We start from the raw sequence: 57,671 nt of genomic DNA on the forward strand, positions 1-57,671 counted from the left end.
GGCGGCGCCGGCGGGCGGACCTGGATCTCGATGGTGTCCCGGGTCCGGACCTCGGCCTCGGCCAGCGGCGCGGCCAGCAGGAACGCCTCCGGCATGACGGCCGGCACGAACGGCGCCGGCGTCAGCGCGGCCGGCTCCGCGGTGAAGAGCATCTTCGCGGCGGCCAGGTTCGCGGCGGCGAACAACGCGCTGACCATGGCGAGCACCGGCGACGAGCTCACCGACGTGGCGACCAGGCCGGCGGTCGCGGCGGCGGTGGCCAGGGCGGTGGCGGCGCCGGCCCGGCGGATCTGGGTGGTGCCGCGGGAGCTGATCAGGACGGTGCTGGCGGTGGACGCCGCGCCGAGCACCGCGGAGACCGCCCAGACGATCGCGAGCGGGAACAGGCTGCCGGTGGTGCCGTCCTCATCGGCCAGGAAGAACAGCAGCAGCGGCGCGCCGATCAGGGCGGTCATCAGGAAGACCACGGCGTCGACGGTCAGCACGATGGCCCCACCGGTGATCGCGTCCATCCGCCGGACCCAGAACATATCGACCATGGTGCCGCCTCCCGTAGCGCTGTGATCGACGACCGTACCTTATCGATCCGGTAACGAGTGCGCGGTGGCATAAGCTTGCACCGAGAACTACAAGATCATCCCGGGGGATCCGTGAGCGACCTGCTGCAGACGCACATCATCGCCGTGCTCGAGGCCAACCATGCCGTGGCCGGCCGGACCCGCCGCCTCATCGAGGAGCTCGAGGGGCAGGGGCACCGCATCATCAGCGGCGGCCAGCTCGGCGAGAACGCGTGGGACATCATCGACTGGCGGACCAACGAGATCCTCGCCGCCGGCGACGACGGTCTCGAGGGGTACGCGGCGGCCGGCGACGAACTCGACCCGGACGGCACCTGGATCCATCGTGACCGGATCCTCGAGGACGAGGACCTGAGCTACGTGTCGACGCCCGGGCTGCCCGACGGGCTGGCCGAGACGATCGAGGACTGGGCGCTCGGCGAGGACGCCGAGGAGGTCGCCGAGTTCATCGGCTGGACGGTGGCCAAGGTGGAGGAGTACCAGGCGGAGAGCTGAGCGGCTCACCCCAGCGGGCGAACTGCGCGCGGGCCTGCCGTTCGCCCCGCGCGAGCAGCAGCGAACGCCCGCCCGGCAACCGGCCCAGTCCGTGGCTGACCAGCAGGTTCGCCGCGACGCGGGCGAGGCCGTACCACGGCGGGCGGTACGGCAGACCCAGGTCGCGCATCGCCGCCGGGCCGAGCAGCCAGCCGCTCACCGACAGGGCGCGTTCGTGTTCGTAGACCCGGCGCGGGCCGGAGGTGGCGTCGTCGGCCATCGTGATCAGGGCGCGGGCCAGGGCGACGCTGTTCGCGTCCGGCGGCGGGTCGTACGACAGGAAGTGGTACAGCTGCCGCCGTCCCTGGCGCTCGGTGTGCGGCAGCCAGTCGTCGTCGACACCGAGCAGCCAGCCGACGTAACACCACAGGTGCATCACCGCGCGGGCGTCGGCACCGGACACCCGCACGCCGAGCAGGCGCAGGTGCAGCAGGAAGCTGGTGGAGAAGACGCCGAGGGTGCTGGCCTGGTCGTACTGGTTGATCGGCAGGCCGCGGCCGGCGTGATCCCAGCTCGGGTCGGCCTCGAGGCGCGCGTTGACCAGGGCGTGCATCACCCGGACGTGCAGGGTGGCGGCCAGCCCGGCCCCGCCCGGCGCCAGCCCGCCGGGCGCGGTGATCGCGCGCCACCACAGCGACGTCTCCCGGATCCGGCGCAGCGTCTCGCCGCCGGCCAGCCGCCCGGTGCGCACCAGCGGCTCCAGGGCCGCGCCGGTGCGGTAGCCGCCGAGCAGCGACCCGTAGGCCAGCACCAGCCCGGCGTCCATCCCGAACGCCCGGCAGGCCAGAGCACCCCGGGCCAGCAGCTCGTCGTCGACCCAGGCGGGCCGGTCCCGGACCGTGGCGAAGAACGCCGCGAACGGCTCCGGCGCGTCGTCGGCGGGCCCGGCCGCCAGCCATCGGTGCAGGTCACCGACGGTCAGGGTGGGCGACGCCCGGACGGCCCGGATCAGCGCGGCGGCCGGTTCGTCGCGCCGGTTCAGGCCGCTCTCCAGCGCGGCGATCTCCGGTGCGGTCGGCCGCGCCCCGGCCCCGGCCAGCAGGCGCAGCGGCCGGGCGGCGCGCTCACCCCAGCCCCGATCCGCCCCGAACCTCGTCGGCACCATGCCCCACCATAGGCTCAGGGGCGGTTCTCGTGGACGTAGTCGCGGCCCCGCTGGAACGTCGCGACCGGCTCACCGCAGTACATCCACGGCCATTTGCTGACCTGGTCACCGAGCAGGTCGTGCGCCCGCCCGGCGATCTCGAACGCCCCGGCCAGCTCGGCGGTCAGCGCGAACGTCGCCACCCGCGGCGCCCAGCCGACCCGGCGCTGGTACGCCGGGTGCAGGAACGACCGCTGCGCCGCTGCCACCAGCTCGTCACGCACCCCGGGCGCCTGGATGTACGTCTCGTCCTCGCCGCTCGGCAGCGACAGCCACTTCTCCAGGTGGGCGACCGCGATCAGCTCCGGCAGCAGGCTCCCGTCCGGCGCGGACGCGGTCGCCTCCCGGGCGAACGCGAACATCTTCTCGTGGCTGCCGGACCACTTGGCGCACAGGTGCTGCAGCCGCTGCTCGTGGGCCAGCACGTGGTGCGGGTGCCGGGTGACCACCTCGTGGAACCGGGCGTCCGCCTCGCCCGGGTTCACCTGCCGGCCGCGCGCCGACGTGACCAGCCAGGTCCACGCGGTGACCTGCCCGGGGTCGCGGGCGGTGACCTCGTCGAGCAGGTTCTCGGCGAGCCGCAGCCGCCGGGCGAACTCCTGGAACTGTTCCCGGCTGGTGTGCTGCGACGTCTTGGCGCCGCGTGCCTCCCACGCCCAGCCGACCGCGTGGCAGCCTCGGACCAGGACCGGCAGCGTCGAGTCCGGTTCGGCCGCGACCCACTCCGGGATCCAGTCCTGCACCCCGTCGACGCCGGCGGCGGCCTCCATCAGGAACGCGTGGTCGTCCGGGTCACCGGCCGCGCCGAAGACGTCCCGCGCGGTCCGCCAGTCCCGGGCCTCGAGCGCGTCGATGAGCGCGCGCGCCTGCGGCTCCCCGTACGCCGGGTCGATGACGAGCGTCTGCGGCTTCTTGCGCCCGAACGGCCACATGATGGTGCTCCCCCCGATGGTGATCGAGGATCATAAACCGATCCGTGACCGGGGCCCGGCGTGGGTATGGAGCGGCGGACCGGCTGCTTCCCGCGCTGCACGAGTTCCTCGCCACGACGACCCCGTTCCGCTATGCCGAAGCCCGCTGGCGCCAGATGCTCACCGGTACCCCGGCCGCCGGCGGGGAGCGGCGCCGGGACACCAGGGGCGTGCGGGTCGGTGGAGCGCGACGACCGCGGCGATCACCCGGAACGGCGCCTAGCTGAGCCAGCCCGGCCGGACCCGGCCCGCCTCGTAGGCCCAGATCACCAGCTGGGCCCGGTCCCGCAGACCGAGTTTGCCCAGCACCCGGCTGACGTGCGTCTTCGCGGTGGCCGGTGAGATCGTCAACCGGCGGGCGATCTCGTCGTTGGACAGCCCGCCGGCCACCAGGTCGGCGATCTCGCCCTCCCGCGCGGTGAGGGTCGAGGCCGCCGGGGGCGGAGCGGGCGGCGGCACCCGGGACGCCACGTCGGCGATCAGCCGCCGGGTCACCGACGGCGCCAGCAGCGCGTCGCCGCGGGCCACCACCCGGACACAGTGGATCAACTCGGCCGGCTCGGCGTCCTTGAGCAGGAACCCCGCGGCGCCGCCACGCAACGCGGCGAACACGTACTCCTCCTGCTCGTAGGTGGTCAGGATGACGATCCGGACATCGCTCAACTCCGGGTCCGCGGCGATCCGCCGGGTCGCTTCCAGACCATCGAGGACCGGCATCCGTACGTCCATGAAGACCACATCCGGCCGTTCCCGCCGGGCCAGCCGCACCGCCTCGGCGCCGTCGCCGGCCTCACCCACCACGGTGATGTCCGGCTCGCCGCCCAGGATCGAACGGAACCCGGCCCGGACCAGGCGCTGGTCGTCGGCGAGCAGCACCCGGATCACGCGGGCACCGCCCGGGGGAGCTCCGCGCGTACCCGGAAACCGCCTTCCGGACCACGGCCGGCCTCGACCGTCCCGCCCAGCGTCTCCACCCGTTCCCGCATGCCCCGCAACCCGTTCCCCGGCGCGGCCGGCGCGCCGCCCGCGCCGTCGTCGTCGACGCGCAGCGCCAACCGGCCGCCCGCCTCGTGGATGTCGATCCGGACCGTGCGCGCGCCCGCGTGCCGCAACACGTTGCTCAGCGACTCCTGCACGATCCGGAACGCCGCGGCGTCGACCGCGGCCGGTAGGTCCCGCGGCGGCTCGCCGGTCAGCCGGACGTCCACCCCGGCCGCGCGGACCTCGGCGAGCAGCTCCGGCAGCCGGGCCAGCGAGACCCGCGGGGCGTCGTCGCGCAGCACGCCGAGCACGGTACGGAACTCCCGCAACGCCTGTTTGCTCGCCGCCCGGATGTGCTCGAGGGCCTCGAACGCCCCGTCCGGGTCCCGCCGGTGCAGCGCCGCACCGGCCTGCACGCTGATCAGCGAGATCTGGTGCGCGAGCACGTCGTGCAGCTCCCGGGCGATCCGCAGCCGCTCCTGCGTCTCGCGTTCCCGGGCGGCCGCCTCGGCGCGTTCCCGCCACGCCCGGACGCTCTCCCCGGCCACCACCGGGCCGAGCAGGATCGCCACCTGGCCGACCGCCTCGGCCGGTTGGATCAGCCGGGCGTCGCCGTAGATCAGCCACGCCATCAGCGGGACACCGGCGAACAGCAGCAGCACGCCGCCCGCCGCGGCCAGCCGCCGCCCGGCCCGGGTGACGGTGAACAGCGCGATCACGAATCCGGCGCCGAGCGGCGAGTCCGGGAAGCCGAACGGGTAGTAGAGCAGCGCGGCGCCGGCGGTCACCACCAGCACGGCGCCCGGCCACCGGTGCCGCAGCAGCAGCGCACCGGCGCTGACCACCTGCAGCGCCCAGCCCCACGGCCAGGCCTGCCGGTGCTCGCCGCCGGGCCCGGCGAGCAGGAAGATCGCGTTGACGCCGATCACCACGAGGGGGACGAGGACGAGCCGCCGGCCGGGCATGGCACCACTGTAGGCAGTCACCCGCGCGGGTGGTGCTTTCGGCATGGTTCGCCCGGTCTAATTACCGGGTGCGGATGCAAGTGACGGCTGACGGGTCCGCGAGTGCCACCGGCGTTCCGGCGCTGGGTGACGTGCAGGTCCTGGTGGTCGGCACCGCCGGGCACGTCGAGGGGTCGTCGCTCCCGGACGTGCCGGCCGCGGCCACCTCGGCCCGGGCGGTCCGCGACACGCTGGTGCGGTGGTGCGGTGTCCCGGAGAAGAACGCCACGGTCCTGATCGACCCGGCGGACGCCGCCGAGCTGCGGGCCGCGATCACCACGGCCGCCGGCCGGGCCGGCTCCACCCTGATCCTCTGGTACGTCGGGCACGGCGTGATCGGCCCGGACCGGGAGTTGCACCTGGCCACCCGGGCCACCACCGGCCCGGCACACGAGGCGGTGCGCCTGGCCGACGTGACCGCCGACCTGCAGCGCCTCGACGTGCTCTTCGTGCTGGACTGCTGTTACAGCGACCGGGCGACGCCGCACGTCACCGGGCGGGGCGCCCTGCTCGCCTCGGCCGGTGCGACCGAGCACACCCCGGCCGAGCACACCGTGATGACCGGCGCCGCGCTCGAGCTGCTGCGCGGGGGCGATCCGCGCTGCCCGCGCCTGCTGACCCTCCGGGTGATCCACGAGCATCTGGCCCGGGAACTCGGACGACGGGGCCGGCCCGTACCCCGGCTGCAGCTCCGCAACCACCTGGGCAACCTGGTGTTCACCGCCAACCGTGCCTACCGGGACGTCGATCCGGCCCGGGTGCTCGACGACGAGCGGTCGCCGTTCCTCGGCCTGGACGCCTACGCCGAGGACGACGCCGACGTGTTCTTCGGCCGGGCCGGGCTGACCGCCCGGCTGATCGCGCGCCTGGGCCGCGCGGCCGGGTCCGGCGGGCTGTGCGTGACCATCGGGCCGTCCGGCAGCGGCAAGTCGTCGGTGCTGCACGCCGGGGTGCTGCCGGCGCTGCGCAAGGGCGCCCTGCCGGGCAGCGAGAGCTGGCGGTACGCGTCGATGACCCCGGGCGCCGACCCGCTCGGCACCCTCGCCGGCACGCTGCGCGACCTCGCCGACGCGGCACCGTCGAACGGGCGCCGGCTGGTGCTGATCGTCGACCAGTTCGAGGAGCTGTTCACCCAGGGCGCCGGGCCGGAGGTGCGGGGGACGTTCGTCGCGGCGCTGCAGGAGGCGGCCACCACCACGCGCGCGCTGGTCCTGCTGAGCGTGCGGTCCGACTTCCACGGGCCGTGCACCGAGCTGCCGATCCTGGCCGAGGCGCTCGCCGACGACCAGGTGGTGGCCGGGCCGATGACCACGGCCGGGCTGCGCGCCGCGATCGGGGAACCGGCCGCGCTGCGGAACCTGACCCTGCAGGACGGGTTGATCGAGGTGCTGCTCCGGGACGTCGGCGCCGACCCGCGCCGCGAGGACGCCGTCGTGCCGGATGCCGGTGTGCTGCCGTACCTGTCGTACGCGCTGCTGCGGACGTGGCAGGAGCGTGACGGGCGGATGCTGACCACGCACGGGTATGCCGCGACCGGCGGGGTGCGCGGGGCGATCGGCCGGGCCGCCGAGCAGATGTACGAGCACCTGGACCCGGCCGGGCGGCTCGCCGTACACCTGCTGATGCTCGGCATGACCACCGCGCCGGGCGGCACCGTGACCCGGCGCCCGCTTCCGTTGGCGGCCGCCCTCGGCATCGGGCGCGACCCGCTCGCGGCCCGCCGGGCCCTGGACGCGCTGACCGGCGCCCGGCTGGTCTCCGCCGACACCGGGCAGGTCCGGATCGTGCACGAGGCCCTGCTCACGTCGTGGCCGAGGCTGGGGGAGTGGCTGCGCGCCGACCGCGACGGCACCCGGCGCGCGGTCGGCGAGGCGGCCGCCGCGTGGAAGCACGGGAACACCGACGCGTCCCTGCTGTTCCGCGGCCGCCGGCTGGCCGAGGCCCGGGAGTGGTCCGCGCTGCACGAGAAGGACCTCAGCGCGGACATGCACGACTTCCTGCGCGTCTCCCGTCGCCGGGAACGCCGCGGCGTGCTGGCCCGCCGGTTCGCCCTGGTCACGCTCGCCGCGCTGACCCTGCTGACCGGCACCGGCGCGGTTGTCGCCACCCGGCAGCGCACCGAGGCGGTACGCCAGCGCGACGACGCGGTGACCACCACCATCGCCGCGCAGGCCGACCGGCTGCGCGGCACGGACGACTCGCTCGCCGCCCGGCTCGACCTGGTCCTGCACCAGCGGCGGCCCACCGCGACCACCCGGTCCCGGCTGATCAACGCGGAGAACGCGCTGCTCGCCCAGCCGCTGCGCGGGCACACCCGGGCCGTCCTGGCGTCCGCGTTCGCGCCGCGCGGGCACGTTCTGGCCACCGCGGGCGCCGACCGGACCGTCCGGCTCTGGGACACCACCGACCCGGACCGGCCGGCGCCGCTCGGCGAGCCGCTGCGGTATCCGGGCGAGGTGCGCTCGCTGCGGTTCGACCCGTCCGGGAAGGTGCTGGCCGGGTCGGCGTCGGACGGCAGCGTCCGGCTGTGGAACCTGGCCGACCCGGCGCACGTCACGCCGTTCGGGCCGGGGTGGAAGGCGCACGACGCGGCCGCGTCGAGCGTGTCGTTCAGCGCGAACGGGAAGGTCCTGGCCAGTGGCGGCGCGGACCGGACGCTGCGGTTCTGGGACGTCGCGGATCCGGCCCACCCGGTGGCGCTCGGCGCTCCGCAGCGGACGGCGGCACCGGTCGAGGCGGTCGCCTTCCAGCCCGGCAGCTCCCGTCTCGCCACCGGCGGCGACGGCGGGCTGATCCAGCTCTGGAACGTCACCGACCCGGGACGCCCGAAACGGATCGGTACGCCGCTGACCGGGCACACCGCCGGGATCACCGGCCTGTCCTTCCACCCGACCCTGCCGGTGCTGGCCAGCAGCGCCCTCGACGGCACCGTCCGGCTCTGGAACCTGGCCGTGCCGAAACGTGCCGAGGCCCTCGGCGCACCACTGCCCGGCCCGGCGGCCGGCTTCGGCGCGGTGACCTTCGACCCGGGCGGCACCAGGCTCGCCGCCGCCGGCCTGGACGGCCGGACCGCGCTGTGGAACACCACCGACCCGCGGTCACCGTCGGCGCTCGTCGACCCCGCGCCGGCGAGCCGGGCCGGCGCCGGCCGGACCGCCGCGTTCAGCCCGGACGGGACGAGCCTGGTCACCGCGGGCGACGACGCGACCGCGTACCTGTGGCGGTTCCCGGAGACGCCGGCCGGCGGGACCGTGCCCGGCGGCGGGACCGCGCTGGCGGTCAGCCCGGACGGACGGCTGACCGCCACCGCCGACCGCTCCGGCCGGATCGCGCTGACCGACCCGCGCGGCAGCCGGTTCGCGGTCATCCCCGGCGCGCACCTCAACGAGATCAACTCGCTGGCCTTCCACCCCGCCGAGCCGGTCCTGGCCAGCAGCGGTCTCGACGGTGAGATCCGGCTCTGGAACCTCGCCGACCCGGCGCACCCGGCCCGGCTCGGCCCCGCGGTGAACGCCGGCACGCACGACAACCGGTCCGCGCTGGCGTTCAGCCCCGACGGTCGCCTGCTGGCCGCCGGCACCAGCAAGGAGATCCGGCTCTGGGACGTCAGCCGGCCGGCCCGCCCGGTGCCGGTCGGTGTGCCGCTCAGCGATCAGGCGTCCGGGTACCTGGCTCTCGCGTTCAGCCCCGACTCCCGGCTGCTCGCCGCCACCACCGCCGACAAGACGATCGAACTGTGGGACGTCGACCTGCGCATCCCGCGCGGCCGCCCGCTGACCGGCCACACCGCCCCGGTCACCGCGGTCACCTTCAGCCCGGACGGACACACCCTGGCCACCGGCGCGACCGACCACACCGTCCGCCTCTGGGACGTCACCGACCCGGACACCGCCCAGCCCCTCGGCGAACCCCTGACCGGCCACACCGCCACCGTCACGAGACTGCTGTTCACCCCGGACGGCCGCACCCTGACCAGCATCGCGGACGCCCAGCCCCGCGTGTGGAACCTCGACCCCCGGGCCGGCGCCGCCCGCATCTGCCGCACCACCACGGGCACCCTGACCGAGTCCACCTGGCACACCCTCATCCCCGACGCCCCCTATCAGGACCCGTGCCCCTAGCGCTGGTAACCCCCTCCGTCGGCGCGAGGCCGTCTCCGCTTCCGACCCCTATCCGGTACGACTACGGAGCGCCCGCCCGCAGGCTACGAGCCGAGTCCCGCCCGTGAGGCGGCGCGAGGCCCGGCGGCGCGCCGGCTCCGGCCGCGACGCCCTGATCCGCCTCGGTCACCACGCGAGACCGCTGCCACTCACCGCCCTGCCGCGACCCGGGGTCTTGGCTGGCTCTCAGGGGTGCCTCGCAAGCTCGGACACACCCCTGAGAGCCAGCCAGAACCGAGAGGCGCGCTTCGGTCCTGACCCGCAGCGGTCTCGCGGGGCCCCACGGCCGAGAGGCGCGCTTCGGTCCTGACCCGCAGCGGTCTCGCGGGGCCCCACGGCCGAGAGGCGCGCTTCGGTCCTGACGCGCTGCGGTGTCGCGGGGCCTCACGGGCGGGACGTGGCTCGTAGCCTGCGGACGAGCGCTCCGTGGTCGTACTGGAAAAGGGTCTTGAGGGTTGTCGCTCTAGGGTGATCAATTGTGAATGAGGACCAGGGGTGCACGGTGACGGTGTGCCGGGACTGCTGCTGCGGCAGTGTGGGCAAGCATCCGACGGTGGACCACGCGGCGCAGGTGGACCGGCTGACGGCGGAGCTGGCGCCGGGGCATCGGGTGCGGACCAGTCTCTGCCTGGATGTCTGTGCGCAGTCGAACGTCCTGGTGGTGCAGCCGGCGCCGGAGGCCAGGAGGGCCGGCGCCCGGCCGGTGTGGTTCGGCCTGGTCCTCGACGATCTGGTGCTGGACGACGTGGTCGGGTGGGTGCGGTCCGGCGGTCCGGGCCGGGCGGAGATGTCCGCCGCGCTGGAACTCTCGGTGATCGCGCCGCCGGTCCCCGGACCGTAGGTTCACCGGCCGCGGCTCAGGACCGCCCGCCACTGGCGGTTGCGGTCCTCGGGCGGGGTCAGCACGCAGTCGCCGCAGGTGCCGCCGCCCGGGATGCGGTAGTAGAGGCAGCAGTTGCGGCGGACCAGGAACCAGCGGTCCCGGCCCGTGTCCGGCCGGATCAGATCAGCGGTCCCGAGCAGCGGTTCCTGGAGCAGCGTGGCCTCGACGATCGCCGCGCCGCGGGCCGCGTCGGCCGGCCGGTTGTCCGCGATCATGCCGGCCGCGCCGCCCAGCGCCGACGCCACGTTGCCCCACAGCACCTGCGGTGACAGCGCGAACCGGGCGCGGAACACGTCCAGCAGCGGCCGGACCTGGGTGAACCTGGCCAGGTGGTAGCCGATCACGGCGGCCGGCTCGCCCGCGCAGGGCAGCGCGGTCAGGCCCTGGAACGCGATCGGCAGCGGTCCGGCGGGTGCCGCGCGCCACCACAGGCTGTCCGGTTCCGGCAACGGCAGGGCGCCTCCCGAGGCGGCCGCGCCGAGCAGTGGCGACAGCAGCCGGGACGCCAGCCCGAGGAAGGTGATCGAGGCGACCTCGCGCTCACCGATGGCGTCGCGGGACAGCCCCGACATGTGTCCGAGGGTGTCCCGCCCCGCGCTCACCCGGTCCGCGAGCACCCGTTCGTCCAGCAGGTCGGTGAACGGCCGCCACGCCGGGTCGGCGTCCCGGGGTTGCCAGGTGAAATACGGCCCGAGCAGCGAGGCGGCGCGCAGGGCGTCGGTGGCGTCGACCATGGGCTCCACCCTAAGCATGGGGCTTCTGGCAGAGACTCCCACCCGCGCCGGAGGCCGGGTTGGATCAGAGGTCATGACCGGAACCACCACCAGCACCGGGCCGCGGACCATGACGCGCGGGCTGACCTTCCTGTTCGCGGTCGCGGCCGGCGCCGCGGTCGGGAACCTGTACTGGGCGCAGCCGCTGCTCGGCACGATCGCCGCGGATCTGCACGCGCCGCCCGGCACGGCCGGCTGGCTGATCACCGCGACCCAGCTCGGGTACGCCGCCGGGATCCTGCTGTTCGTGCCGCTCGGAGACCGGCTCGACCGCCGCCGGCTGATTCCGGTCATGCTGCTCTGTGCCGCCGCGGCGCTGGTGCTGTGCGCGGTGGCCCCGTCGATCGAGTTCCTGCTGGTGGCGATCACGCTGCTCGGGCTGACCACGGTGTCCGGGCAGATCCTCACCCCGCTCGCCGGGGATCTGGCCGACGACGCGCACCGCGGCCGGACCGTGGGCACCGTCGCCTCCGGCATCGTGGTCGGCATCCTCACCTCCCGGACGATCGCCGGGCTGGTCGCCGACCTGGCCGGGTGGCGGGCCATCTACCTGGCCGCCGCGGTGATCACGGTGCTGTCCGCGGCCCTGCTGCACCGCGCCGTCCCGGTGCTGGAACCGAAGACCCGGATCGCTTATCCGGCACTGATCGCGTCGGTTGCGGCGGTCGTCGTGAAGTTCCCTTCGGTACGATGGACGCTGGCTCTCGCCGCCACCGGCTTCGCCGCCTTCACGATGTTCTGGACCGCGCTGACGTTCCTGCTCAGCAGCCCGCCGTTCGGCTATCCGACGTGGATCATCGGGCTGTTCGGCCTGGCCGGGCTGGCCGGGGCGGCGGCCGCGCAACGGGCCGGCCGGCTGCACGACCGGGGCCTGTCGCTGCCGGCCACCGGTGTCGCCTGGGTGGTGATCCTGCTGGCGTTCGTGGTGGCCGCGTTCGCCCGGCACTCGGTGATCCTGGTGGTGGTCGCGGTGCTGCTGCTGGACGCCGCGCTGCAGGCGGTGAACATCCTGAACCAGACCCGGTTGTTCGCCCTGTCCCACGAGGCCCGCAGCCGGTTGAACACCGCGTACGTGACCGGCATCTTCCTCGGCGGCGCGGCCGGTTCGGCGGCCGCCACCGTGCTCTGGAACGCCGGCGGCTGGACCGCCGTCACCGTCGCCGGGATGGCCCTGAGCTGCCTGGCCCTGCTGATTTGGGCCCTCGGCCGCCGCGGCCCGCTGATCCCGGCCGGCTAGCGGCGGGCCGGCTGGTGCTCAGGGGTGCCTCGAGGCCGTCGAGGCACCCCTGAGCGCCAGCCGGGGCCCGCAGCGTGCCCGGCCGGGATCCGGGTAAACGCGCCGTGGCCGGGTAAGGGCCGGGTATGACCATTCCCACCTGGGTGAAGACCACCGCGGCTGTGGTGGCCGCGGCCGGCGCCGGCTCGCTCGCCACCGATCCGTCGTCGGCGTGGTACCGCTCGCTGCGCAAGCCGTCCTGGCAGCCGCCGCCGGTGGCGTTCCCGCTGGTGTGGACGCCGCTCTACGCGCTGATCGCGGTGGCCGGCACCCGGGCGCTGAACCGCGGCTCCGAGGCCGACCGGGCGGCGTTCGTACGGTCGTACGGCGTCAATCTCGTCCTGAACGCGGCCTGGAGCGGCCTGTTCTTCCGCGCCGAGCGGCCGAAGGTCGCGCTGGCCGGCATCGCCGCGCTCAACGTCTCCAACGTGCTGCTCTGGCGCCGCGCCGCAGACACCGACCGGCTCGCCGGTGCGGCCCTGGCGCCCTACGTCGCCTGGACCCTGTTCGCCACGGCCCTGAACGCCGCGATCGTCCGCCTCAACCCGGACGAGTGACCGCGGTGACCGCCGTGACGGTCACCCCAGCCGGCTGACCGCCTCCCGCAACCGCGCGAGATCCCGGCGGCGCTGCTCCAGCGTGGTGGCCACGCCGACCAGGACCAGGCCACCGAGCGCGAGCGGCACCCACCGCGGCACCAGGTCCCAGACCTGGGCCAGCTCGTGCAGCGCGACCAGGGCCAGCACCACGCCGCCGGACACCACCGGAGCCTGCAGCCGGGCCAGCGCGCCGGCCACCAGCACGGCGAGCGCGGCCACGCCGAGCAGCAGCCGCCGCAGGTACTGCGGGTCGTCCGGCGAGCTGCCGGCGATCACCGCGAGGGTGGGCAGGAACGCGGCACCGAGCGCCGGGCCGTACGCGGCCCAGGACGGCAGCTCGGGGCGGCCGCGGCGGACGAACCAGCCCGCGCCGAGGGCGAGCACGGCGGCCGGCGCGGTGTAGACCTCGGCCGTGGTGACCTGCTGCGCGGTGAGGAACAGCCACCAGCCGAGCAGGGCCGACCCGGCAGCCGCGATGACGTGCTGGTTGCGGATCGCGGCCGGTTCGCCGGGGCGCAGCGCGCGGACCGCGAGGACCACCGACCACAGCGTCGCGATCAGCGCGGCCCGCCCGGTGGAGCCGCTGATCAGCAGGGCGATCAGCGCGGTCCCGTGTGCGACCGCGGCGGCGGCCAGGGCCTCGCGGGGGCGGCGCGCGGCCAGAAACCAGTCCAGGACGGCGGCGGCGGCCGCGGCGGCGAGCACGGCCAGCGCGGTGCCGCCGGCGTCGAGGGCGGCGAGGTCGGCCGCGGTGTAGGCGACCACGACCGTCGACAGGGTCGCGGCGAGCCAGCCGGTGATCCGGGCGGGTTCGTCCCGGGCGGCCGTGCCGATCACCGCTCCGGCGACGGTGACCAGGGCGAAAGCGGTCAGGGTGGCGCCGGGGCGGTGCGTGGAGCCGGTCAGGCCGACGATCGCGAGCACGCCGAACGGGATCAGGAACCCGGGTGGGGTGGCGGCGGTGACGGTGAGGGCGGCGAGCCCGGCCAGGCCGGTGACCAGGGTGGCGAGCGGGACGACGGGCCAGGGCGCGCCGGCCGCCGCGAGGGTGAGCGGGACGGCTAGGGCGACGAGGGGCGAGGCGACGAGGAGCGCGGCGGTGACCGGGCCGAGCCTCGCCACCGTCGCGATGGCGCTGCCCGGCTTGTGCGCCTTGTTCGCCGCGATTGTGGTCATCGTGGCGGGATCGCGGGTCGCGACGGCCGCCGCCACCGCGGTGATCAGCACGGCCACCGGGGCCGACCAGCCCACCGCGCCGGTGACCGGCCCGTCGAACGGTTCGATCAGGACCACCGCGAGGTCCGGCCCGGTCCACCCGAGCAGCCCGATCACCAGCATCACGCCCGCGACCAGCGCATACGGCCGGCGCAGCACGGCGACCAGCAGCAGCGCCCCGGCCACGTAGAGCGCACCCGGATCACTTCCGGCCAGTGCCCACAGCGGGGTCCCGCCCGCGATCAGCAGCGCCACCCCGGTCACCTGCGGCACGTACCAGGCCAGCCGGTGGGCGGCCGCGCAGAGCAGCAGGGTCACCAGGAACAGGGCGCGCACCCGTACCGTCCCGGACGTGTCCGCGGCCAGCAGCCCGAGCCACACCGCGGCCGGCCCGGCGAGCAGCCCGGCGGTCGCCGCGGCCACCCCCGCGTCGCCGTGTCGCGGACCGGAGCGCACCAGCGTCGCCGCGGTGACCCCGATCAGCGTGATCGCGGCGCACACCCCGGCCGCCACCCCCGGGTCGCCCAGGCCGGTGGCCAGCGCCTGGGCCGTGGCCACCGCGCTCACCCCGAGCCGGAACCCGAGGCGGCGCACGCTGGTCGCCCGGGTGGCCAGGGCGACCGCCACGGCCGTCACGATCACGCCGAGGCCGGCGGCGGTCCACCACGGCAGCCGGAATGCCGCCGGGACCAGCAGCGCCACGGCCAGGAGGGCGGTCAGCGCCAGGTCCGCTCGGTGCCGGCCGGGCAGCAGGATTCCGTACGCCAGGACGACCGCGACGGCGGCCACCGGCAGATCCCAGGTCGAGCCGGTGACCACCCAGCCCAGCGGCGCGTCGAGCACCGGCCGGGCGGCTTCGAGGCTGCTCCGTGCCGCGGTCAGGGCCGCCGCGGCCACGGCCAGGGCCGGTACGGCGGCGAGTCCGAGCGCGCCGAACCACGGGCCACGGCCGACCGGCTCGGGCAGCCGTACCCGGGCCACCGCGGCGGGCACCGTGATGATCAGGGCGAGCACGGCGAGGCGCAGGGTGGGCGTACCCGGGTTGAGCAGGACGACCACCCCGCCGGCCGCGACGCCGATCGCGACGGTGAGCCCGGCGGCGGCGTACATCTGTGCCTCGCGGTTCGCGGCCAGCACCGTGCCCGCGGTCAGCACGGCGGCGATCAGGATCAGCGCGCAGCCGGCCACCGCGGCCTGGCCCGGCGTGCCGGCGTCCCGCACACCGCCGAGCGCGACGATCGCGGAGCAGAACGCGGCGATCGACCCGCAGGCGTAGGCCAGCAGCCCGGTACCGACCGGCGCGAAGCGACCCCGGTGCAGGATCACGAGGTTCAGCGCGGTGACACCGGTCAGCGCCAGCGACCAGCCGGTGGTGTCCGCGTCGGCGCCCGCCGCGATCAGCGGCAGCACCGGCTGCGCGATCAGCAGCGCGGCGATCCGCGGGCCGGGCAGGCCGACCAGCCGGCCGTAGCCGAGCGCGATCACGGCGGTGACCGCGCAGACCGCGGCCGCGTAGACCTGCGCGGCCAGGTTCGTGACGCCGAGCAGGTCGACCGCCCAGGCCGCGTACCCGTCCATCAGGATCATCAGCAGCCCGACGGCGGCCAGGGTCTCGGCCGCACCGGTCAGGCCGCGCCGCTGGGCGAACGGCGGCACCGCGAGCACCGCGGCGGTCGCCGCCGCCAGGATCAGGGCGCGCCCGGCCACGCCGACCTGCGCCCAGGCCACCGCGGTGAACACCGCGGCCGCGACCACCAGCAGCAGACCGCCGAGCGCGAACAGCACGTTCTGCGCGGTCAGCGTGGTGAGGCGGCGCTCCGGCGCGGGCTCGGACGGCAGGCGCGGGGGCGCCGGGATCGTCGGGGGCGGCGGCGGGGGTGTGGTCCCGGTGCCGGTGAACCAGGCCGGGGGCGCCAGGACCGGTGCGACCGGCTCCAGCGCCGACCGGACCCGGAACGCCGCGGCGTCCCGCTGGGTCGACGCGTTCCGCAGCTGCGTCTCCACCCCGGCCGCCTCGGCGCGGATCGCCTGCAGCCGGGTGCGCAACTCGATGATCTCCGCGTCCAGGCGGACCACCTCGATCGCGTCCGGATCCGGCCCGCGCCCGCAGTCCGGGCAGCCGGTCTCCGCCGAAGCCATCGACTCGCAGTGCGGGCAGGGATACTCGGTCACCGGGACAGTCTCGCTCACCTGCGCAAATGTCTTCGCGGCGGCATAGCTCGATCAAAGTCGATATGGTGAAGGTTCCTAACGACAACGGGGGAGCACATGTCAGCGGCTCGTCGTTTTGCGGTCATCGCCGCGTCCCCGCCGCCGCGGGACACCGCGGTGCTCTTCCGCCGGGCCGTGGTGCTGGGCGGCAGCATCGCCGGGCTGATGGCCGCCCGGGTGCTCAGCGACCACGCCGACGAGGTGCTGATCGTCGAACGGGACGACCTGGCGGCCCTCGACGTGTCCGACGAGCAGCTCGCCGCGGATCCGATCGGCGCGACCGGGCCGCGTCCCGGGGTGCCGCAGGGCAGCCAGGTGCACGCGCTGTTGCCATCCGGGCAGGCGCAGCTGGAGCGCTGGTTCCCCGGGTTCGGGCAGCAGGCGCTCGACGCGGGTGCGGTCGACCCGCCGCTCGGGACGAACCGGTTCTACATGGACGGGGAACTGCGCGACGACGCGCCGACCGGGCCGGCCGCGCAGGCGTTGATCTCCAGCCGGCCGTTCCTGGAAGCGCTGATCCGGCATCGGGTGCTGGGGCTGGGCAATGTTCGTACGGTAAAAGGTCGGGCCGAAGGCTTGCTCTTGACCGGCGACGCGGTGAGCGGGGTCAGCGTGGACGGCGCTCCGGTCGACGCGGACTTCGTGGTGGACGCGACCGGGCGGTCCAGCCGGCTCAGCGACTGGCTGGAGGCGGACGGTTTCCCGAAGCCGCGGCTGCAGCGGATGGGCATCAAGCTGAACTACGCGACCCGGCTGTTCCGGCGGCCGGCCGCGACGCCGGTGTGGACGTGCATCTCGATCGCCAACCCCGGGCCGGGCAAGGTCGCGCGGATCGGCGGGTTCACCCCGATCGAGGGTGACCGCTGGACCGTGCTGGTCTCCGGGTACGCCGACGACCGCCCCGGCCGGGACGCCGACGAGTACCGGGAGCGTTGCGTGCGCGACTTCCCGGCCGAGTTCGGTGACGTCGCGACGACCGCCGACCCGGCCGGTGAGGTGGTCACCTACCACCAGGCGGACAGTCGCCGCCGTGACTTCCACCGGTTGCGGCGCTTCCCGGCGCGGCTGGTCGCGGCCGGTGACGCGGTGGCGTCGTTCAACCCGGTCTACGGCCAGGGCATGACCTCGGCGACGCTGCACGCCTCCTGCCTGTCCGAATACCTGCGCGGCGGTCCCGACCTGTCCCGCCCGGCGCTGTCCTACTTCGCCGACGTGAAGGTGGTGGTCGACGCCGCGTGGCAGGTCTCCACGATGGCCGACCTGGCGCTGCCGCACGTCGACGGGCCGTATCCGCGCGGATACCGCGGCATCCAGTGGGCCAGCGGCCTGATCTTCAAGGCCTCGATGCGCGACCAACGGGTCAACCACCGGCTCGGCCAGGTCACCACGATGCTGGCCCACCCGAGCTCGCTGACCAGCCCGGGCTTCCTGCTGCGCGCCCTGGCGATCGGCGCCCGCGCCTGAGCGCGCTTCCATCCCGGCTGGTCCTCAGGGGTGTCTCGGCGCCGCCGACACACCCCTGAGCACCAGCCAAGACCGCAACCACTCCGGACCGCAGCGCCCCGCGCGGTTTCCGGGCTGGCGCTCAGGGGTGCCTCGCGGGCTCGGACACACCCCTGAGCGCCAGCCGGGGCGGTGGGGCGCGTGGCGGTCGGGAGTGGCTGCGGTCTTGCGTTGGTGCTGCCCGGGGGCGTGGCTTGTAGCCTCCGGCGGGGACTCCCTTATTCGTACTAAATGGTGCTAAAGGGTTTTTTCGGTCAGGGAGATGTCGTCGAACCAGGTGGCGCCGGTGTTGTCGCCGCACTTGAGGTGCAGCTGGACGCCGGCGGCGGCCGGGGGTGCGAGGGCGCTCACGGTCAGCTGGGTCCAGTCGGTGGTGCCGAGCGGCAGGCGCGCGGAAGTGTCCTGGCCGATCCAGCGGCCGTCGGCGTCGAACCAGCTCAGGGCGATCTCGGTGACCCCGGTCGCGTCCGTGCCGCGGGTCCACGCCGCGGCGGACCAGGCCTGCCCGCCGTGGACCGGGCCGATCGGGGAGATGCGGAGCGACGGGAGGCCCAGGGCGGAGCGGGTGGTGGCGGCGAACCGCATCGAGCGGCCGCCGTCGTGCGCGGTGGAGGGGTCGAGTTCGGCGGCGCCGGCCTCGGTCAGGTTGCCGCGCCACGGGGAGTTGCCGGCGTCGGACTCGAAGCTGAGGTCGAGCACGCTGTCGGACTGCGCCTCGCCGGCCCAGGCGGCCCGGACCACCGACGCGGCCGGCTTGGGGCTGCCGTCGATGCGGTAGAGCCCGAACTCGTACTGGGCCGGCATCGTCGACACCGCGGAGTTGCTCGGGATGGCGCCGAGACTGAAATCGGTCAGCGTCCACGGTGCGACCGAGCCGACACCGGCCAGCGCGGCCGCGCGGAACACCCGGGCCAGGTATGCGGCCTGCTCGCCGGCGCTGCCGGCGGCCGTGCTCAGCCCGGTCTCGCCGATCACCAGGGGGTCCGGCGCGACACTGGCCTGCGCCTCGCGGATGTCGGTGAGCGCCTGCTCCGAAGCGCCGTAGAAGTGGAAGTCGTAGAAGTCCAGCGGGGTGCCGTCCAGCGCCGCCTTGAGCCGGGCCAGCCCGGTCGGGCCGGCCTGACCGTTGACCGAAACGGTCAGCGGCATGGCCGGGACGGCGGCGCGGACCGCCGGGATCAGGTCGCGCATCCAGGCGACCGCGTCCGGGTCGTCGGGCGACATCTCGTTCTTCAGCTCGACCGCGAGCACCCGCGGGTCGTCCGCGTACGGCGCCAGCACCGCGGCGGCCCAGGCGGCGCTGCCCTTGGTGTCGTAGTACCGCGCCCACCAGTCGAAGAGCGTGAACTTGACGCCCAGCCCGTGCGCCTCGGCGATGCTGACGAACTTGCGCAGCTTCGCGGCGTAGGCGGCGTGCGGGCGCGGATAGCCGAACGCCCGCGGGAAGACCACGACCCGGACACTGTCCGCGCCCAGCGCGGCGACCTTGGCCAGGTCGACGTCGACCTGGCTCGGGTCGAACCGGGTCCACATCGCCGACCAACCGGCCCCGGACGGGTAGTAGTTCATCGTCTTGGCGGTCTGCACCGCGGCCAGCCGGCCCGCGAGGGTCGGCGCCGGAGAGTCGTCCTGCGCGACGAAGGCCGGCGCCGGTGACTCGTCGGTGACGGCGGCGGCCGGGGCCGCGGGAAACAGAGAGGCGGTGGTGAGCAGGCAGGACAGGACAACGGTACGGAGTCGGGCACTGCTCATGGGGGCGTCTGCGTCCCTTCACGGTCGTCTTCGAGGTAACGTCCGTTTCGGCCGATCGGCGGTTACCCGGAGTTCAAGGTGGTTGCAGGCGGGTGCGCGTACGGTGCGCCCTAGGATTCCGGTGTGCCCGGACCTCTTGATCGCGTCGCTCTCGTCTCCGACGTGCACGGCAACCTGACCGCTCTGGAAGCCGTCCTGGCCGACATCGACGCCCGCGGCATCACGCGGATCTTCAATCTCGGCGACTACGTGGGGAAGGGCCCGCGCGGCCGGGAGGTCGTCGAGCTGTGCCGCCGCCGGTGCGAGGTCAACCTCCTCGGCAACTGGGACGACTTCCTGCCCGACCCGGACCGCGTGCTGGACAGCGAGGGGCTGGCCTGGTGGCTGGCCGAGCTCGGCCCGGGCCAGGGGGAGTGGCTGCGCGCCCGGCCGTTCTGCCACGACTTCCTGATCAGCGGGCGCCGGGTGCGGCTGTTCCACGCGTCGGCGACCAGCGTCCACCACCGGGTGCGCTTCGACCACGACGAGGAAGGGTTCCTCGGGATGTTCGCGGCCACCCCGGCGACCGGCGACGGCCCGGAGCCCACGATCGTCGGGTACGGCGACACCCACGACCCGTACTACGAGGTCGGGCCGGGCGGCCGCATCCTGTTCAACACCGGCAGCGTCGGCAACGCCATGGACGACCCGACCCCGGTCTACGCCATCGTCGAGGGGGTGCTCGACTCCGAGGCGCCGGCTCCGTTCTCGGTGCAGTTCGTCCGGGTGCCGTACGACGTCGAGGCCGAGATCGCGGTGGCCACCCGGGTGGGGATGCCGGAGCTGGCGGGGTACGTCTCCGAGCTGCGGGACGGGGTGTATCGCGGGGCCATGCACGATCCGGCGCTGGTCCGCTACCACCGTCGTTCCGGTCCGGCGTGATGGCCGCCGCCCCGGCCCTCGCCGAGCTGCTCGACTGGGCGACCGACCACCTGGAAGCCGACCTGTCGGTGCCGGCCCTGGCCGCGCGGGCCGGGATGCCGTTGCGGACGTTCATCCGGCACTTCACCGAGGCGACCGGGGTCACCCCGGCGGTCTGGGTGCTGGAGCAGCGGGTGCGCCGGGCCGAGCAACTGCTGGAACGGGCCGACGCCACGATCGCGTCGGTGGCGCTGCGGTGCGGGTTCGGCAGCGCGGACACCCTGCGGCGGCATTTCCGCCGGGCGCGCGGGGTGAGCCCGGACGCGTACCGGGCGGCGTTCCGCACCTGACCGGTCACCGGCGTTGTGCTCACGCGTCCGGCTGACACGCCGCTGACCGAGGCAAACTCCCGCGGGATCGCTCTCGTTTCACGGCCCGGAAGTTCATCCCGGTTAGCGTCCCGAACCGGGATCAACCGAGAGGGACGAGCACCATGCGGGTAGTGGAGATCAAGGAATTCGGCGGTCCGGAGGGCCTGACGGTCGTCGACCGTCCCGACCCGGTGGCCGCCGCGGGCCAGGTGGTGATCGCCAGCGAGGCGATCGGCGTCGGCGGCGTCGACGTGATGATCCGCCGGGGCGCCTACGCGGCCTACGGCTTCCGCGCCGGCTTCGTCCCGGGCAGCGAGGTGGCCGGCACGGTGACCGCGACCGGCGACGGTGTCGACCCCGGCCTGGTCGGGCAGCGGGTGTGGGCGTTCACCGGCACCGGCGGCGCCTACGCCGACCAGGCGGTGGCGGCGATCGGCGAGGTGGTGCCGCTGCCGCGCGATCTCTCCGCGGTCGACGCGGTGACGCTGGGCAGCGCCGGGATCGTCGCTCACTTCGGCCTGGCACACGCGCACTTCGCGCCGGGCGAGTCGGTGCTGGTCCGCGGCGCGTCCGGCAGCATCGGGATCATGACGGTCCAGCTGGCGGCCCGGGCGGGAGCGGCCGTGGTGGCGGTGACCACGTCGTCCCCGGACCGCGGGCGTCGTCTGCGCGAGCTCGGCGCCACGCAGGTCCTGGGCCGTTCCGGCAGCGTGTCGGACGGCTCGGGCTATGACGTGATCATCGACGTGGTCGCGGGTGCGGACCTGCCGTCGTTCTTCGACCGGCTGAACCCCGGCGGGCGCCTGGTGGCGGTCGGTGCGGTCGGTGGCCAGCCGCCGGCCGACTTCGGCGCCCGGCTGATGGCCGCCTTCCAGAAGTCGATGTCGTTCGCGACGTTCAGTGCGGCGACGGTGCCCGAAAATGATCGCCGCAGGGTGCGTGCGGAGCAGTTCGCGGCCGCGGCGCGGGGCGAGCTGCGAACCGTGGTGCACGAGGTGTTGCCGCTGACCTCGGCCGGGCTGGCCCACCGAGCCATGGACGCCGGCACGGTCTTCGGCCGCATCGTCCTGACCCCCTGAAGCCGGCCCTGGTGGATAGCCGCCGGGTGAAGCTCAGAGGCGTCGGGCGGGCCAGGGGCGGCGGGGGCACGCGTGGCGCGGCGGCGGGGGCGGCGGGCGCGCGGTGGGTGTCGGTGGGCGGTGGGCGGTGGGGGCACGCGGTCAGTGCCGGTGGGCGGTGGGGACACACGGTCAGTGCTGGTGGGGTGGTGGGGGCACGCGATCGGTGTCGGTGGGGCGGTGAGAGCAGGCGATCGGCCGAGTTCGGGGGCGGTGGCGGCACGCGATCAGGGTGTGAGTGCTTTTGCCGCCCCCAGGAGGGCGGCATCAGGACGCAATCCCGCAACGCGGACGGTCACCGCCCCACACCGGGGCCCGAACCGCGGCGCAGCACCTCCCGAGCCCGGCTGGTCGTCAGGGGTGCCTCCGGCACGCGGAGGCACCCCTGACGACCAGCCGGGGACCGGGAGGCGCGTTGCGGTCCGGGGTGGGCACGGGCGTCGCGTGGCTCCCACGGCTGGGGTCTTCCATAGCGGGGCCCCTCCCACGGCGGGCCCTCCCACGGTGGGGGCCCACACGGTGGGGGCCGCGGTGGGGCTGTCGCGTGGGCTCACGGTGTGGGGGTGGTGCTGGGAGGGGGTTACTGGACGGTGAGGTGGCCGGTGGTCAGGTGGAGGTGGCGGGTTATGCCGATCTCGGTGAGGAAGCGTTCGTCGTGGCTGACCACCACGAACGCTCCGCGGTAGGCGGCCAGTGCCGCCTCCAGCTGACCGACACTGTCCAGGTCGAGGTTGTTCGTCGGCTCGTCGAGCAGCAGCAACTGCGGTGCCGGCTCGGCGAACAGCACGCAGGCCAGGGTCGCCCGCAGCCGCTCGCCCCCGCTGAGCACCCGGACCGGCAGGTGCGCCCGGGCGCCCCGGAACAAGAACCTGGCCAGCAGGTTCATCCGTTCCGCGTCGGGCAGGGCGGGCGCCCAGGCCGTCAGGTTCTCGGCGACCGTCCGCTCCGGGTCCAGCAGGTCGAGACGTTGGGACAGATAGGCCACCCGGTGTGCCGCCGGCCGCTCGAGGATCATGCGGAGGAGGGTGGACTTGCCGGCGCCGTTCGGGCCGGTCAGCGCGATCCGCTCCGGACCGCGAATGATCAGATCCACGCCGGGGGAGGCGAAGACCGGCTTCCCGTCGTACGAAATCTGCAACCGCTCCCCGTGGAAGACCGTGCGTCCGGCAGGCACCGCGGTCCCCGGCAATTCCAGGGTGATCTTGTCGTCCTGGCGGGCGGCCCGGGACGCCTGGTCGAGCCGCGCCCGGGCCTCGCCGAGCCGGTCGGCCTGTGTGTCGGCGAGGCGGCCCGCGGAGACCTGCGCGTCGCGTTTCAGCCCGCCCGCCACGATCCGGGCCAGTCCGGCGTCGCCCAGGTTGCGGGCCGCCGTGGAGGCCCGCCGCGCGGAGCGTTCCCGGGCCTGCTGTGCCTCGCGCTTCTGCCGTTTGAGGTCCTGCTCGGCCGTGCGGACCTGCCGCTCGACCACGTCGCGTTCGGCGGTGCGGGCTTCCTCGTACGCGGTGAAGTTCCCGCCGTACCAGCGGATCCGGCCGTGCTCGAGCGCCGCGATCCGATCCATGCCGTCGAGGAGCGTCCGGTCGTGGCTGACCACCAGCAGCGTGCCGGACCAGCCGCGCAGCACCTCGGTCAGCCGGTCGCGGGCCGGGCCGTCGAGGTTGTTCGTCGGCTCGTCGAGCAGCAGCACGTCGGGTCGGCGCAGCAGCTGGCCGGCGAGGCCGAGGGAGATCACCTGGCCGCCGCTGAGCGTGCCGAGCGGCCGGTCCAGCCCGATGCCGGCGAGGCCGAGGCGGTCGAGTTCGGCGCGGGTGCGTTCCTCGATGTCCCAGTCGGTGCCGACGGCGCTGAAGTGCTCCTCGGCGGCGTCGCCGGACTCGATGGCGTGCAGCGCGGCGATGATCCGCTCGACGCCGAGCACCTCGGCCACGGTCTGGCCGGCGGCGAACGGCAGGTGCTGCGGCAGGTAGCCGAGCAGGCCCGCGACGGTGATGCCGCCGCCGGTCGGCCGCAGCTCACCGGCGATCAGGCGGAGCAGCGTGCTCTTGCCGGTGCCGTTGGCGGCGACCAGCCCGGTGCGGCCGGCCGGCACGGCGACGGTCAGGTCGTCGAAGACCGGGGTGTCATCCGGCCACGAAAAGGACAGACTGGTGCAAACGATGGACATGAGAAGACCTCAAGGGACGAAGGCGGGCACGACGGCATGGGCCACGCGGACAGCGCGTTCAGACGCGCGTCGGTGGCCGCAGCGGGGGATTCACCCCGAAATGTCGTCGTCCACGGACATGGTCGCCCCAATTCCTCGAACCGGAACCGATATTAGCCCGCCGAACGGCTGGTCCTCAGTGGAGTGGTGCACCGTTAGGCTGCCGCCATGCGGCTCGGTGTCAACCTTCCCCAGACCACCAGGTACGACCTGACGCGCGACGTCACCGAGTTCGCGAGGGCGGCCGAGGAGATCGGCTTCGACAGCCTCTGGGCCTATGAGCGGATCCTGGCACCGGAGGACACCAGCGGCGCACACGGCCTGTACGGCGTACCCGGCCTGCCGTGGCCGGAGAGCTACGCCCACACCACGGATGCCCTGGTCACCCTGACCCTGGCGGCCGCCGTGACCAGCCGGGTCGAGCTCGGCACCGGCGTGCTGATCCCCGGCCTGCACCTGCCGTTCCGGCTGGCCCGCAGCCTGGCCGCGCTGGACGCCGCGTCCGGTGGCCGGGTGCTCGCCGGGCTGGGCAGCGGCTGGTCGATCGACGAGTTCGAGGCCACCGCGCCCCGGCCGATCGCGGAGCGGGGCGCGGCCCTCGACGAGTTCCTGGACATCGCGGCGGCGACCTGGGGGCCGGACCCGGTCACCTACGACACCGGGACGTACCGCCTGGCGCCGAGCCGGGTCAACCCGAAACCGGCCCGGCGGGTGCCGGTCTACCTGGCCGGCGGCAACCGTACGGCGCTGGGCCGGATCGCCCGGCGCGCGGACGGCTGGCTGCCGACCGGCCTCCCGCCGCAGCGGGTCGGTGAGGTGCTGGCCGGGTTGCGGGCGCAGGCCGCCGAGGTGGGACGCGACCCGGCGGCGATCGGGTGCGTGTTCCAGCTGGGTTTGCGCAGCCTGAACGCGGTGCCGACGGCGGGCCGGGCGCCGTATTCCGGCAGCCCGGCACAGGTCGCCGAGGACATCGCGGCGCTGGCCGAGGTGGGCGTCGAGCACGTGTACGTGACGCTGTCGTCGGCCGCCCGGGACCTCGAGGAGCTGATCGGAGCCGCGAAGAGCCTGCACGCCGCAGTCCGCGGCGCCGGCCTCTGACCTGGGCGGATCAGCCGAGCGAGGTGGAACCGTGAACGTGGAACGAGCAGCCGGGGATGTCAGTTTTCGTCATGGCAAAAGCGTATGAAGACCATCGGCGAAGCGGTATACGTCGCCTGACGTATCTCAGCGTTCCGCGGGTACCAAATCGCGCAGTTGGGTGCGGGACGTGACACCGAGCTTGGGGTACGCCTTGTAGAGGTGCGTCGACACGGTACGCGCGGACAGGAACAGCATCCCGCCGATCTCCCGGTTCGTCAGGCCGGCCGCCGCGAGCCGGACCACCTCGCGCTCCTGCCCGGTCAGGCTCGCCCAGGCGGACGGCGCCGGCCCGGCCGCGACCACACCGGCGGCCCGCAGCTCGGCGATCGCCAGGTCGGCCCAGGGCCGGGCGCCGAGCCGCTCGAAACCGGTCAGCGCGGTCTGCAGCTCGGCGCGGGCGTCCTTCGCGCGCTGCTGCCGGCGCAGCCACGCGCCGTACTCGAGGTGGGCGCCGGCCAGCTCGAACGGCCACTGCGCCGCGTCCGGTCCGGCGGTGGCGGCGCGGTGGAACGGCTCGGCGTCGTCACCGGCGAGTTGCGCGCGGGCCCGGGCGAGCTGCAGCTGCTGGCGGGGACCGGAACCGATCAGCCGCCGGCCGGCCCGCTCCACCACCGGGCGCAGTTCGTCGACCAGGCCGGCCCGGACGCCGGTGGCGACGTAGTGGGCGAGCTCGCGGTACGAGGCGTGCGGGTGCAGGGGCTCGCCGTCCGCGTCAAAAAGGGATCGGACCGCGGCCCAGGCGCCTTGCGCGTCCCGCTCGGCGAACGCCAGATACGACCGGGTCACCTGGCTGATGATCTCCAGTACCAGGAACTCGCCGGTCTCCAGGGCGGGCAGGCCCGCGCCGCACATCGCCCGGCCGGCCTCGACCTGCCCGCGCACGGCGGCGACCCGGGCCCGCAGTTCGAGGCCGTGCTCGCCGGCGAACGCGTGCCGTTCCGCGGCGGCCAGGTCGACCAGCAGCCGGCCGGACTGGTCGGCGGCGTCCAGGTCACCGACGTCGAGCTGCAGGTGGGCGAGGGTCATCAGCGAGTTGGCCATGTTCGCCGGTGCGCCGGTGCGGTAGAGCTCGACGGCCCGGCCCAGGCGCATCAGCGCGGTGCGCGGCTCGTCGTAGAGCCAGGCGGCCGCGCCGAGCATCATCTCCTGTGCGGCGACGCCGGCCGGGGCGCCGTCCAGGACCGGCGCGGTGCGCACCAGCTCGAGGACCTCGGCCGACCGGGTGAGCGGGTCGAGCTGGACGCTGATCCAGGCCCGGGACGCGGCGTTGATCTCCTGGAACGCGCTGTCCGGTGTCTGCGGCACCCGGTCGTATCGGTCGAACCAGTGCCGGACCAGTTCGGTGTCCGACCCGCGCCGGTAGGCGAGCGCGGCCAGGGTGGTCAGCGTGGTCCAGCCCCAGTTCGGGTCCTCGTCGAGCAGCAGTTCCAGGGCGTCCAGCAGCGCGGCCCAGGCGTCGCGCTGCCGGGCGGTCTGCGACATCGCGTAGGCCAGCGCGTGGCTGGCCACCGCGCGGGTGGACCGGTCGGCCGAGCCGGTGCGCAACGGCCCGGCCAGCCGGGTGATCCACTCGAAGAACCCGCCGGAGGCGGCCATCCAGGACGCGCCCAGGGTCCGTTTCTCCCGGTCGGCCGGCGACGGGCTCAGGTCGGCCGCCTTGATCAGGGAGCGGACCGCCTCGGCGTACGCGCCCCGCCGGTACGCCCGGTCGGCGGCCTCCTCCAGGGCGGTGGCGACGTCCTCGTCCGCGACGACGGTGGCCTCGGCCAGGTGCCAGACCCGCCGGTCCGGGTCGTCGTCGTGTGCCGCGGCGAGCTGCCGGTGCACCCGGGCCCGGTCCGCGCCGGCGCCCAGGGTGTAGGCCGCCGACCGGGCCAGCGGGTGCCGGAACTGCACCCGGTGCCCGGCGATCGACACCAGCCCGGCCGCCTCGGCCGGCGCGAGCGCGAGCAGCAGGGCGCCGGGCTCGGTCACCCGCCCGGCCGTCCGCAGATCGCCGTCACCCGCCGCGACCAGCAGCAACGCCTGCCGGGTCGGCTCGGGCAGCAGCCGCAGCCGGGCCGCGAAGGCCAGCTCGACACTAGTCGGCACGGCACTGTCGGGGGCCGCCGCGTGACCGAGTTCGGGCAGGGCGCTGTTGGTGGCCGCCGCGTGACCGAGTTCGAGCAGGGCGAGGGGGTTGCCGGCGGCCCGGGACAGCACCCGGGACAGGTCGGCGCCGCTCACCGGCACGCCGGCCTCGTGCAGCAGCCGGATCGCGTCCGGGTCGCTCAGCGGGGCGAGCCGCACCGGCGGCAGGTCGGCCAGGGCCTCCGGGATCTCGTCGTCCCGGCACGCCGCCAGCAGTGCCAGCCCACCCCCGCGCAGCCGCCCGGCGACGAACCCGAGCACGGACAGTGACGTCTCGTCACACCACTGGGCGTCGTCGATGATGATCAGAACCGGTCGTTCGGCGGTGGCCGCTTCGAGCCAGCCGAGCACGTCGAGACGCAGCCGCAACGGATGCGGCGACGCGCCACCGGCCGGTGCCAGGCTCGCCAGCAGCCGCGGCGACCCGGCCAGCAAGCCGGCCAGCAAGCCGAAGGGCAGATGCCGATCGCTGCGGGCCCCGGTCGCGGTCAGCACCAGATCGCCCCGAGCCAGGGCATTTTTTCGTACGGCGGTGATCACCGCCGTCTTGCCCGCGCCGGGCAGCCCGGTGATCAGGGCACCGGCGTCCGGCCCCCGGCAGAGACTCCCGACCCGGTCCAGGGTCTCCGCGCGGCCGACGAGCACTGCGCCATCCTAGGTACCGGGCCGGTGACCTGCCTGTCGACATGAACACATGCACACTCGTCCACCCCTTCATCCGCGTGAGGCGCTCGCCCGTTTCCCCAGGAGGAGGCGGTAGTTTGTGACGCGGCCCGAGGACGATGAGGGAGCCGTTTGTGAGTACGACGACCACGACGAACACGCCGGACAGCAAGAAATCCGCGGACGACGCCGACAAGGGCATCCGGCTCGGTTCACTGGAAGTGCTGGCCGTGCTGCTCGTGCTGCTGGTGCTGGCCCGGAGCCACCTGGCCGGGCTGCTCGCGAGCCCGGGGATGCAGACCTGGGCGACGGTGTTCGTGTCGGTGCTGGTCCAGGCGGTGCCGTTCCTGGTGTTCGGGGTGGTGCTGTCCGCGGTGATCGCGGTGTTCGTCCCCCGGAGTTTCTGGGCGAAGGCCCTGCCGAGCCATCCCGCCCTGGCGGTGCCCGCGGCCGGCCTGGCCGGCGTCATCCTGCCCGGCTGCGAGTGCGGCAGCGTGCCGATCGCCGGATCCCTGATCCGCCGCGGTGTCACCCCGGCCGCGGCCCTGGCGTTCCTGCTCGCCGCCCCGGCGATCAACCCGATCGTGCTGACCGCCACCGTGATCGCGTTTCCCGGTGAGCCGCAGATGGCGATCGCCCGCGGGGTGGCCAGCCTGGTCGTCGCGGTCGCGATGGGCTGGCTGTGGCTGCGGCTCGGCAAGACCGAGTGGATCCGGCTGCCGCACCGGCCCGACCTCGACGACGCGTCGAAGGCGAAGGCGTTCTGGGCGGCCTGCCGGCACGACATCATGCACGCCGGTGGTTTCCTGGTGGTGGGCGCGGCCGCGGCCGCCACCATCAACGTGGTGATCCCGGCCGCCTGGCTGCAGAGCCTGGCCGCCGACCCGGTGATCTCGGTGATCGCGCTGGCCACCCTGGCCGTGCTGCTGTCGATCTGCAGCGAGGCGGACGCGTTCGTGGCGGCCTCGCTGTCCCAGTTCTCGCTGACCTCGCGGCTGGTCTTCCTGGTCGTCGGCCCGATGGTCGACCTGAAGCTGATCTCGATGCAGACCGGTGTCTTCGGCCGCCGCTTCGCGATGCGCTTCGCCCCGGCCACGTTCGTCGCCGCCGTCCTGGTCGGCACCGCGTTCGGGGCGGTCCTGCTGTGAGCCGGATGGCGCAAGCGGTGATCATGCTGTTGTTCGGCGGCGCGATCATCAAGGCGACGATCACCGACGTCTTCCTCCGCTATGTCAAAGAAGGCCTGCGGCCTTTCCTCTTGGTGGCCGGCATCCTGTTGGTCGCGGCCGCTTTGATGACCATGTGGTACGACCTCCGCGCCGGCCGTCAGGCGCCGTCGGCGTCGTCATCTCCGGACGGCCCGGAGCCGTCGGCCGATCCGCACGACGAGCACGACGACGGGCACGGTCACGGGCATCACGAGCCGCGGGTCGGCTGGCTGCTCCTGCTGCCGGTGCTGGGCCTGCTGCTGATCTCGCCGCCGGCGCTGGGCTCGTTCGCGGCCGGCCAGGCGGGCAGTGTCGGCCTGTCGGCGGCCTCCGACTATCCGCCGCTGCCGGACGGCGACCCGATCGAGGTCAGCCTGCTCGACTACGCGTCCCGCGCGGTCTTCGACAGTGGCCGCAGCCTGACCGGCCGGAACGTGAAGCTGACCGGTTTCATCACACCCGGCCCGGACGGCAAACCCATGATCGCCCGGATGGTGCTGACCTGCTGCGCCGCCGACGGCCGGCCGATCAAAATCGGGATGGCCGGCGTGCCGATCGACGCGCCCGCGGACGCCTGGGTCGAGGTGGTCGGCGTCTACAGCAGCCAGATCGGCACCGACCCGGTGAACCAGGCGCAGGTCGCCTACGTCGACGTCACGTCCTGGCAGGAGATCGACGAGCCCAAACAGCCCTACGCCTGAGAACCCGGCCGGTGCCCAGGGGTGCCCTCACGGCCCCGGAGGCACCCCTGGGCACCAGCCGGGACCGCGACCGCGCCGGACCTTCGGCGCACGTGCGGTTTTCGGCTGGTGCCCAGGGGTGTGTCGCGGGCTCGGAGACACCCCTGGGCGCCAGCCGGGTGGGGTGGGGGTGGGGTGGCCGTGCGCACACGCGGACGTCGCCCGGAGGGCTTCGTGTCATGGACGCGTAGCGGCCAGCGAAGCCCGCAGGGTCCCGGCGGGAGCGGCGATCTGTACCCCGGCGGACGCACGACATCATGAATTTGATCTTGAGGGTTTGCCCGCGATCAGATGGTGCGCAGGTCCAGGCTGTTGCGGACGAACGAGGACTGGTCGCCGGTGGACCACCAGAGCACCCCGCCGCGGTAGGAGATGTTGCCCGCGTCCGGGCTCACCAGCACGGTCCTGCGGGTCTTCAGGTCGTGGATCAGCAGCTCCTGGTTGCCGCTCAGGTCGGACTGCGGGCCGACCCGGGCCAGGACCTCGAACCGGTCCAGCACCGCCACGTCGGCGATCGCCGTCTCGAACGTGCCCTCGGCGACCTTGCGCCGGGCCGAGCCGTCCGGGTGGGACAGGTCGATCCGGGCGTAGCCGTCGGTATTCAGCGAGACCATCTGGCACCACGACGGGCTGCACGCGGCCACCGTGCGATCCGCGGTGGGCACCGCGACGGTCTGACCGGTGGCCAGGTTGCGCAGCGTGGTGGCCCCGCGCGCGGCGGTCTGCCCGTCGACCGCCCACGGCCACGCGGACAGCGCCCAGGTGCCCGGCTCGCTGGTCACCGTGACCTTGCCGCCGGTCAGCGGGATCGAGCGGAACTCGGTGCGGTCGCCGGCCGCGCTGGCCGCCCAGTGCAGGCGGCCGCCTTCGACGACCAGGTCGTACTGCGAGTCGTAGAACTGCATCGCGCCGACGTCGGTGGTGAGCAGACGGGCCCTCGGTGTCCCGGTGATGCCGCCGGTCCACAGCTCCGGCTTGCCGCGCACGCTCTCCACCCAGATCAGGGTGTTCGCCGAGCTGGTCAGCGCGGCGAACGGCGCGCGGTGCTCGGCGGGGACCTTGCGCAGCTCACGGACGGTGCCGTCGGCCTGCCGGACGATCAGCCGCAGCGTGCGGGCGTCCGCGCTCTGCACCGTGCCGGCTGAGGTGTGCGCGTCGAGGAACAGCCCGGGGGAGTACTCGCTGCCGTCCGGCAGTTTGGACGGGATGCTGCCGCGCTGCGCGGTCGGCCAGGTCGCGCCGAGCGGGAGCGGCTGCGGCTCGCCGGACTGCGCGGGCGCGCCGAAGAGCAACGCGGCGCCGGCGGCGAGCGCGACACCGAGGGCGATCAGCGGGCGGAGGGGGCGGACGGGCACCCGGCGATGCTAGCGCGGGGTCAGCCATCCGCCTGGCCGTCATCATGTCCCGGGAATGCCAGATCAAAATCAAGGTCTTTTGTCGTGCGTCCGCCGGGGTACAGATCGCCGCTCCCGCCGGGACCCTGCGAGCTTCGCTGGCCGCTACGCGTCCAGAACGCGAAGCTCTCCGGGCGGCGTCCGTGGTGGGTCATGGTCACCCCGAGGTCAAACCCTAGCCCCGGCCGAGGGCGAAGCTTCCGGCCCCATCCGCCGCCGGATAGCTCTCCGGTCAGTCGCCCTTGACGTTGACCAGCTGGCGGAGGGTGTGGCGGATCGAGACCAGGTCGGCGGCGTCCCGCATGACCACGTCGATCGGCTTGTAGGCCTGCGGGATCTCGTCGAGGAAGGCGTCCGTGTCGCGGAACTCGATGCCCTTCATGGCCGTGCGCAGCTGCTCCCGGGTGAAGGTCTTACGGGCCTTCGTCCGGGAGAAAGCGCGGCCCGCGCCGTGCGGCGACGAGTTCAGCGCCATGCCGTTGCCCTTGCCGACCACCACGTAGGACGCGTCGCCCATCGAGCCGGGGATCAGGCCGGGCACACCTCGGGCGGCGTTGATCGCGCCCTTGCGGGACAGCCACACCTGCTCGCCGAAGTGGGTCTCCTGCTCGGTGTAGTTGTGGTGGCACTGGACCCGTTCGCGTTCCTGGACCGGGCCGCCGACGAAGCGGCCGAAGCACTCGATCACACGGTCCATCATCTCGTCGCGGTTGGCGAGCGCGAAGTTCTGTGCCCAGCGCAGCTCCCGCAGGTACGCGTCGAACTCCGCGGTGCCCTCCTCGAGGTACGCCAGGTCCCGGTCCGGCAGGGTGATCCCGCGCCGGGTGATCAGCTCCTGGGCCACCCGGATGTGGTGGGCGGCGATCTTGTTGCCGACGCCGCGCGAGCCGGAGTGCAGGAACAGCCACACCCGGCCGTTCTCGTCGTGGCACACCTCGATGAAGTGGTTGCCGCTGCCCAGCGTGCCGAGCTGCAGATCCCAGTTCTTCGCGTAGCTCGCCGGGTCGAAACCGGCCCGCTCGGCCTCGGCGGCGAGCCGCTCCACCCGCACCCGCGCCGACGCGGTCAGCGCGGTGTTGTAGGAGCCGGCCGATAACGGCACGGCCCGCTCGATCGACGTGCGCAGCCCGGTCAGCCCCGGGCGCAGCTCGTCGCGGTGGTACTGGGTGCGCACGGCGGCCATGCCGCAGCCGATGTCCACACCGACGGCGGCCGGGATCAGCGCGCCGCGGGTGGGGATCACCGACCCGACGGTGGCGCCCTTGCCCAGGTGGGCGTCCGGCATCAGGGCGATGTGCGGGTGGATGAACGGCAGCCGGGACGCCTTCTCCGCCTGCTGAAGGGTCTCGTCCTCGATGAGACTGGCCCAATTGATCAGACGCTCGTTGATCTGCTGCACAGCGCAGATCATGCCGGGGGCGGTGTCGCCTCCTCCACCGTTTTACCGGTCAGGATCTCCTCCAGGTGGGTGACCTGCAGCAGCATCCGCACCATCGGGCCGAAGTCGCGCAGCTGGAACGTCACCCCGCGGGCCAGCGCGGCCTTGCGGGTCGCGACGAACACGCCGAGCCCGGTCGAGTCGAGGAAGGACACCTTGTGCAGGTCGACCTCCAGGTGCTTGAAGTCGGCGGTCGCCACCGCCTGCCGCAGGATCTGGCGCAGCGAGCTGGCACTGTCCGCGTCGATGTCACCCTCGGGCACGATGATGACCCGGTCGTCGAGCCGTTCGATCGAGCAGGCGAATTCCATGGTCGTGTCTCCCTGTCGCGGTGTCCGGCGGGCCGCACCGATGCCGAAGCGGTCCCCGATGGCCCGCGCCGATTCCCAGAATCTATCCACACCAAACGAGGTCTGTGTCACACGAAGAGGTGGCATCCGGGCCTGAACTGCGACGCATCATACTTTCGGCTAGCGCTGGCTCGGCCGCGCGGCTAGGGTCTTGACATCGGTCAAACAGGGTGCCGAGAAGAACCGTCCAGGTGTGCGACAGGGCATCGGGGTTCGTCTCTCGCGCCTCCGGTCCGCGAGTGTCTGACCTCCGCCCGGTGAAGGGAGAGTCCATGCGCTCGTCAGCAAGCGTGGTCGACATCGACGAGACGGACGATCCCGCCTCGATGGACCTGGTCTCCGCGCTGGCCGCGATGCCCGCCGGCCCGGCCCGGACGTCGGCCCGGCAGGAGGCGATCGCCGCGTGGCTGCCGATGGCCCGGCGGCTGGCCCGCCGGTACGCCAGCCGTGGCGAGGACCTGGACGACCTCACCCAGGTCGCCACGGTCGGACTGATCAAGGCGGTCGACGGGTTCGCGCCGGACCGCGGCACCGACTTCGCCGGCTACGCGATCCCGACCATCCTGGGCGAGCTCAAGCGGCACTTCCGGGACCGGATGTGGAACATCCGGGTGCCCCGCCGGCTGCAGGAACTGAACATGGCGATCAACAGGGCGCGCGGCCAGCTGGTGCAGACGCTCGGCCGGACCCCGACGGTCGCCGACATCGCCCAGCACCTGGGCATCGGCGAGGAAGAGGTGATCGAGGGCCTGGAGGGCGCGCACGCCTACCGCCCCGCCTCGCTCTCCACCCCGATCAGCACCGACGGGGACGCCACCCTCGGCGACACCCTGGGCACCGCCGAGCCCGGGTACCGGGAGACCGAGCTGCACCTGTCCCTGGGCGCCGCGATGACCTGCCTGGACGAGCGGGAACGGCAGATCGTCGCGCTGCGGTTCTTCGGTCACCTGACCCAGAGCGAGATCGGCGCGAAGATCGGTGTGTCCCAGATGCACGTCTCCCGGCTGCTCACCCAGGCCCTGGCGAAGCTACGCGTGCGGTTGAGCAACTAAAGTACGGCCGCTCGCCGCCGATCGTCGCCCCGTGCAGGATATTCACGCAGTGCTCGACCAGCGCGCGATCACCCCGGTGTTCCAGCCGCTTGTCGATCTGACCTTCGGCCGGGTCATCGGGTACGAGGCGCTGAGCCGAGGCCCCGCCGGTACGCCGTGGCGCGAGCCGATGGCGCTGTTCGCGGCCGCCCGCAAGGTCGGCCGGGACGCGGAACTCGACTGGATCTGCCGGGCGAACGCGTACCGGGAGGCGATGCGGGCCGGGTTCGGGCGTGAGCTGAACCTGTTCGTCAACATGGAGCCGACCGCGTGGCGCGCCGAGTGCCCGGCCGACCTGACCCCGATCGTCGACCAGGCCCGGAACCGGCTGCGGGTGGTCACCGAGATGACCGAGCGGGCCATCGCCGACGACCCGGCGTCTCTGCTCGCGGCGACCGCCAACTGCCGGGAGAACGGCTGGGGGGTGGCGCTCGACGACGTCGGGGCCGACCCGATGTCGCTGGCGCTGATGCCGTTCGTGCACCCCGACGTGGTCAAGCTGGACATGCAGCTGCTGCAGGCGCCGGGCGACCAGAACACCGCCCGGGTGGTGGCCGCGGTCGCCGCGTACGCCGAGGCGAGCGGGGCGCTCGTGCTGGCCGAGGGGGTGGAGACCGCCGAGCAGATGGCGGTGGCGCGGAGCATGGGCGCGACCATCGGGCAGGGCTGGCACCTCGGCCGTCCCGGGCCGCTGCCCGAGGAGCTGCCGGAGGCGAGCGCGTTGCCGCTGGTGCGCCGGTCGCCGGGGGACGCGCGGACACCGTTCGACATCGTGGCGGCCGAGCGGCCGGTCACCCGTACGTCGAAATCGCAGCTCATGCCGATGAGCCGGCACCTGGAAGCGCTGGCCGGCACCGGCCCGGAGCCGCCGGTCCTGCTCGCCTGCTTCCAGAACGCCCGGCACTTCACCCCGGCCACCGCGCGGCGGTTCACCCGGATCGCGGCGCACAGCCCGTTCGTCGCAGCGGTCGGCACCGGGCTGGGTGACGAGCCGGCGCCGGGCGTCCGGGGCGCGCACCTGCCCGCCGCGGACAACCTGCGCGACGAGTGGAACGTCATCGTGGTCGGCCCGCACCGGGCGGCCGCGCTCGTCGCCCGCGACCTCGGTGACACCGGCCCGGAGGCGGACCGCCTCTTCGACTTCGCCCTCACCCACGACCGCCGGCTGGTGGTCGCGGCGGCCCGCGCGATGCTGCACCGCCTGGCGCCGGTGTCCTGATCCCTACCGGCACGATCGGGCATCGGCGCGGTAACCGGCAGGGGATACCCTTGCTGCGGTGAAAGGGGACGTGATGGTCGACACGACCCTCGAGGGCCTGAGCGCGGTCGGTGACGCGACGACCGGCTTCGACCATCCCGGTCTGCTGTACCACGATCGTGACGACTACCTCGGCGGCGCCCGCGCGTTCGCCCGCGCTGCGGTGGCGGCCGGTGGGCCGGTGCTGGTCGCCGTGCCCGGGCCGAACCTGGCCGCGCTGCGGGACGCACTGAGCGATCTCGGCGACGCGGTCCACTACGCCGACATGGCGGTGGCCGGCCGCAACCCCGGCCGGATCATCCCCGGGGTGCTGCTCGCGTTCGCGGCCGCGCACCCCGGACGACGGGTTTCGATCATCGGCGAGCCGGTCTGGCCGGGTCGCACCGCGATGGAGTACCCCGCCTGCGGCCAGCACGAGGCCCTGATCAACGCGGTGTTCGCCGGCCGGGACGCCGCGATCCTCTGCCCGTACGACGCCGCCCTGCTCGACCAGGACCGGATCGACGACGTGTGGCGCACCCACCCGTGGATGATCGGCGCCGACGGCCGCCGGCCCAGCCCCTGGTTCGCCGGCGCGTTCGCCGCCGCCGACCGGTTCAACCAGCCGCTCCCGCCGGTGCCTTCCGAAGCGGCGACCCTGGCCTACGTGGTGATCGCCGAGTTGTCCCGGGTCCGCGCGTTCACGGCGGGGCAGGCGCGGTCCGCGGGGCTCACCGTGGACCAGACCGAGGATCTGATCGTCGCGGTCAACGAGCTGGCCGAGAACACCATCCGGCACACCCCGGCCGGCGGCACGGTGTCGTTCTGGACCGAGCCGGGCCACCTGGTCTGCCAGGTCGACGACGCCGGCCACCTGGTCAACCCGTTGGCCGGCCGGATCCCGCCGGCCGTCACCAGCGAGGGCGGCCGCGGTCTGCTCCTGGTCAACCAGCTGTGCGACCTGGTCCGCATCCACACCCGCCCGACGGGCACCACCATCCGCATGCACATGACCCGCACCCCCTGAAACCCCTTTTGTGTACGCACCCCGAGCCCCCGCCTCGCCGGCGCCCAGCCGGCGGAGCGCGAGCGCGGCCGGTCCCGCGGCGACGCCGTGCCGCGGTTCCGGGATCGGCTGGTTCTCAGGGGTGTCTCGCGGGGGTTGAGGCACCCCTGAGCACCAGCCGGCCGGGCCGTGGGCGCGGCTGGGTGTTGGGTGGGGTGGGGGGTCGCGGGGGGTGACCGGGACCACCCACGGGCGTCGCCCCGGAGGGCTTCGCGTTCTGGACGCGTAGCGGCCAGCGGAGCCCGCAGGGGTCCCGGCGGGAGCGGCGGTCTGTACCCCAGCGGACGCACGACATCGATCTTCTGAATTTGATCTTGATTTTCGGGGTGGGGGAGTAAACGCGATCCTGCGGGGCATCCGGGCGGTATGCGAGCGCTGACATGGCAAGGCACCGGCAAGGTCTCCGTCGAGACCGTGGCAGACCCGAAGATCCAGGAACCGACCGACGCGATCGTGCGGATCACGTCGACCGCGATCTGCGGGTCCGATCTGCACCTCTACGACGTGCTCGGGATGTACCTCGACAAGGGCGACGTGCTCGGGCACGAACCGATGGGGATCGTCGAGGAGGTCGGACCGGAGGTCACGCACATCAAGCCGGGTGACCGGGTGGTGGTGCCGTTCAACATCTCGTGCGGGCACTGCTGGATGTGCACGCGCGGCTTCTTCGCGCAGTGTGAGACGACCCAGGTGACCGCGGAGGGCAAGGGTGCGTCGCTGTTCGGCTACACCAAGCTCTACGGCCAGGTGCCCGGCGGGCAGGCCGAATACCTGCGGGTGCCGCAGGCGCAGTTCGGGCCGATCAAGGTGCCGGACGGGCATCCGGACGAGCGCTACCTGTTCCTCTCCGACGTGCTGACCACGTCGTGGCAGGCGGCGAAATATGCGGACATCTCCCGGGGCGACACCGTGCTGGTCACCGGGCTCGGGCCGATCGGGCAGATGTCCGCCCGGATCGCGCTGCACCTCGGCGCGGGCCGGGTGATCGCGGTCGACAACGTGCCGGAGCGGCTCGCCATGGCGCAGCGGCACGGCATCGAGGTGCTCAACACCGACAGCATCGACGACATCCCGGCGGCCGTGCTGCAGCTGACCCAGGGGCGCGGCGCGGACAGTGTGATCGAGGCGGTCGGCATGGAGGCGCACGGGTCGCCGCTGCAGGCCGCGGCCATGAAAGCGGCCGGGATGCTGCCCGACGCGCTGGCCCGCAAGGCCACCGAGGCGATCGGCATCGACCGGATGGCCGCGCTGACCACCGCGTTCGCCTCGGTCCGCCGGGCCGGCACGGTCTCGATCATCGGGGTGTACGGCGGGAACGCCGACCCGATGCCGATGATGGACCTCTTCGACAAGGGTCTGACGCTGCGGATGGGGCAGGCGCACGTGAAGCGCTGGGTGGACGACATCATGCCGCTGCTCACCGGCGATGCCGACCCGCTCGGCGTGGACGACCTGGTCACCCATCGGATCCCGTTGGAGGACGCGCCGCGCGGGTACGACATCTTCAAGCAGAAGCAGGACGGCTGCATCAAGGTCGTCCTGAAACCCTGAGCCAGCAGCCCCTTCAGCGGGTCCTTCGGCGGCGGGTCCTTCAGCGGGTCCGGAGGTAGATGACGGCGATCACGACCAGGACGATCGCGGTGATGTTGAAGGCGTGGACGGTCTTGAAGCCGGCCGACTTCTGCTGGCCGGCCGGGCCGAGCGAGCCCTTGGCGAAGGTGACCGACGGGGCCATGTACTCCATCGAGACGCCCTGCTCGGCGATGACCAGGTCGACCGAGGCGCGGCCGGCGCGGCGGGGGAACACGTACGGGACCCAGACCTCGACGCGGTGCGGGCCGGGCGGGACGTCGAACAGGTACTGGCCCCAGTCCGGGACCTGGTGATCGATGCCGTCGATCACCAGCTTGGGCTTGGTGACGTTGTAGAGGAAGGCACCGGCGGGGTGCCGCAGGTCGATTGCCAGACCGGCCATTCGGGTCGCTCACAGGTCTCGGTGGGGAGAGGTGTGAGCACTCTAGACGAGCGTCGGCGGCACGGAAAAGACCGGCCGTTCGGATAGGGCGAGCCGTCCGGGCGACCCTGGCGGGAGATCCACGCCGATATGATCAACGGGTATCGTGGCCGAGCTCGGCGCCCGTGCCGCCACGTCGATCCACGCCTGCCGGAAAGGTGCTCCGACGGTGACGGCCCGAAGCCCGGCGACGAACACGAGGTCCGCAAGCTACTCGGACGCTAACGTTCAATCCCGCCGCGCGTGGGCCGATGGGGTCGCTGTGACCGATCCGCCCGTGGTGCCGCCCTGGCGGCTGACCAGGACCCTCGCCGTCGCCGGCGGGCTGGTGCTGGTCGGCGCGCTGTGGTTCTGCGTCGGTCTGACGCACCACACCCCGCCGGTGTTCGGCTGGCTGCCGCTGGCGGTCGCGGTGCCGGTCGCCACGGCCACCTCCTGGCGGGCCGCGGCCGAGGGCCGGACCATGTGGCGGTACGTGTCCGCCGGCATCCTGCTGATCGGCGTGGCCGCCGGGAGCAACGCGTACGACTACTTCGTCGGCAAGCTCGAGGGCCAGCACATCAGCGGCCGGACCGCCGGGATCTACATCGCCGGCCTGCTCGCCATGCTGGTCGGCCTGATGCGCATCCCGGGCGCCCGCCGCTCGCGGATCGAGTGGCTGCGGTTCGGGTTGGACATCGCCACCGTGATCGTCACCGTGCTGACCTTCTGCTGGCACCTGGTCTACCCGCGCTGGCACAGCTGGCTCAGCGACAGCGTGGCCGGCGCGATCACCATCCTGATCGTGGTGGCGGCCGGTTTCATCTGCGTCTTCGCGTTCATCAAGGTGGCCTTCACCGGCACCGGGCTGATCGACCGGCGGGCGCTGCACCTGCTGGCGCTGACCGGCGCGGTCGGCGCGGGCGGCGGGTCGCTGGCGCCGCTGATCGCCGACAAGCCGTATCTCAACACCGCGCACGTGCTGCTGCCGACCACCAGCATGTTCCTGTGCTTCGCCGCGGACCGGCAGCTGCGGGCCACCCGCGCCGGTCGGCCCGTGCCGCGCCCGATCACCCGGCGGCTGAGCGTGATGCCGTACGCGGCGGTGCTGGCCACCGGTGGGCTGTTGCTGTTCAGCGCGATGACGCACACCGCCGACCTGGTCGCCATCGCGGCCGCCTCGGTGATCGTGACGGTGCTTGTCGCCGGGCGGCAGATGGTCGCGCTGCGGGACAACAAGCTGCTGCTCGACGACCTGGACGCGCGTCAGCAGGAGCTGGCCCATCAGGCGGCGCACGACGTGCTGACCGGGCTGCCGAACCGTGCCGTGCTGGTCCGGGAGATCACCGCGGCGCTGGCGGCCGGCCCGGCCGGGGTCAGCGTGGCGTTGATCGACCTCGACGACTTCAAGTCGATCAACGATGATCTCGGGCACGCCGTCGGCGACGCGCTGCTGATCTCGGTGGCCGACCGGATCGCGGCCCAGCTGCCCGCCGACGCGACGGTGGCCCGGCTCGGCGGCGACGAGTACGCGCTGCTGCTGCGCGACGGCGACCACGTCGCGATCCTGGACGCGATCGCCGCCCGGCTGCGCCTCCCGGTCCGGGCCGCCGGTCACGAGCTGGTGGTCGAGGCGAGTTTCGGGCTGGCGCCGGCCCGGCCCGGCGACACCGCCGACGAGCTGCTGCGCCGCGCCGACGTGGCGATGTACGAGGCGAAGGGGCAGGGCAAGGGCCGCCAGGTGGCGTACACCGCGGCGATGGACCAGCGCACCGCGGAGCAGTCCCGGCTCGCCGCCGACCTGCGGATCGCGCTCGACACCGAGCAGCTGTACCTGCTCTACCAGCCGATCGTCGCGATACCGAGCGGCGAGCTCTACGGGGTGGAGGCGCTGGTCCGCTGGACGCATCCGGAACGGGGCCCGGTCGGGCCGGCCGTGTTCATCCCGGCCGCCGAACGTACCGGCCTGATCGTGCCGCTGGGCGCGTGGATCCTGCAGGAGGCGTGCGAGCAGGCGGTCCGGTGGCTCGAGGAGCTGGGCGACGCCGCTCCGCGGACGGTGACCGTGAACGTGTCCGCCCGGCAGCTGCGCGAGGCCGGGTTCGCCGGGGAGGTGGAGGCGGTGCTGAGGCGTACCGGGCTGCCGGCGTACGTGCTGACCGTGGAGGTGACCGAGACCGCGGTGTTCGACGGCGGGACGGCGCTGACCGAGCTGCACGCGATCGCCGCGCTGGGTGTCAACATCGCGCTCGACGACTTCGGCACCGGGCACTCGTCGCTCGGGCTGCTGCGGACCTGCCCGGCCGACATCCTCAAGGTCGACAAGTCGTTCGTCGACGACATCACCGAGGGCGGGCAGAACGCGGTGGTGGTGGCGGCGCTGATCGGGATCTGCGACGGGCTGCAGCTGCGGGCGGTGGCCGAGGGTGTGGAGACCGCGGAGCAGGCGGCGGAGCTGGTGCGGCTGGGGTATCGGTATGCGCAGGGGTATCACTACGCGCGACCGCTGCCGGCCGGGCAGGTGGCGGCGTATCGGCCGCCGGACGCGGCGGTGCGGCTCACTGCCGCGTAAGGGTTCTGCGGCCGTTGTCGCGGCCGCTCTTTCTTGCGGCTGTTTTGGTGTTGCACTTTCGTGCGGCTGTTTTTACAGACGGGTGGCGGTGCGGACCAGGGCGGCCAGTGCTCGGGAGCGGCTGTGCGGGGGCCAGGCGATCACCGTGGTCACCCGGGGTGCGTCCAGGACCGGCACCGCGACCAGACCCTCGTGCAGCTGGGTGCGGCACGACTCCGGGGCGACCATGCACGCCCGGCCGAGCGAGACCAGTTGCAGCACCTGAGTGTGGGTGGTGACCTGCGGCCCGGCACCGTCCGGGTAGGTGCCGTCGCGCCGGGGCCAGCGCGGCATCGGCAGGCCGGGCAGGTCGGCGAGGTCGGCCATCAGCAGGTGCGGGCGCCCGGTCAGCGGGTGCCCGGCCGGCAGGATCGCCACCTGGTCCTCGGTGCCCAGGTCCTCGCTGTCGAACCCGGCCGTCGAGTCGAACGGCAGGTGCAGCAGCGCCACGTCGGCCTGGCCCTCGCGGAGCATGCGCTCCTGCTCGGCGACCCCGCTGAGGATCACGTCGACGGTGATCGCGTCCGGCTCCACCGCGTACGCGTCAAGCAGCTTGGCCAGCAACTCGCTGGACGCCCCGGCCTTCGCGACCAGCACCAACGTCGGGGTTCCGGTCGCGGCGCGGACCGTGCGCCGCTCTGCGGCAGCAACCGCGTCGAGCACCGCGCGGGCCTCCCTGAGCAGCACCGACCCGGCGTCGGTCAGCGTCGCACCGCGACTCGTGCGCTCCAGCAGCGGCACGCCGAGCCGCCGCTCCAGCTGGCTGATCGCCCGGGACAGCGGCGGCTGCGCGATCCCGAGGCGCTGGGCGGCCCGGCCGAAGTGCAGTTCCTCGGCGACGGCGATGAAATAGCGCAGCTCACGCGTCTCCATGGCGGCAACGCTACCGCCGATACCCGCAAGGTATCGAGCCCCACCTGATCGGTGTTGGCCGCCGTGCCGCCCGACGACAGGATCAAAGACATGAGTGTACGAACAATCGCGCTGGTCACCGGCGCCAACAAGGGAATCGGCTACGAGATCGCGGCGGGCCTCGGCGCGCTCGGCTGGAGCATCGGCGTCGGCGCTCGGGATGCGGAGCGTGGCGAGGCCGCGGTGGCGAAACTGCGCGCGGCCGGGGTGGACGCGTTCGCCGTGCCGCTGGACGTCACGAGCCCCTCCTCGGTGACCGCCGCCGCGGAACTGCTCGCGGCCCGGGGTGGCCTGGACGTGCTGGTCAACAACGCCGGGATCACCGGGGGCGGCCCGCAGGAGCCGACCCTGGTCGACCTGGAGATCATCCGCACGGTCGTGGAGACGAACGTCCTGGGCGTCGTCCGGGTCACGAACGCGCTGCTCCCGCTGCTGCGCCGCTCGCCGTCCCCGCGGATCGTGAACATGTCCAGCAGCGTCGGCTCGCTGACCCGGCAGAGCGCGCCGGGCGCCGAGACCGGCCCGATCGCGGCCGCCTACTCGCCGTCGAAGACGTTCCTGAACGCGATCACGGTGCAGTACGCGAAGGAACTCCGCGACACGAACATCCTGATCAACGCGTCCTGCCCGGGGTACTGCGCGACCGACCTGAACGGGTTCCGGGGCCATCGGACCGCGGAACAGGGCGCGGTCGCCGCGATCCGCCTCGCGACGCTGCCGGACGGGGGACCGAGCGGCGGCTTCTTCGACGAGGACGGCGAGGTGCCCTGGTAGTTGCGGCTGGGCTCGGGGTCCGGCGCCTCTCAGTCCTCGTGCTCGCTTGCCACGTGTTGTGGTCGTGCGTCGCGGTCGCGGTCGGCCGGTGCGCGGGGCCGTGGGTGGTCCGGGCCGTGGCGCGGCTCCCTGCTCCGGCTGGTTCTCAGGGGTGTGTCCGAGCCCTGGAGGCACCCCTGGTCGCCAGCCGGGGTCTGTGGGGCTGCTCATAAATTGGATGGTGGACTCGTCCAATGAAAGTGCTGCGCATACTCTTAATACATGTTGATCAACCCGGATGCTCCTGCCGACAAGCCGGAGACCGAGCAGATGAAGGTCATTCACCGGGCGATGAGCCGTGAGTTCGCGCTGTTCCCCGCGCTGGTCGCGGCGGTGCCGGCCGGGGACGTGGGCCGGGCGCGGGTGGTGGGCGGCCACGTCACGCTGGTCCTCGGCATGCTGCACGAGCATCACGAGGCCGAGGACGAGTTGCTCTGGCCGCTGCTGCGCGAACGGGTGCCGCTGGAGAAGGACCTGATCGACACCATGGCGGTGCAGCACCACGCCATCGCGGACGCGGTCGGCGCGGTCGGGGCCGTGCTGCCCCGGTGGACTGCGACGGCCGGCGAGGCGGAACGGGACCGGCTGGCGGCCGGGCTGCGGCAGCTCGAGGAGGCGCTGACCGAGCACCTCGGGCTCGAGGAGTCCGCGGTGCTGCCACTGATCCACGACCACCTCACGGTGCCGGAGTGGCTGGCCCCGCAGAAACACGCCATGGCACACGGCCCGAGCGGCCTGGTGGACAAGCTGCTGCTCGCCGGGGTGGTGCTGGAGGACGCCGGGCCGCGGGAGCGGGCCTGGTTCCTGGCCGGGATGCCTCCGCCGGCCCGGGTGCTGTGGCGGTGGTTCGGCGTTCGGCGCTATGCGGCGCGGGTCCGGGCGGTCCGGGCGGTCCGGGGCTGAGCCGGGGGCGCTCGGCTTTCCGCCGGCGGTGGTCTGTTCTCGGATGCGCGCGTTCTGGGCTGCGGTCTTGCGGTGGCTTGGGGAGCTTTCTTGTCCCGCGGGTTGTCCTCGACCCGCGCGGTCCGCGCGGTCTGTTCAGCGGTGGGGACATGGTTGTCGGTCGAGACATGTTTGCCGGTGGTGACATGTTCTCGGTGGTGACGTGTTTGCCGGTGGTGACATGTTCTCGGTGGTGACGTGTTTGCCGGTGGTGACATGTTCTCGGTCGGGACATGTTGCCGGTGGTGACATGTTTGTCGGTCGGGACATGATTCGGGCGGGGTCTGCTCTCGCCTGCGGTTTGTCCTCGGCCGCGGTTTGTCCTCGGTCGGGGTCTGCTCCCGGCTGCGGGTCTAGGTGAGCAGGGCGCCGGCGGCCTGGGTGGCGAGCCAGGCGGCGGCCTCCGGCTCGGGCCAGCCGAACTCGCTCACCGTGGTCCACGCCGACGTGCCGAAATAGAACCAGAGGACCTGCTCGGTGCGCTGCGCGTCCCCGTCGACGGCGCCGATCGTGACCAGGTGAGCGGCGATCCGGCTCAGGCGTTCCCGGTACCGCCGCACCGACAGCTCGGCGGCGCCGGCCACCGCGGGATCGGCGGTCGCGTTCTCCAGCAGCACCCGGATCAACGTCTCCTGGCGGCGCATCACCACGCCGGTGCTTTCGGCCAGCCGCTCCAGGATGCGCCGCCCGTCGGACAGGGCGAGGATCTCGGCGAGCGTCGCCTCGATCACGTCGTCCGAGGTGGCGGCCCGGGTCAGCTCCGCGATCAGAGCGGCCTTGCCGCCGACGCTGGTGTACACCGTGTTCACCGCGACCCCGGCCCGGGCGGCCACCGCCGGGATGGTCGTCCGGGCGTACCCCTGCTCGGTGAACAGCTCCTGTGCAGCGCGCAGGACCGCGGCGTGCGTCTCCCGCGCCGACCTGGCCCGCAGCTCTGAGGTATAGGTCCGCTTGGTCACCCGACTGATGGTAGGCACCGGCTCAGGAACGGCGATCAGCGGCCGATCTCCCTGATGTGACGGGCCCGGCGACCCTCGGCGACATGCTGGTCGCCCGTGAACTGGTCACCCCGGAACAGATGGCCGACGCGCTGCGCGAGCAGGAGGCGACCGGTTCCCGGCTCGGCGCCATCCTGATCACCAGTGGTGCGGTCCGCCGGCTCGACCTGTACGAGTTGCTCGCCCGGCAGTGGGGCCTGCCGTTCCTCGACCTGACGAACGTGGAACTGGCCGCGGACCTGCTCGACGAGCACGACCCGACCGACCTTGTCCGGGCAGGCTGGGTCCCGGTGCGGCGCGAACCCGACGGCAGTGTGCTGGTGGCGACCGCCGAACGGCCGTCGGACGCGCGCGCCCAGATGATCCAGGCGGCCGTGGGCGGGACGATCACCCAGGTGGTCACCACCGACTGGGACATCGACCAGGCGGTGCACCGGTCGTACCGGGAAAGGCTCGTCGACGACGCGACAATGGGGCTGTGGCGACGGTCCGCGGCCCAGTCGGCGCGGCAGGTGCTCTATCCCCGGCAGGCCTGGTCCCTCGGCGTCCTGCTGACCCTCCTGGTGCTCAGCCTGGTGCTGGCGCCGCGCGTCACCCTCACCGCCATCTCCATGGCCATCAGTGTGTTCTTCCTGGTCAGCGTCATGTTCAAGTTCGTTGTCTGCTTGCGTGGCGCGAAATACGACAAGGAGGAGGCGATCACGGCCGAGGAGGTGGCCGCGCTGGGTGACCACGACCTGCCGATCTACACGGTGCTGGTGCCGGTCTACCGGGAGGCGAACGTGATCGGCGACCTGCTGCACAACCTCGGCGACCTGGACTATCCGCGGGACCGGCTGGAGATCCTGCTGCTGATGGAGGAGGACGACGTCGAGACGATCGCCGCCGCCCGGGCCGCTAAACCACCCCCGACCGTACGATTCGTGATCGTCCCGGACCAGTTGCCGAAGACCAAGCCGAAAGCCTGCAACGTGGGCCTGTTCTTCGCCCGCGGCGAGTACGTGGTGATCTACGACGCCGAGGACCGCCCCGAACCGGACCAGCTGAAGAAGGCCGTGGTGGCATTCCGGCGCACCGGCCCGGAAACCGCCTGCATCCAGGCTGCCCTGAACTACTGGAACGTCGATGACAACACCCTGACCAGGATGTTCACCCTGGAGTACTCGTTCTGGTTCGACTACATGCTGCCCGGCCTGGACGACCTGAACCTGCCGATCCCGCTCGGTGGCACCTCCAACCACTTCCGGGTGCAGGCGCTGCGGACCCTCGGCGGCTGGGACCCGTTCAACGTCACCGAGGATGCCGACCTGGGCATCCGCGCGTCGGTGCTGGGCTACCGGGTCGGGGTGATCAACAGTACGACGTTCGAGGAGGCGAACCGGGCGGTCGGCAACTGGATCCGGCAGCGCTCCCGGTGGATCAAGGGATACATGCAGACGCTGCTTGTGCACCTGCGCCAGCCGGGCACGATCGTGCGTGGCGCCGGGTTGAAACAGAGCCTGTCGTTCATTCTGCTGATCGGCGGGACCCCGGCGTCGTTCCTGCTCACCCCACCCCTCTACGTCATCTTCGGCATATCGCTGATCGCGCCGGAACTGCCGATCGGGCAGTTCTTCCCGGACTGGGTGATGTTCTTCGGGGTGTTCAACCTGCTGGTCGGCAACACGGCCATGGTGTATCTGGCGATGATGGGCGCGTTCCGCCGCCGGCGTTACGGGTTGATGCTCTGGGCGCTGCTGAACCCTTTCTACTGGCTGTTGCACGCGATCGCCGCCTACAAGGGGCTGTGGCAGCTGATCACCAAGCCGCATTACTGGGAGAAGACCACCCATGGCCTCAGCGTCGCCCCTGGTCGAACACCGGTCGGCGAGCCCGCGAGCCCGGCCGGCTGACGGCACCGACCGCTGGCGGTGGCTGCGAGCGCTGCTGATCCTGCCCCTCTCCCTGCTGCTGATCACGCAGGCCCGCCGGCAGGGCGTGGTCAGCCCGCTGCTCGATCGCCTCGACCCGCGCCTGGTCGAGGCGCTCACCGCGCTGGCCACCGGCATGTTCTGCCACGTGCTCGCCGGTCGGCTGCATCGGCACGGCATACCGCGCCTGGCCGCCCCGTTCGTGGTCGCCGGCCCCGGCCTGGCTGTGTGCGCCGCGGCCCCGGTCGCCGCCGCTGACCTTCCCGCCGTGATCGGTCTGGTCCTCGTGATCATCGCGCTCGGCGGCTACCTGCGCTTCGTCATCGACGGTCAGACCCTGGGCGGCTTCGTCGCCGGCACCACCCTGGCCGCCGCCGCGGTCTGCGACCTGGTCACGCTCGGCTACATGGCGGCGTTCGCGGCCGCGGTGCCGTTCGTGGCCGGTGCGTGGGCCCGCCAGGTCCGGGCGACGACGGCGATCCTGGCGGTGCTCGCGTTCCCGAGCGTCGCGGTTTATCTCGGCTGGCTTTATGTCCGGTGGCGGTTCGCCGGCACTGCCTTCGGTGGGCCGTCCCACCCGGGACCGGCGGAGGCGGTGGACCTGGCCCGCGGTGCGGTTACGGTGCTCTCGGCCCTAGGTCATTGCCTGATGTACGTGGTGATCGGCGTCGCCGTGGGAGTGCGGCGGCGGAGCGCGCTGCCCGCCTATCTCCTGCCGGTGGTGGTTCTGGTCGCACTGGTGGCGGTAGGGGTACCACAGTCGGCCCTGGTGGTGAACCTGTTCCTGACCGCGGTGGCGGTGACCGCGATCCGCGCCCCGCTGAGCCGCCGGGAGTGGGCGGGACTGACCGCGCTGGCGGCGGGCCAGGTGGTGCTGACCTTGACCTGGAGCCCATGATCCAGGGCAGGCCTCGCCCCGTTCGGCCTCTTGCTTTCGTCGTGCGCCGCTTCGTTATCACACTGTGTAGTTGTCAGGGTGTCGCGGTCAGACGTGTGTGGTCAGCGGCCCTCCGTGGTAGGTGACCGCGTCGCTGAACGCCGCGATCAGATCCAGTTCCGTGCCGTGGTGATCGGCGTAGTAACGGTGCAGGTTGAGCACGACCCGTTCGGCGTCCGCCCAGCCCGCGAACTCGCCCAGGTCCACCGCGCGGGCGGCGTCCAGCGCGGACCGGCCCCGCGTGATCCCGTCCGCCCCGGCCTGCAGGACCAGGCGGTAGTAGCGGCGGTGCTCGTCCAGCACCCGGCCGATGTCGTCACCGGTCAGGACCGGGCCGTGCCCGGGGACCAACACCTCCGGACCGAACCCGGCCAGCCAGTCGATCGCGGCCAGCGCACCCGGCACGGACCCCATGAAGACCAGCGGGGTCAGCCCGGAGAAGACCAGGTCGCCGGTGAACAGCACCCGCTCGTGCGGCACCCAGGCAATCAGATCCCCGGTGGTGTGCGCCGGTCCGCCCGGATGCCGCAGCTCCACCCGCCGGTCGCCCAGATGCACGGTGAGCGCGTCATCGACCGTCACATCCGGCAGCCGCCGCTCGACGTCACCCCAGTCCGGCACCGGACTCCAGAACGGCGGGCACCCGTCGATGATCGGATCGACACGCAGCCCCTCCCGCATCTTCTCTTGCCCGATCAGCACCGTCGTGCCCGGCAGCAGACTGTTCCCATACGTATGGTCACCGTGCTGATGGGTGTTGACCGCGAGCTTCGGGGTCATCCCGGTGGCCTCGCCCAGCGCCTCCAGGAAGCGCCGCGCTCGCGTGGCCGTCGCACACGTGTCGATCACGAGCTGAGCCGTGCCGATGGTGACCGCGCCGGCGTTGTTCAGCCACCACGATCCGTCCGGCTGCACCCAGGCGTGAACCCCGGGCCGCACCTCGACCAACTCTGCCTGTCCCTTCGCGAATACCGTCATATCGCTCATCCCCGTGAGGTTAGTGCCGGCCGCTGCCGGCTTCTGGCACCCCGCCGACAGCTTCTCCCGCCGGTGGTTCGTCTTCTGTGACACCCAGCCATCGCTTCCCGACCGGGTTTCCGGGTCCTCCTTTTTCTCGGTGGTCGCTCCCTGGCGGTGTCTGGTCGACGGCTTCCGCTGGTGGCAGGCCTCTGTGGAACCCGCCATCTCCTGCCGTTGGCCGGGCCTCCTGCGGTGCGGCGGCCTCCTTTCTTGTCGGCGGTTGGTCACAGGTCCGCCTCCGGTGGCCGGAGTGCGCCGGCCCGCAGCATGCGCCCGGTGGGGAGGGCACTCGCTGCCAGCGCGAGCAGCAGGCACAGCCCGACCACCGCACCGATGACCGGCCACGGCACCACCAGCGGGACCGCGGCGCCGACCTGCTCGCTCAGCCCGGCGCGGATCGCGAGCAGCGCGCCGAGGGCGACCAGCCCGCCGAGCAGCGTCCCGATCAGGACCACCAGCGTCGACTCCGCCGCGACGTAGCCGGAGACCTGCCGCCGAGTCGCCCCGGCCAGCCGGACCGTCCGCAGGTCGGACGCACGTCCCTGAGCCGCCATCAACAGCGTGTTGGCTACCGCGATCGCCCCATAACCCGCCGACACTCCGATCAGCATCAGCGTGAACAGCCAGACCAGACGATCCTCGGCGCTGTCGGCCTCGGCCGCCCATGTCGCCACGTCGATCACTCGCGCTCCTGCACTGGCCGGTGCTGCATCGGCCGCTCCGGCATCGGTCGGTGCTGCGCCGGACGTTCCGGCACTGGCCGGTCCTGCATTGGCGAGACCATTCGCCGGGTGGCCATCGGTCAGGTGGACCGCTGAGGTCAACGCGGACGGGTCGTGCAGGCGGACCGTCGCATCGGACAGCAGGAGATCGGCACGGATGGAGCCGTCGGCGACCACACCGACCACTCGCAGCGCGATCAGCCGCCCATCCGCGAAGGTCAGCGGATACGTCGCACCCACCCCGGTGTGCGCCGACTCCGTGACCACCACGGCGCCCGGCCCGCGGAGACCGTCCAGCGCACCGGCGGTCAGCCGTGTGCCCTGAGCAGCCTGGCCGAAGGTGGCCGGGTCGATACCGAGTCCGCTCAACGCTCGAAGGTCCGGGGTGAACACCGTCGTCGGCAGGATCGCGGCGCCGGCCACAGTGGCCACCGCGGCATCCGACAGGCCCGGGGTGTCGTCCGGCACCAGTACCCGCCCACCGGTGACATCCGCAGCGCGGCCCGCCGCGTACGCCGCGGTCGAGGTGCGCACCATGCCGGCGACGAGCACGGCGAACGCCACGGTCAGCAGCACCGGGGCGGCGGTGGAAGCGGTACGCCGAGTGGCCGACCGCGCGCCCTGCCGTACCAGCAGGCCGATCGCTCCGCCGCCACGCCGCAGCGGGAGACGCCACAGAGCCACGATCGGCGGGATCACCGCTGGTGCGAGCACCACCATCCCGGTGACCAGAGCCATCGCGCTGAGCAGCGCGTCCGTCGCTCCGTCCTGCGGATCCGCCGAGCCGGCCGTTGCGATCGCGAGCACCACACCGGACGCGATCAGCGTTCCGCCGGTGATCCAGCGTGTCCGGCCCATCCGGCGTTGCTCGACGGCGGCCTCACGCAACGCCTCCAGCGGGCTGACCCGAGCCGCCCGGCGGGCCGCCGCCCAGGCCCCCGCCAGGGCGACCAGTGGCCCCAGCAGGAGACCGGCCAGCAGCGGCAACGGGCTGTACCGCACCTCATACGTCGCCGGCTCGAACCCGGCGTCGATGAGGACCCGTCCGAGGGCCGGGGCCACGGCCGCGCCCGTCACGACGCCGAGGACCGCCCCGGCACTGCCGACCAGCAGCGCCTCGCCGTAGACCATCCGGCGTACCTGCCGTGACGTCGCGCCGATTGCCCGGAGCAGGCCCAACTCGCGCCGACGCTGAGTCACGGTGAACGCGAACGTCGACGCGACGACGAACACCGTGACAAACCCGGCGAGCGCGGAGACCCCGGTGAGGACCTGCATGCCGATCCAGCGCGTGCGAGCCTCGCCCCGAGGCTCCAGTGCGCCTCGCTCGGCACCGGTCAGAACCGTCCCGCCGGCGCCGACCAGTTCGCGAGCATCGATCTCCACCGCGGCCGTGTCCGCGCCCGGTTCGAGGACCAGTCCGATCGCGGTCACTCCGGGCGCCAGCCGCGCGGCCACCTCGTCAGCCACCAGAAGTCCCGGCCGGTCCGACAACCCGGTCACCGTGTACGGCGTCGGGCCGGCCGCCGTCAGCAGCGTCACCGGGTCGCCGGGCCGGAATCCCAGTGCGCGGTCCACCACGACCTCACCCGGCCGACGTGGTGGCTCGCCGGACACCAGGTGCACACCGCCGAGCCGGACCGAGGCCCAGCCATATCCCTCGGTCGTGGAGCCGGAGGCCCGCCCGCCGATGATGACCTGACCGTAGAAGTGTCGATCCACGACCGCGGCACCGACGCCGGGGAGACCGGCGAGTCGCCCGCTCCACTCCTGGGCCTTCGCCTGAGACCAGGGGATCGTGGGTGGGAACGGGTCGGCGGGACTGTTGCTCACCGGAGCCTGGACGACGACCGCCGCGCCGGCCAACCGGTCGGGAATCTTCGGCCTGCCCGCGACGAGCAGCAACAGGGCGACCGTGACCAGTGTTATGCCGATCATGACGGCGACCAGCGCTCCGGTCATGCGGCGCAGCCTCAGCACGGCTTCACCACCTGGTGAGTGGTGCGGGCCGCGATCGCTTCCGCGGTCAGCGGCACCCGGGCGTCGTCGGCGATCCGGCCGTCGGCGAGGAACACGATCCGGTCGGCACGGGCGGCGGCGACCGGATCGTGGGTCACCATCACCACCGTCTGCCGGTGCTCGTCGACCAGCGCCCGCAGCAGGTCGAGGATGTTCCGGGAGGTCACGCTGTCCAGCGCACCGGTCGGCTCGTCGGCGAACACCACCGCGGGCCGGCTGATCAGCGCGCGGGCGAGCGCCACCCGCTGCTGCTCGCCGCCGGAGAGCTCGCTCGGACGGTGCCGGCGGCGGCCGGCCAGCCCGACGGCGGTCAGCGCGGCGGCGACATCCGCGGCCGGCGGGCGTCGCCCGGCCAGCCGGGCCGGCAATGCTACGTTCTCCTCGGCGGTCAGTGACGACACGAGGTTGAACGCCTGGAACACGAACCCGATCCGGTCGCGCCGCAGTCGCGTGACCTCGTCCTCGGTCAGCCCGTCGAGCACGACTCCGTCGATCGTGATCGAGCCGGTGACCGGGCGGTCGAGCCCGGCCGCACAGTGCAGCAGAGTCGACTTGCCCGACCCGGACGGCCCCATCACCGCCGAGAAGGTGCCACGCTCGAACGTCACCGAGACGCCGTCGAGCGCGACCAACTGCCGGTCGCCGGTGCCGTAGGTGGCCCGGACATCTCTCAGCACAACCGTCTGCGTCGTCATGCCGAGAACGATGCCGGGCCGGGCCGGGGCCGCACATCGGACCGGGATGGACACTTCACGTTCGGCCCACAGTGGTACGTGACGCCGGGAACGACCGGTTCGTCATCCCTGGGGATGACGGCTCCCAGGCCGACGCGTCCATCGATCCCACCGATTACCGTTCTGCGCATGGACGCGACCCAGCTGATCAGGCGCCTCCGCCCGACCGAGCTCCTCGCGCTCGACACGGTCACGGCGGGGGTCGTCACGCTGATCTGCTTGCTGGCCGCGGCCGAGACACCGAAGGACGGACTGCCTGCGGAGCCGGGCTGGGCCTCACTGCTCACCGCTCTGCTGATCGGGCTTCCGATCGCGGTCCGCCGGCGCTGGCCCTACCTGGTCGCGATCACAGTCACCGTCGCTTCCTCGGTCGCCCTGGGGTTCGAAGTCATCCCCGCCTTCGCGGCACCCGGCCCGGCCTGCGCACTGGTCCTGGCCTTCTACACCTTCGGTGCCGCAGCCCGCGATCGCCGGGCCTTCGTGATCGAGGCGGCCTGCTCATTCCTGCTGAGCCTCAGCCTGGTCGGTCCGATGCTTCTCGCCGGGCACGGCGATCCCGGGCCGGACGCGCCGTCGATGTTCATGTCGGTGCTCTTCGGGGGCCTGGTCGTCGCGCCGCCCGCCATCCTCGGGTTCGCGATCGGCGAGCGGCGCGCGCAGAACGCGCAGCGCAGCGAGCAGGTGCGGCGGGAAGCTGCGATCCAGGAACGACTCCGGCTGGCCCGCGAACTGCACGACATCATCGCCCACACGATGACGCTCATCGTGGTGAAGGCCTCGATCGGCAATCATGTGGCCGAGCGGGATCCGGCCGAGGCCCGCGACGCGCTTCAGGTCATCGAGAAGACCGGCCGTGCCGCGATGCTCGAGGTGCACAAGATGCTCGACACGCTGCGAGACGACACCCCTTATGCGCCCATGCCCGGCCTCGACGACCTGCCGGCGCTCGTGGCGATGGCGTCGTCGAGTGGTGCCCGTGTGACGCTCACAGTCGATCGTCCGGAAGGTCCCGCGAACGCGTGGATGCCAGAGTCGGTCCAGCTGGCGGTGTATCGGATCGTGCAGGAGTCGGTGACCAATGTGGTCAAGCACGCTGCACCCGCCCAATGCCAGGTCACCGTGGTGGTCGGCGCCACCACCGTGCAGATCGAGGTGATCGACGACGGGACGCGCCCGCCCGCCGCGACGAGGACCGGGCACGGTCTCATCGGGATGCGCGAGAGAGTGGCATTGCACGGGGGGACTTTCAGGGCCGGGCCGCGTGACGGTGGTGGTTTCTCCGTGACCGCGTTGCTGCCGGTCGGTGGCCCGCCATCAGGAGGCGACGTATGACCGGTGCGAGACGCGCGACGGGCTGGCCGGTTCCCCGGATCGATTCGGCGACGGGTGGTGGGGTGGCGTGATCCGGGTGCTGATCGCGGATGACCAGGCGTTGCTGCGTGGCAGTTTCCACGTGCTGGTCGACAGCAGCGACGACTGCCGCACGGTGGGAGAGGCCGGGACGGGCGCCGAGGCAGTCCGCCTGGCGGGCGAGACCAAGCCTGATGTCGTGCTGATGGACATTCGGATGCCGGAACTGGACGGGATCGAGGCCACCCGCCAGATCTGCGGCGATCCGGCGCTTGCCGAGGTGCGCGTGCTGATCCTGAGCACGTTCGGCCTCGATGAGTATGTGTATGCCGCGCTCCGGGCGGGCGCGAGCGGCTTCCTCGTCAAGGACACCCCGCCAGCCGAACTGCTGAGAGGGATCCGGGTCGTCGCGGGTGGGGAGGCGCTGCTGTCCCCATCGGTGACTCAGCGGCTGATCGCGGAGTTTGCGCGACGGCCCCAGCCGGAACGGCCGATCCCGCGCCGGCTGGACGGCGTGACCGACCGTGAGCGCGAGGTTCTCACGCTTGTGGGCCGCGGCATGTCGAATTCCGAGATCGCTGCTCACCTCGCGCTGAGCCTGGCCACCGTGAAGACCCATGTGGGCCGAATCCTCGCGAAGCTCGACGTCCGCGACCGAGCCCAGTTGGTGATCGTCGCCTACGAGACGGGGTTGGTCACCGTGGGCACGTGACCATTGCCGACACCGACACCGACACCGACACCGGCGCCGACCGGCACCGGCACCGCGACCTGCCGCACCGATAGCGCTGCCGAGCCGGGAGATCTGGGCGCCGAGCCGTGAGATCCGGGGACCGTGCCGCGACTTCGGGGGACCGGCCCGCGAGGTCCGGAGACGGGAGCGGGAGGTCCAGGGACCACAACGCGATGTCCGGCGGCGAGACCGCGACGTCCGGAGGCCGGGAGGCGATGACGATCTGGAACGCGGCGTGGCAGTGGAGCCCGCCGTCACCCATCGGGCGTGATACGCCGCGTACCCGTCGCCGATGGTGAAGGTCACCTCACGGTGGTGCCAACCCGATGCAGTACGAGCCAGGCGTCCGCCGGGAACAGTTTCCGGGCGATCGTCCAGGCGAAGCGCGAGTAGTACGGCCGGGCGGCCACCGCGTCGACGATCCGGGGCCCGTCGAACCGGTGCTCGACGCCCTTCCAGCGGATCGTGCACCCGCCCGCGGTGACGACGTTGCGAACCCAGTTCGTGTGCGAGCCCCACGGCAGGTTGATGACAAAACCGTCCGGGGTAGGTGTGACCGCGACCGGCACGGACAAGGCCCGGCCGGAGACGCGGCCGCGATGGTGCACCACCGCCCACGCCGGGAACCAGCGCCGCCCGGCCAGGACCCGGACGGCAGGCGCGGTGGCCCGGGCGAAACGCCAGGAGGTGTTAGCGGGAACCGAGGTCGTCATATCCCGATCCTGCGCGCCGGGCAGCCGCGAGCGCGTCCCGGCGATCCACCACCCGGCATAACGGAAACCCGCCATGCCGAAGCTATACCGGACGCCACGCGGAAACCGGCGAAAGCTATGCCGGGCGCCATCCGGAAACCGGCGAAAGCCATGCCGGACGCCACGCGGAAACCGACGAAAGCCACGCTGGACGGCACGCGGGAAGCCGGCGGTGGCCACGCGGGAAGCCACGACGACACACCCGGGTCACCCCCGCGATCGCCGTATCGCGTAAGCCACCGCATCGGTCCGCCCCCGCGCGCCGATCTTCCGATACAGATTGGCCAGATGCCGTTCGACCGTGTGCACCGCGATCCCCAGCCGCCGGGCGATCTCCAGATTGGCGTCCCCGGCCGCCAGCAACGCGAGCACCTCGTGCTCCCGTGGCGTCAGAACATCCGCGACGACCGCCGGCCGGGCCACGACCCCGCCACCTACGAACCCGGTGACCAGCCGCAGATCAGCAGCGGCATCCTCGATGAACAGGGTCGGTGTCGATCCGGGCAACTCCACCAGCCGCGCGTCCGGCAACCGCTCGGCCAGCCGCCGGAAGACCTCCACCGGAATCTGCTGATCCCCTTGCCGGTGCAGGACCAGGGCCGGCGCCCGGACCAGGCCGACCTCGTCGCTCACGTCGATCCGTTCCGCGGCGCCGAACCACGCCTTGGCCACCGGCGCCGTCGTCGCGGTCCGGAACGCCTCGGCCACCCACCGCCCGGACGGTGCCGCGTCCCAGCCCAGCCAGGCCGTCGCGGCGGCGTCGGCGAACAACCCCCAGTCCTGCTCCACCAGGGACAACAACGCCTGGGTCTGCGCCGGGCGCATCGCCTCGCGCAGGCGTGGCGCCCCGCCGAACAGGACCATCCGGTCCACCCGGCCGGGCGATCGCGCGGCGAAAGCGATCGCGGTCGTGACCGAGTGGTAGTACCCGAGCAGGGACGCCCGGGCGATGCCCGCGGCGTCCAGGACGGCGTGCAGGTCCCGCAGGTGCGCGTCGACACCGAGGTCGCCGAGGTCGATCCGCCGGTCGGAAGTGCCCATGCCTCGGCCGTCGTAGAGGACCACGGTCAGATGGCGGGCCAGTTCGAGGTACGCCGATCGCAGCGCCGGGATCCGCCACTGCGCGAGAATGTTGCTCAGCGACGGCATCCACACCAGCACCGGCCCGTTCCCGAAGATCTGATAACCGATCGTCACGTCGTCGTCGGTCCGCGCGAAATGCACCTCGGGAAGGCTCTGCACCCGCCCATCATCCGCTCCGGGCGCGGCTCACGTCGTACCGAAAAATGGGTTTGGTCTGTGACCGTCGCCTCGGAGGGCTGCGCGGAACGGCACTATCGGCACACGATGAGCGGTCGGACAAAGCGGATGGGGGCCAGCGGTGACGGAGTCGACGGCGCGGACCGCGGACGATCTGGAGGAGGCCGCGCGGATCTTCACCGGTGTGCGGCCGCGGCTGTTCGGGATCGCCTACCGGATGCTGAGCAGCGCCGGCGAGGCCGAGGACCTGGTGCAGGACGTGTGGCTGCGCTGGCAGGGGTATGACCGGAGCACTGTCACGAACCCGGCCGCGTTCCTGGCGACCACCACCACCCGGATGGCGATCAACGTGTTGCAGTCCGCGCGGGTGCGGCGCGAGACGTACATCGGTCCGTGGCTGCCCGAACCCGTCGACACCAGCGCGGATCCCTACCTCGGCGCGGAGCGGGGCGAGGCTCTGGAGTTCGCGGCGCTGCTGCTGATGGAGCGGCTGACCCCCAGCGAACGCGCCGCGTATGTGCTCCGGGAGGCGTTCGATTATCCGTACGGTCAGATCGCCGAGATCTTGCAGTCGACCGAACCCGCGGTCCGTCAGCTGGTCAGTCGCGCCCGCAAACATGTCGCGGGGGAGCGGCGCACGCCGGTCGCGCCGCAGGCGCAGAAGGACCTGCTCGCCCGGTTCATCGTCGCGGCCCGGACCGGTGACATGACCGCTTTGGAACGGCTCTTCGCGGCCGACGTGGCGAGTGTCTCGGACGGCAACGGCGCGGTCCGGGTCGCGCGTCGCCCGGTGGTCGGCGCGGAGCGGGTGGCGAAGTTCTTCACCGCGCTGTCCGGCTGGTACTGGGTGGATGTCGAGGTCAGTTGGGCGACGGCGAACGGCGGGCCTGCGGCGGTGCTGCGCCGTAACGGTGTCCTGGAGGGCGTGATCACGGTGGTGGTCTCGGCGGACGGCATCGAGCGGATCCTCTGGATCGTCACCCCGGAGAAGATCGCCGCCTTCGCCTGACCGATCCAGATCACGCCTTGCGGCGTCGTGCCCACCGCTGCTCTCGCACTCCGGCGGGACGTATCGCTGGCGGGTCAAGCCGTCGTTTGGGGGGCGTTCGGGTGTTGTTCAACGGGACTGATGGCAACGAGGAGGTCTCGACGCCAATCCTGCCCGTCACCATCTGTTGACAAGCGGGTCGGCCGGCAACGACCACCGGTCCCGTGCAAAAAAAAGACCTACCCACCGCCAGGAGGCGAGTGGGCAGGTCCTCTCATCGTACGATCTAGCGCTTTTTCTTCTTGCGGTCCCGATCCGAAGCGATGTCCTCGGAATAGCTCGCC

45 protein-coding genes (1 of these 45 only partly in view) are annotated in these 57,671 nt (G+C 72.9%); 24 read left to right on the forward strand and 21 right to left on the reverse strand.

Features of this window, described 5'->3' with window-relative positions:
* Positions 1 to 650 precede the first annotated feature (650 nt).
* On the forward strand, positions 651 to 1,073 hold the full coding sequence (locus Apa02nite_RS32180; RefSeq protein ID WP_203828379.1) for a hypothetical protein: 423 nt from the start codon (positions 651 to 653) through the stop codon (positions 1,071 to 1,073).
* On the opposite strand, the gene Apa02nite_RS32185 is transcribed toward Apa02nite_RS32180, so the two are convergent.
* From Apa02nite_RS32185 to Apa02nite_RS32200, 4 genes are all read right to left on the reverse strand, one after another.
* Positions 1,024 to 2,217, reverse strand: a complete 1,194-nt coding sequence (locus tag Apa02nite_RS32185) for an oxygenase MpaB family protein (protein ID WP_203828380.1) — start codon at positions 2,215 to 2,217, stop codon at positions 1,024 to 1,026. The two genes, Apa02nite_RS32180 and Apa02nite_RS32185, sit on opposite strands and share 50 nt — an antisense overlap.
* A gap of 14 nt (positions 2,218 to 2,231) precedes the next feature.
* The gene (locus Apa02nite_RS32190; RefSeq protein ID WP_067693733.1) at positions 2,232 to 3,188 is read right to left on the reverse strand and encodes a DUF4034 domain-containing protein; all 957 of its coding nucleotides are present in this window, start codon (positions 3,186 to 3,188) and stop codon (positions 2,232 to 2,234) included.
* A gap of 258 nt (positions 3,189 to 3,446) precedes the next feature.
* Positions 3,447 to 4,112, reverse strand: coding sequence for a response regulator (locus tag Apa02nite_RS32195; RefSeq protein WP_203828381.1), 666 nt, complete (start codon positions 4,110 to 4,112; stop codon positions 3,447 to 3,449).
* Entirely contained in the window at positions 4,109 to 5,173 is a 1,065-nt protein-coding gene (locus Apa02nite_RS32200; RefSeq protein WP_203828382.1) for a sensor histidine kinase, read from the reverse strand. Before Apa02nite_RS32200 ends, Apa02nite_RS32195 begins: the two co-directional genes overlap by 4 nt.
* 74 nt (positions 5,174 to 5,247) lie before the next feature.
* On the opposite strand from Apa02nite_RS32200, the gene Apa02nite_RS32205 reads away from it, so the two are divergent.
* Together Apa02nite_RS32205 and Apa02nite_RS32210 are read left to right on the forward strand one after the other, a co-directional pair.
* The gene (locus Apa02nite_RS32205; protein WP_239164719.1) at positions 5,248 to 9,333 is read left to right on the forward strand and encodes an nSTAND1 domain-containing NTPase; all 4,086 of its coding nucleotides are present in this window, start codon (positions 5,248 to 5,250) and stop codon (positions 9,331 to 9,333) included.
* Positions 9,334 to 9,874: 541 nt separating this feature from the next.
* Positions 9,875 to 10,213: a hypothetical protein gene (locus Apa02nite_RS32210; RefSeq protein WP_067693748.1), complete on the forward strand. Its 339-nt coding sequence runs from the start codon at positions 9,875 to 9,877 to the stop codon at positions 10,211 to 10,213.
* A gap of 2 nt (positions 10,214 to 10,215) precedes the next feature.
* Here Apa02nite_RS32210 and Apa02nite_RS32215 read toward each other — a convergent pair whose 3' ends face one another.
* Complete coding sequence (locus tag Apa02nite_RS32215; protein ID WP_203828384.1) at positions 10,216 to 10,989, reverse strand: (2Fe-2S)-binding protein; 774 nt, start codon at positions 10,987 to 10,989, stop codon at positions 10,216 to 10,218.
* Positions 10,990 to 11,062: 73 nt separating this feature from the next.
* Here Apa02nite_RS32215 and Apa02nite_RS32220 point away from each other — a divergent pair, with 73 nt between their 5' ends.
* Together Apa02nite_RS32220 and Apa02nite_RS32225 are read left to right on the forward strand one after the other, a co-directional pair.
* A complete protein-coding gene (locus Apa02nite_RS32220; RefSeq protein WP_203828385.1) occupies positions 11,063 to 12,265 on the forward strand; it encodes an MFS transporter in 1,203 nt (400 codons plus the stop codon).
* Positions 12,266 to 12,390: 125 nt separating this feature from the next.
* Complete coding sequence (locus Apa02nite_RS32225; RefSeq protein ID WP_203828386.1) at positions 12,391 to 12,861, forward strand: TspO/MBR family protein; 471 nt, start codon at positions 12,391 to 12,393, stop codon at positions 12,859 to 12,861.
* A 21-nt stretch (positions 12,862 to 12,882) separates the two neighbouring features.
* Here the strand turns inward: Apa02nite_RS32225 and Apa02nite_RS32230 are convergent, their stop codons facing one another.
* Entirely contained in the window at positions 12,883 to 16,308 is a 3,426-nt protein-coding gene (locus Apa02nite_RS32230; RefSeq protein ID WP_203828387.1) for an SCO7613 C-terminal domain-containing membrane protein, read from the reverse strand.
* 78 nt (positions 16,309 to 16,386) lie between these two features.
* Between Apa02nite_RS32230 and Apa02nite_RS32235 the strand changes: the two genes are divergently transcribed.
* Positions 16,387 to 17,793 carry an FAD-dependent oxidoreductase gene (locus Apa02nite_RS32235; protein ID WP_203828388.1) on the forward strand — a complete coding sequence of 469 codons (1,407 nt, stop codon included), beginning with the start codon at positions 16,387 to 16,389 and terminating at the stop codon, positions 17,791 to 17,793.
* 276 nt (positions 17,794 to 18,069) lie between these two features.
* On the opposite strand, the gene Apa02nite_RS32240 is transcribed toward Apa02nite_RS32235, so the two are convergent.
* Complete coding sequence (locus tag Apa02nite_RS32240; RefSeq protein WP_203828389.1) at positions 18,070 to 19,584, reverse strand: cellulase family glycosylhydrolase; 1,515 nt, start codon at positions 19,582 to 19,584, stop codon at positions 18,070 to 18,072.
* A 123-nt stretch (positions 19,585 to 19,707) separates the two neighbouring features.
* Here Apa02nite_RS32240 and Apa02nite_RS32245 point away from each other — a divergent pair, with 123 nt between their 5' ends.
* The 3 genes from Apa02nite_RS32245 to Apa02nite_RS32255 all read left to right on the forward strand — a co-directional run bounded on the left by Apa02nite_RS32245 (position 19,708) and on the right by Apa02nite_RS32255 (position 21,934).
* Positions 19,708 to 20,505: a metallophosphoesterase family protein gene (locus Apa02nite_RS32245; protein ID WP_203828390.1), complete on the forward strand. Its 798-nt coding sequence runs from the start codon at positions 19,708 to 19,710 to the stop codon at positions 20,503 to 20,505.
* Positions 20,505 to 20,834 (forward strand): helix-turn-helix domain-containing protein, encoded by a 330-nt coding sequence (locus tag Apa02nite_RS32250; protein WP_203828391.1) that lies wholly within the window; start codon positions 20,505 to 20,507, stop codon positions 20,832 to 20,834. The genes Apa02nite_RS32245 and Apa02nite_RS32250 overlap by 1 nt, the downstream gene beginning before the upstream one ends.
* Positions 20,835 to 20,977: 143 nt before the next feature.
* Positions 20,978 to 21,934: a zinc-binding dehydrogenase gene (locus Apa02nite_RS32255; protein ID WP_203828392.1), complete on the forward strand. Its 957-nt coding sequence runs from the start codon at positions 20,978 to 20,980 to the stop codon at positions 21,932 to 21,934.
* Positions 21,935 to 22,553: 619 nt separating this feature from the next.
* Here the strand turns inward: Apa02nite_RS32255 and Apa02nite_RS32260 are convergent.
* On the reverse strand, positions 22,554 to 24,137 hold the full coding sequence (locus tag Apa02nite_RS32260) for an ABC-F family ATP-binding cassette domain-containing protein (RefSeq protein ID WP_203828393.1): 1,584 nt from the start codon (positions 24,135 to 24,137) through the stop codon (positions 22,554 to 22,556).
* A 207-nt stretch (positions 24,138 to 24,344) separates the two neighbouring features.
* Between Apa02nite_RS32260 and Apa02nite_RS32265 the strand changes: the two genes are divergently transcribed.
* Complete coding sequence (locus tag Apa02nite_RS32265) at positions 24,345 to 25,274, forward strand: TIGR03619 family F420-dependent LLM class oxidoreductase (protein ID WP_203828394.1); 930 nt, start codon at positions 24,345 to 24,347, stop codon at positions 25,272 to 25,274.
* A gap of 126 nt (positions 25,275 to 25,400) precedes the next feature.
* Here Apa02nite_RS32265 and Apa02nite_RS32270 read toward each other — a convergent pair whose 3' ends face one another.
* Entirely contained in the window at positions 25,401 to 28,091 is a 2,691-nt protein-coding gene (locus Apa02nite_RS32270) for an ATP-binding protein (protein WP_203828395.1), read from the reverse strand.
* A gap of 137 nt (positions 28,092 to 28,228) precedes the next feature.
* Between Apa02nite_RS32270 and Apa02nite_RS32275 the strand changes: the two genes are divergently transcribed.
* On the forward strand, positions 28,229 to 29,257 hold the full coding sequence (locus Apa02nite_RS32275; RefSeq protein ID WP_203828396.1) for a permease: 1,029 nt from the start codon (positions 28,229 to 28,231) through the stop codon (positions 29,255 to 29,257).
* Positions 29,254 to 30,018 carry a TIGR03943 family putative permease subunit gene (locus tag Apa02nite_RS32280; RefSeq protein WP_203828397.1) on the forward strand — a complete coding sequence of 255 codons (765 nt, stop codon included), beginning with the start codon at positions 29,254 to 29,256 and terminating at the stop codon, positions 30,016 to 30,018. Before Apa02nite_RS32275 ends, Apa02nite_RS32280 begins: the two co-directional genes overlap by 4 nt.
* Before the next feature lie 326 nt (positions 30,019 to 30,344).
* On the opposite strand, the gene Apa02nite_RS32285 is transcribed toward Apa02nite_RS32280, so the two are convergent.
* The 3 genes from Apa02nite_RS32285 to Apa02nite_RS32295 all read right to left on the reverse strand — a co-directional run bounded on the left by Apa02nite_RS32285 (position 30,345) and on the right by Apa02nite_RS32295 (position 33,200).
* Positions 30,345 to 31,412 carry a hypothetical protein gene (locus Apa02nite_RS32285; RefSeq protein WP_239164712.1) on the reverse strand — a complete coding sequence of 356 codons (1,068 nt, stop codon included), beginning with the start codon at positions 31,410 to 31,412 and terminating at the stop codon, positions 30,345 to 30,347.
* 271 nt (positions 31,413 to 31,683) lie between these two features.
* Entirely contained in the window at positions 31,684 to 32,850 is a 1,167-nt protein-coding gene (locus tag Apa02nite_RS32290; protein WP_239164713.1) for an RtcB family protein, read from the reverse strand.
* A gap of 8 nt (positions 32,851 to 32,858) precedes the next feature.
* Positions 32,859 to 33,200 carry an STAS domain-containing protein gene (locus tag Apa02nite_RS32295; protein ID WP_203828399.1) on the reverse strand — a complete coding sequence of 114 codons (342 nt, stop codon included), beginning with the start codon at positions 33,198 to 33,200 and terminating at the stop codon, positions 32,859 to 32,861.
* A 311-nt stretch (positions 33,201 to 33,511) separates the two neighbouring features.
* Here Apa02nite_RS32295 and Apa02nite_RS32300 point away from each other — a divergent pair, with 311 nt between their 5' ends.
* From Apa02nite_RS32300 to Apa02nite_RS32315, 4 genes are all read left to right on the forward strand, one after another.
* A complete protein-coding gene (locus tag Apa02nite_RS32300; protein WP_203828400.1) occupies positions 33,512 to 34,291 on the forward strand; it encodes a SigB/SigF/SigG family RNA polymerase sigma factor in 780 nt (259 codons plus the stop codon).
* Positions 34,292 to 34,322: 31 nt separating this feature from the next.
* Positions 34,323 to 35,549 (forward strand): sensor domain-containing phosphodiesterase, encoded by a 1,227-nt coding sequence (locus tag Apa02nite_RS32305; RefSeq protein ID WP_203828401.1) that lies wholly within the window; start codon positions 34,323 to 34,325, stop codon positions 35,547 to 35,549.
* Between the two features lie 58 nt (positions 35,550 to 35,607).
* Positions 35,608 to 36,594, forward strand: a complete 987-nt coding sequence (locus tag Apa02nite_RS32310) for an anti-sigma factor RsbA family regulatory protein (protein ID WP_239164714.1) — start codon at positions 35,608 to 35,610, stop codon at positions 36,592 to 36,594.
* A gap of 405 nt (positions 36,595 to 36,999) precedes the next feature.
* Positions 37,000 to 38,184 (forward strand): zinc-dependent alcohol dehydrogenase, encoded by a 1,185-nt coding sequence (locus Apa02nite_RS32315; protein ID WP_203828402.1) that lies wholly within the window; start codon positions 37,000 to 37,002, stop codon positions 38,182 to 38,184.
* 40 nt (positions 38,185 to 38,224) lie between these two features.
* On the opposite strand, the gene Apa02nite_RS32320 is transcribed toward Apa02nite_RS32315, so the two are convergent.
* Positions 38,225 to 38,608 carry a hypothetical protein gene (locus Apa02nite_RS32320; RefSeq protein ID WP_203828403.1) on the reverse strand — a complete coding sequence of 128 codons (384 nt, stop codon included), beginning with the start codon at positions 38,606 to 38,608 and terminating at the stop codon, positions 38,225 to 38,227.
* Positions 38,609 to 38,909: 301 nt separating this feature from the next.
* On the opposite strand from Apa02nite_RS32320, the gene Apa02nite_RS32325 reads away from it, so the two are divergent.
* Complete coding sequence (locus Apa02nite_RS32325) at positions 38,910 to 41,198, forward strand: putative bifunctional diguanylate cyclase/phosphodiesterase (protein ID WP_203828404.1); 2,289 nt, start codon at positions 38,910 to 38,912, stop codon at positions 41,196 to 41,198.
* Between the two features lie 72 nt (positions 41,199 to 41,270).
* On the opposite strand, the gene Apa02nite_RS32330 is transcribed toward Apa02nite_RS32325, so the two are convergent.
* Entirely contained in the window at positions 41,271 to 42,110 is an 840-nt protein-coding gene (locus Apa02nite_RS32330; RefSeq protein WP_203828405.1) for a LysR family transcriptional regulator, read from the reverse strand.
* Between the two features lie 90 nt (positions 42,111 to 42,200).
* Between Apa02nite_RS32330 and Apa02nite_RS32335 the strand changes: the two genes are divergently transcribed.
* Both Apa02nite_RS32335 and Apa02nite_RS32340 read left to right on the forward strand, forming a co-directional pair.
* The gene (locus Apa02nite_RS32335; protein WP_203828406.1) at positions 42,201 to 42,923 is read left to right on the forward strand and encodes an SDR family oxidoreductase; all 723 of its coding nucleotides are present in this window, start codon (positions 42,201 to 42,203) and stop codon (positions 42,921 to 42,923) included.
* Positions 42,924 to 43,184: 261 nt separating this feature from the next.
* Complete coding sequence (locus Apa02nite_RS32340) at positions 43,185 to 43,865, forward strand: hemerythrin domain-containing protein (protein WP_203828407.1); 681 nt, start codon at positions 43,185 to 43,187, stop codon at positions 43,863 to 43,865.
* Positions 43,866 to 44,257: 392 nt separating this feature from the next.
* Here the strand turns inward: Apa02nite_RS32340 and Apa02nite_RS32345 are convergent, their stop codons facing one another.
* On the reverse strand, positions 44,258 to 44,863 hold the full coding sequence (locus Apa02nite_RS32345; RefSeq protein WP_203828408.1) for a TetR/AcrR family transcriptional regulator: 606 nt from the start codon (positions 44,861 to 44,863) through the stop codon (positions 44,258 to 44,260).
* An 83-nt stretch (positions 44,864 to 44,946) separates the two neighbouring features.
* Here Apa02nite_RS32345 and Apa02nite_RS32350 point away from each other — a divergent pair, with 83 nt between their 5' ends.
* Together Apa02nite_RS32350 and Apa02nite_RS32355 are read left to right on the forward strand one after the other, a co-directional pair.
* Entirely contained in the window at positions 44,947 to 46,794 is a 1,848-nt protein-coding gene (locus tag Apa02nite_RS32350; RefSeq protein WP_203828409.1) for a glycosyltransferase family 2 protein, read from the forward strand.
* Positions 46,733 to 47,710, forward strand: coding sequence for a hypothetical protein (locus Apa02nite_RS32355; RefSeq protein WP_203828410.1), 978 nt, complete (start codon positions 46,733 to 46,735; stop codon positions 47,708 to 47,710). Before Apa02nite_RS32350 ends, Apa02nite_RS32355 begins: the two co-directional genes overlap by 62 nt.
* Before the next feature lie 87 nt (positions 47,711 to 47,797).
* On the opposite strand, the gene Apa02nite_RS32360 is transcribed toward Apa02nite_RS32355, so the two are convergent.
* From Apa02nite_RS32360 to Apa02nite_RS32370, 3 genes are all read right to left on the reverse strand, one after another.
* Entirely contained in the window at positions 47,798 to 48,736 is a 939-nt protein-coding gene (locus Apa02nite_RS32360) for an MBL fold metallo-hydrolase (RefSeq protein ID WP_239164715.1), read from the reverse strand.
* Between the two features lie 257 nt (positions 48,737 to 48,993).
* Positions 48,994 to 51,453, reverse strand: coding sequence for an FtsX-like permease family protein (locus Apa02nite_RS32365; RefSeq protein ID WP_239164716.1), 2,460 nt, complete (start codon positions 51,451 to 51,453; stop codon positions 48,994 to 48,996).
* Positions 51,454 to 51,464: 11 nt separating this feature from the next.
* Positions 51,465 to 52,205: an ABC transporter ATP-binding protein gene (locus tag Apa02nite_RS32370; RefSeq protein ID WP_203828411.1), complete on the reverse strand. Its 741-nt coding sequence runs from the start codon at positions 52,203 to 52,205 to the stop codon at positions 51,465 to 51,467.
* 168 nt (positions 52,206 to 52,373) lie between these two features.
* On the opposite strand from Apa02nite_RS32370, the gene Apa02nite_RS32375 reads away from it, so the two are divergent.
* Entirely contained in the window at positions 52,374 to 53,576 is a 1,203-nt protein-coding gene (locus Apa02nite_RS32375; protein ID WP_239164717.1) for a sensor histidine kinase, read from the forward strand.
* Positions 53,577 to 53,643: 67 nt separating this feature from the next.
* Positions 53,644 to 54,306, forward strand: a complete 663-nt coding sequence (locus tag Apa02nite_RS32380; RefSeq protein ID WP_203828412.1) for a response regulator — start codon at positions 53,644 to 53,646, stop codon at positions 54,304 to 54,306.
* A 323-nt stretch (positions 54,307 to 54,629) separates the two neighbouring features.
* Here the strand turns inward: Apa02nite_RS32380 and Apa02nite_RS32385 are convergent, their stop codons facing one another.
* Both Apa02nite_RS32385 and Apa02nite_RS32390 read right to left on the reverse strand, forming a co-directional pair.
* Positions 54,630 to 55,040 (reverse strand): PNPOx family protein, encoded by a 411-nt coding sequence (locus tag Apa02nite_RS32385; protein ID WP_203828413.1) that lies wholly within the window; start codon positions 55,038 to 55,040, stop codon positions 54,630 to 54,632.
* Positions 55,041 to 55,286: 246 nt separating this feature from the next.
* Positions 55,287 to 56,321 carry an alpha/beta fold hydrolase gene (locus Apa02nite_RS32390; RefSeq protein ID WP_203828414.1) on the reverse strand — a complete coding sequence of 345 codons (1,035 nt, stop codon included), beginning with the start codon at positions 56,319 to 56,321 and terminating at the stop codon, positions 55,287 to 55,289.
* Positions 56,322 to 56,460: 139 nt separating this feature from the next.
* Between Apa02nite_RS32390 and Apa02nite_RS32395 the strand changes: the two genes are divergently transcribed.
* The gene (locus Apa02nite_RS32395) at positions 56,461 to 57,348 is read left to right on the forward strand and encodes an RNA polymerase sigma-70 factor (protein WP_203828415.1); all 888 of its coding nucleotides are present in this window, start codon (positions 56,461 to 56,463) and stop codon (positions 57,346 to 57,348) included.
* Positions 57,349 to 57,613: 265 nt separating this feature from the next.
* Here Apa02nite_RS32395 and ctaD read toward each other — a convergent pair whose 3' ends face one another.
* Positions 57,614 to 57,671 carry the 3' end of an aa3-type cytochrome oxidase subunit I gene (ctaD, locus tag Apa02nite_RS32400; protein WP_067707634.1) on the reverse strand. The gene runs 1,715 nt beyond the window's last position, so 58 of the gene's 1,773 nt are visible here — the last part of the coding sequence; its start codon lies beyond the right edge, outside the window; it ends in the stop codon at positions 57,614 to 57,616.

Origin of the sequence: Actinoplanes palleronii (genome assembly GCF_016862315.1) — a bacterium.
Taxonomy (GTDB): Bacteria; Actinomycetota; Actinomycetes; order Mycobacteriales; family Micromonosporaceae; genus Actinoplanes; species Actinoplanes palleronii.

Coding starts and splice junctions, on each gene's coding strand:
- Apa02nite_RS32185 (WP_203828380.1), bottom strand. CDS start 2,217: ATGGTGCCGACGAGGTTCGGGGCGGATCGGGGCTGGGGTGAGCGCGCC.
- Apa02nite_RS32190 (WP_067693733.1), bottom strand. CDS start 3,188: ATGTGGCCGTTCGGGCGCAAGAAGCCGCAGACGCTCGTCATCGACCCG.
- Apa02nite_RS32200 (WP_203828382.1), bottom strand. CDS start 5,173: ATGCCCGGCCGGCGGCTCGTCCTCGTCCCCCTCGTGGTGATCGGCGTC.
- Apa02nite_RS32205 (WP_239164719.1), top strand. CDS start 5,248: ATGCAAGTGACGGCTGACGGGTCCGCGAGTGCCACCGGCGTTCCGGCG.
- Apa02nite_RS32215 (WP_203828384.1), bottom strand. CDS start 10,989: ATGGTCGACGCCACCGACGCCCTGCGCGCCGCCTCGCTGCTCGGGCCG.
- Apa02nite_RS32220 (WP_203828385.1), top strand. CDS start 11,063: ATGACCGGAACCACCACCAGCACCGGGCCGCGGACCATGACGCGCGGG.
- Apa02nite_RS32225 (WP_203828386.1), top strand. CDS start 12,391: ATGACCATTCCCACCTGGGTGAAGACCACCGCGGCTGTGGTGGCCGCG.
- Apa02nite_RS32235 (WP_203828388.1), top strand. CDS start 16,387: ATGTCAGCGGCTCGTCGTTTTGCGGTCATCGCCGCGTCCCCGCCGCCG.
- Apa02nite_RS32240 (WP_203828389.1), bottom strand. CDS start 19,584: ATGAGCAGTGCCCGACTCCGTACCGTTGTCCTGTCCTGCCTGCTCACC.
- Apa02nite_RS32250 (WP_203828391.1), top strand. CDS start 20,505: ATGGCCGCCGCCCCGGCCCTCGCCGAGCTGCTCGACTGGGCGACCGAC.
- Apa02nite_RS32255 (WP_203828392.1), top strand. CDS start 20,978: ATGCGGGTAGTGGAGATCAAGGAATTCGGCGGTCCGGAGGGCCTGACG.
- Apa02nite_RS32260 (WP_203828393.1), bottom strand. CDS start 24,137: ATGTCCATCGTTTGCACCAGTCTGTCCTTTTCGTGGCCGGATGACACC.
- Apa02nite_RS32265 (WP_203828394.1), top strand. CDS start 24,345: ATGCGGCTCGGTGTCAACCTTCCCCAGACCACCAGGTACGACCTGACG.
- Apa02nite_RS32275 (WP_203828396.1), top strand. CDS start 28,229: ATGAGGGAGCCGTTTGTGAGTACGACGACCACGACGAACACGCCGGAC.
- Apa02nite_RS32295 (WP_203828399.1), bottom strand. CDS start 33,200: ATGGAATTCGCCTGCTCGATCGAACGGCTCGACGACCGGGTCATCATC.
- Apa02nite_RS32300 (WP_203828400.1), top strand. CDS start 33,512: ATGCGCTCGTCAGCAAGCGTGGTCGACATCGACGAGACGGACGATCCC.
- Apa02nite_RS32315 (WP_203828402.1), top strand. CDS start 37,000: ATGCGAGCGCTGACATGGCAAGGCACCGGCAAGGTCTCCGTCGAGACC.
- Apa02nite_RS32320 (WP_203828403.1), bottom strand. CDS start 38,608: ATGGCCGGTCTGGCAATCGACCTGCGGCACCCCGCCGGTGCCTTCCTC.
- Apa02nite_RS32330 (WP_203828405.1), bottom strand. CDS start 42,110: ATGGAGACGCGTGAGCTGCGCTATTTCATCGCCGTCGCCGAGGAACTG.
- Apa02nite_RS32335 (WP_203828406.1), top strand. CDS start 42,201: ATGAGTGTACGAACAATCGCGCTGGTCACCGGCGCCAACAAGGGAATC.
- Apa02nite_RS32340 (WP_203828407.1), top strand. CDS start 43,185: ATGTTGATCAACCCGGATGCTCCTGCCGACAAGCCGGAGACCGAGCAG.
- Apa02nite_RS32350 (WP_203828409.1), top strand. CDS start 44,947: ATGCTGGTCGCCCGTGAACTGGTCACCCCGGAACAGATGGCCGACGCG.
- Apa02nite_RS32355 (WP_203828410.1), top strand. CDS start 46,733: ATGGCCTCAGCGTCGCCCCTGGTCGAACACCGGTCGGCGAGCCCGCGA.
- Apa02nite_RS32360 (WP_239164715.1), bottom strand. CDS start 48,736: ATGAGCGATATGACGGTATTCGCGAAGGGACAGGCAGAGTTGGTCGAG.
- Apa02nite_RS32365 (WP_239164716.1), bottom strand. CDS start 51,453: ATGACCGGAGCGCTGGTCGCCGTCATGATCGGCATAACACTGGTCACG.
- Apa02nite_RS32370 (WP_203828411.1), bottom strand. CDS start 52,205: ATGACGACGCAGACGGTTGTGCTGAGAGATGTCCGGGCCACCTACGGC.
- Apa02nite_RS32375 (WP_239164717.1), top strand. CDS start 52,374: ATGGACGCGACCCAGCTGATCAGGCGCCTCCGCCCGACCGAGCTCCTC.
- Apa02nite_RS32385 (WP_203828413.1), bottom strand. CDS start 55,040: ATGACGACCTCGGTTCCCGCTAACACCTCCTGGCGTTTCGCCCGGGCC.